This window comes from Paenibacillus sp. FA6, from assembly GCF_051550225.1.
Taxonomy (GTDB): Bacteria; Bacillota; Bacilli; order Paenibacillales; family Paenibacillaceae; genus Paenibacillus_AQ.
This window is the reverse complement of the sequence record NZ_CP188820.1, coordinates 3,229,597-3,287,267: the sequence shown is the minus strand read 5'-3', so window position 1 is coordinate 3,287,267 and position 57,671 is coordinate 3,229,597. Positions and strand designations below refer to the sequence as shown.

The 57,671-nt window shown below is 40.8% G+C and carries 50 protein-coding genes (2 of these 50 only partly in view); 42 read left to right on the top strand and 8 right to left on the bottom strand.

Annotated features, from left to right (window positions below):
* Positions 1–1,457, bottom strand: partial view of a stage V sporulation protein B gene (gene spoVB, locus ACP8HI_RS15320; protein WP_438347087.1) — the 5' portion only. It extends 121 nt beyond the left edge of the window; only the first 1,457 of its 1,578 coding nucleotides appear in the window; its start codon is at positions 1,455–1,457; its stop codon lies beyond the left edge, outside the window.
* Between the two features lie 221 nt (positions 1,458–1,678).
* On the opposite strand from spoVB, the gene ACP8HI_RS15315 reads away from it, so the two are divergent.
* From ACP8HI_RS15315 to ACP8HI_RS15290, 6 genes are all read left to right on the top strand, one after another.
* Positions 1,679–1,921 carry a post-transcriptional regulator gene (locus ACP8HI_RS15315; RefSeq protein WP_438351851.1) on the top strand — a complete coding sequence of 81 codons (243 nt, stop codon included), beginning with the start codon at positions 1,679–1,681 and terminating at the stop codon, positions 1,919–1,921.
* Between the two features lie 123 nt (positions 1,922–2,044).
* Positions 2,045–3,298 carry a protein translocase subunit SecD gene (gene secD / locus ACP8HI_RS15310; protein ID WP_438347086.1) on the top strand — a complete coding sequence of 418 codons (1,254 nt, stop codon included), beginning with the start codon at positions 2,045–2,047 and terminating at the stop codon, positions 3,296–3,298.
* The gene (gene secF / locus ACP8HI_RS15305) at positions 3,288–4,184 is read left to right on the top strand and encodes a protein translocase subunit SecF (RefSeq protein WP_438347085.1); all 897 of its coding nucleotides are present in this window, start codon (positions 3,288–3,290) and stop codon (positions 4,182–4,184) included. The genes secD and secF overlap by 11 nt, the downstream gene beginning before the upstream one ends.
* A 98-nt stretch (positions 4,185–4,282) precedes the next feature.
* Positions 4,283–5,227, top strand: a complete 945-nt coding sequence (locus ACP8HI_RS15300) for a cation diffusion facilitator family transporter (protein WP_438347084.1) — start codon at positions 4,283–4,285, stop codon at positions 5,225–5,227.
* Between the two features lie 51 nt (positions 5,228–5,278).
* Positions 5,279–7,684 carry a single-stranded-DNA-specific exonuclease RecJ gene (gene recJ, locus ACP8HI_RS15295; RefSeq protein WP_438347083.1) on the top strand — a complete coding sequence of 802 codons (2,406 nt, stop codon included), beginning with the start codon at positions 5,279–5,281 and terminating at the stop codon, positions 7,682–7,684.
* 102 nt (positions 7,685–7,786) lie between these two features.
* Positions 7,787–8,305 carry an adenine phosphoribosyltransferase gene (locus tag ACP8HI_RS15290; RefSeq protein WP_438347082.1) on the top strand — a complete coding sequence of 173 codons (519 nt, stop codon included), beginning with the start codon at positions 7,787–7,789 and terminating at the stop codon, positions 8,303–8,305.
* Positions 8,306–8,436: 131 nt separating this feature from the next.
* On the opposite strand, the gene uraA is transcribed toward ACP8HI_RS15290, so the two are convergent.
* Positions 8,437–9,726 (bottom strand): uracil permease, encoded by a 1,290-nt coding sequence (gene uraA, locus ACP8HI_RS15285; RefSeq protein ID WP_438347081.1) that lies wholly within the window; start codon positions 9,724–9,726, stop codon positions 8,437–8,439.
* A gap of 290 nt (positions 9,727–10,016) precedes the next feature.
* Between uraA and ACP8HI_RS15280 the strand changes: the two genes are divergently transcribed.
* From ACP8HI_RS15280 to ACP8HI_RS15240, 9 genes are all read left to right on the top strand, one after another.
* Positions 10,017–12,197 (top strand): RelA/SpoT family protein, encoded by a 2,181-nt coding sequence (locus tag ACP8HI_RS15280; RefSeq protein WP_438351850.1) that lies wholly within the window; start codon positions 10,017–10,019, stop codon positions 12,195–12,197.
* 36 nt (positions 12,198–12,233) lie between these two features.
* Positions 12,234–12,683 carry a D-aminoacyl-tRNA deacylase gene (dtd, locus tag ACP8HI_RS15275; RefSeq protein ID WP_438347080.1) on the top strand — a complete coding sequence of 150 codons (450 nt, stop codon included), beginning with the start codon at positions 12,234–12,236 and terminating at the stop codon, positions 12,681–12,683.
* A gap of 414 nt (positions 12,684–13,097) precedes the next feature.
* Positions 13,098–13,493: a hypothetical protein gene (locus tag ACP8HI_RS15270; RefSeq protein ID WP_438347079.1), complete on the top strand. Its 396-nt coding sequence runs from the start codon at positions 13,098–13,100 to the stop codon at positions 13,491–13,493.
* Positions 13,494–14,045: 552 nt separating this feature from the next.
* Positions 14,046–15,290 carry a histidine--tRNA ligase gene (hisS, locus tag ACP8HI_RS15265; protein ID WP_438347078.1) on the top strand — a complete coding sequence of 415 codons (1,245 nt, stop codon included), beginning with the start codon at positions 14,046–14,048 and terminating at the stop codon, positions 15,288–15,290.
* 42 nt (positions 15,291–15,332) lie between these two features.
* Complete coding sequence (gene aspS, locus ACP8HI_RS15260) at positions 15,333–17,111, top strand: aspartate--tRNA ligase (RefSeq protein WP_438347077.1); 1,779 nt, start codon at positions 15,333–15,335, stop codon at positions 17,109–17,111.
* A 20-nt stretch (positions 17,112–17,131) separates the two neighbouring features.
* Positions 17,132–17,887, top strand: a complete 756-nt coding sequence (locus ACP8HI_RS15255) for a tRNA threonylcarbamoyladenosine dehydratase (RefSeq protein WP_438347076.1) — start codon at positions 17,132–17,134, stop codon at positions 17,885–17,887.
* Between the two features lie 286 nt (positions 17,888–18,173).
* Entirely contained in the window at positions 18,174–18,296 is a 123-nt protein-coding gene (locus ACP8HI_RS15250) for a hypothetical protein (RefSeq protein ID WP_438347075.1), read from the top strand.
* A 281-nt stretch (positions 18,297–18,577) separates the two neighbouring features.
* Complete coding sequence (locus ACP8HI_RS15245; protein ID WP_438347074.1) at positions 18,578–20,749, top strand: HelD family protein; 2,172 nt, start codon at positions 18,578–18,580, stop codon at positions 20,747–20,749.
* A gap of 287 nt (positions 20,750–21,036) precedes the next feature.
* Complete coding sequence (locus ACP8HI_RS15240; RefSeq protein ID WP_438347073.1) at positions 21,037–21,378, top strand: CD3324 family protein; 342 nt, start codon at positions 21,037–21,039, stop codon at positions 21,376–21,378.
* A 505-nt stretch (positions 21,379–21,883) separates the two neighbouring features.
* Here ACP8HI_RS15240 and ACP8HI_RS15235 read toward each other — a convergent pair.
* Positions 21,884–22,231, bottom strand: coding sequence for a winged helix-turn-helix transcriptional regulator (locus ACP8HI_RS15235; RefSeq protein ID WP_438347072.1), 348 nt, complete (start codon positions 22,229–22,231; stop codon positions 21,884–21,886).
* Between the two features lie 338 nt (positions 22,232–22,569).
* On the opposite strand from ACP8HI_RS15235, the gene ACP8HI_RS15230 reads away from it, so the two are divergent.
* From ACP8HI_RS15230 to ACP8HI_RS15220, 3 genes are all read left to right on the top strand, one after another.
* Positions 22,570–23,562: a nuclear transport factor 2 family protein gene (locus tag ACP8HI_RS15230; protein WP_438347071.1), complete on the top strand. Its 993-nt coding sequence runs from the start codon at positions 22,570–22,572 to the stop codon at positions 23,560–23,562.
* 232 nt (positions 23,563–23,794) lie between these two features.
* A complete protein-coding gene (locus tag ACP8HI_RS15225; protein WP_438347070.1) occupies positions 23,795–24,091 on the top strand; it encodes a TetR-like C-terminal domain-containing protein in 297 nt (98 codons plus the stop codon).
* A gap of 685 nt (positions 24,092–24,776) precedes the next feature.
* The gene (locus ACP8HI_RS15220; protein ID WP_438347069.1) at positions 24,777–26,081 is read left to right on the top strand and encodes a replication-associated recombination protein A; all 1,305 of its coding nucleotides are present in this window, start codon (positions 24,777–24,779) and stop codon (positions 26,079–26,081) included.
* 94 nt (positions 26,082–26,175) lie between these two features.
* Here the strand turns inward: ACP8HI_RS15220 and mnmA are convergent, their stop codons facing one another.
* Positions 26,176–27,312, bottom strand: a complete 1,137-nt coding sequence (gene mnmA / locus ACP8HI_RS15215; protein WP_438347068.1) for a tRNA 2-thiouridine(34) synthase MnmA — start codon at positions 27,310–27,312, stop codon at positions 26,176–26,178.
* A gap of 247 nt (positions 27,313–27,559) precedes the next feature.
* On the opposite strand from mnmA, the gene cymR reads away from it, so the two are divergent.
* The 17 genes from cymR (at position 27,560) to ACP8HI_RS15130 (ending at position 45,030) form a co-directional block, all read left to right on the top strand.
* Positions 27,560–27,979 carry a cysteine metabolism transcriptional regulator CymR gene (cymR, locus tag ACP8HI_RS15210; RefSeq protein WP_438347067.1) on the top strand — a complete coding sequence of 140 codons (420 nt, stop codon included), beginning with the start codon at positions 27,560–27,562 and terminating at the stop codon, positions 27,977–27,979.
* Positions 27,980–27,996: 17 nt separating this feature from the next.
* Entirely contained in the window at positions 27,997–29,148 is a 1,152-nt protein-coding gene (locus ACP8HI_RS15205) for a cysteine desulfurase family protein (protein ID WP_438347066.1), read from the top strand.
* Positions 29,149–29,209: 61 nt separating this feature from the next.
* A complete protein-coding gene (locus ACP8HI_RS15200) occupies positions 29,210–29,731 on the top strand; it encodes a PRC-barrel domain-containing protein (protein ID WP_438351849.1) in 522 nt (173 codons plus the stop codon).
* Between the two features lie 12 nt (positions 29,732–29,743).
* The gene (locus tag ACP8HI_RS15195) at positions 29,744–29,953 is read left to right on the top strand and encodes a hypothetical protein (protein WP_438347065.1); all 210 of its coding nucleotides are present in this window, start codon (positions 29,744–29,746) and stop codon (positions 29,951–29,953) included.
* A gap of 228 nt (positions 29,954–30,181) precedes the next feature.
* Complete coding sequence (locus ACP8HI_RS15190) at positions 30,182–31,240, top strand: AI-2E family transporter (RefSeq protein WP_438351848.1); 1,059 nt, start codon at positions 30,182–30,184, stop codon at positions 31,238–31,240.
* Between the two features lie 387 nt (positions 31,241–31,627).
* The gene (gene alaS / locus ACP8HI_RS15185) at positions 31,628–34,261 is read left to right on the top strand and encodes an alanine--tRNA ligase (protein ID WP_438347064.1); all 2,634 of its coding nucleotides are present in this window, start codon (positions 31,628–31,630) and stop codon (positions 34,259–34,261) included.
* A gap of 168 nt (positions 34,262–34,429) precedes the next feature.
* The gene (locus tag ACP8HI_RS15180) at positions 34,430–34,690 is read left to right on the top strand and encodes an IreB family regulatory phosphoprotein (RefSeq protein WP_438347063.1); all 261 of its coding nucleotides are present in this window, start codon (positions 34,430–34,432) and stop codon (positions 34,688–34,690) included.
* A gap of 9 nt (positions 34,691–34,699) precedes the next feature.
* Entirely contained in the window at positions 34,700–35,116 is a 417-nt protein-coding gene (gene ruvX / locus ACP8HI_RS15175) for a Holliday junction resolvase RuvX (RefSeq protein ID WP_438347062.1), read from the top strand.
* Positions 35,117–35,127: 11 nt separating this feature from the next.
* Positions 35,128–35,433 carry a DUF1292 domain-containing protein gene (locus ACP8HI_RS15170; RefSeq protein WP_438347061.1) on the top strand — a complete coding sequence of 102 codons (306 nt, stop codon included), beginning with the start codon at positions 35,128–35,130 and terminating at the stop codon, positions 35,431–35,433.
* 4 nt (positions 35,434–35,437) lie between these two features.
* On the top strand, positions 35,438–35,749 hold the full coding sequence (locus ACP8HI_RS15165) for a DUF1292 domain-containing protein (RefSeq protein ID WP_438347060.1): 312 nt from the start codon (positions 35,438–35,440) through the stop codon (positions 35,747–35,749).
* A gap of 105 nt (positions 35,750–35,854) precedes the next feature.
* Positions 35,855–36,904: an endolytic transglycosylase MltG gene (gene mltG / locus ACP8HI_RS15160; RefSeq protein WP_438347059.1), complete on the top strand. Its 1,050-nt coding sequence runs from the start codon at positions 35,855–35,857 to the stop codon at positions 36,902–36,904.
* 14 nt (positions 36,905–36,918) lie between these two features.
* Positions 36,919–37,851 carry a peptidase U32 family protein gene (locus tag ACP8HI_RS15155; protein ID WP_438347058.1) on the top strand — a complete coding sequence of 311 codons (933 nt, stop codon included), beginning with the start codon at positions 36,919–36,921 and terminating at the stop codon, positions 37,849–37,851.
* A gap of 29 nt (positions 37,852–37,880) precedes the next feature.
* Positions 37,881–39,209, top strand: coding sequence for a peptidase U32 family protein (locus tag ACP8HI_RS15150; RefSeq protein WP_438347057.1), 1,329 nt, complete (start codon positions 37,881–37,883; stop codon positions 39,207–39,209).
* A 187-nt stretch (positions 39,210–39,396) separates the two neighbouring features.
* Positions 39,397–41,568, top strand: a complete 2,172-nt coding sequence (locus ACP8HI_RS15145; protein ID WP_438347056.1) for a methyl-accepting chemotaxis protein — start codon at positions 39,397–39,399, stop codon at positions 41,566–41,568.
* A 369-nt stretch (positions 41,569–41,937) separates the two neighbouring features.
* Positions 41,938–42,111 carry a hypothetical protein gene (locus ACP8HI_RS15140; RefSeq protein ID WP_438347055.1) on the top strand — a complete coding sequence of 58 codons (174 nt, stop codon included), beginning with the start codon at positions 41,938–41,940 and terminating at the stop codon, positions 42,109–42,111.
* A gap of 66 nt (positions 42,112–42,177) precedes the next feature.
* On the top strand, positions 42,178–42,966 hold the full coding sequence (locus ACP8HI_RS15135) for a helix-turn-helix domain-containing protein (protein ID WP_438347054.1): 789 nt from the start codon (positions 42,178–42,180) through the stop codon (positions 42,964–42,966).
* Between the two features lie 261 nt (positions 42,967–43,227).
* Positions 43,228–45,030 (top strand): peptidoglycan D,D-transpeptidase FtsI family protein, encoded by a 1,803-nt coding sequence (locus ACP8HI_RS15130; protein ID WP_438347053.1) that lies wholly within the window; start codon positions 43,228–43,230, stop codon positions 45,028–45,030.
* Here ACP8HI_RS15130 and ACP8HI_RS15125 read toward each other — a convergent pair.
* On the bottom strand, positions 44,973–46,136 hold the full coding sequence (locus tag ACP8HI_RS15125) for an AI-2E family transporter (RefSeq protein ID WP_438347052.1): 1,164 nt from the start codon (positions 46,134–46,136) through the stop codon (positions 44,973–44,975). The two genes, ACP8HI_RS15130 and ACP8HI_RS15125, sit on opposite strands and share 58 nt — an antisense overlap.
* A 197-nt stretch (positions 46,137–46,333) precedes the next feature.
* Between ACP8HI_RS15125 and ACP8HI_RS15120 the strand changes: the two genes are divergently transcribed.
* Positions 46,334–47,704 carry a polysaccharide deacetylase family protein gene (locus ACP8HI_RS15120; protein WP_438347051.1) on the top strand — a complete coding sequence of 457 codons (1,371 nt, stop codon included), beginning with the start codon at positions 46,334–46,336 and terminating at the stop codon, positions 47,702–47,704.
* 103 nt (positions 47,705–47,807) lie between these two features.
* Here ACP8HI_RS15120 and ilvD read toward each other — a convergent pair whose 3' ends face one another.
* Positions 47,808–49,493: a dihydroxy-acid dehydratase gene (gene ilvD, locus ACP8HI_RS15115; protein ID WP_438347050.1), complete on the bottom strand. Its 1,686-nt coding sequence runs from the start codon at positions 49,491–49,493 to the stop codon at positions 47,808–47,810.
* 202 nt (positions 49,494–49,695) lie between these two features.
* Positions 49,696–50,727 carry an acyltransferase family protein gene (locus ACP8HI_RS15110; RefSeq protein ID WP_438347049.1) on the bottom strand — a complete coding sequence of 344 codons (1,032 nt, stop codon included), beginning with the start codon at positions 50,725–50,727 and terminating at the stop codon, positions 49,696–49,698.
* Positions 50,728–50,967: 240 nt separating this feature from the next.
* Here ACP8HI_RS15110 and ACP8HI_RS15105 point away from each other — a divergent pair, with 240 nt between their 5' ends.
* The 4 genes from ACP8HI_RS15105 (at position 50,968) to mgrA (ending at position 54,480) form a co-directional block, all read left to right on the top strand.
* Positions 50,968–51,933 carry a sugar kinase gene (locus tag ACP8HI_RS15105; RefSeq protein ID WP_438347048.1) on the top strand — a complete coding sequence of 322 codons (966 nt, stop codon included), beginning with the start codon at positions 50,968–50,970 and terminating at the stop codon, positions 51,931–51,933.
* A 41-nt stretch (positions 51,934–51,974) separates the two neighbouring features.
* Positions 51,975–52,643, top strand: a complete 669-nt coding sequence (locus ACP8HI_RS15100) for a bifunctional 2-keto-4-hydroxyglutarate aldolase/2-keto-3-deoxy-6-phosphogluconate aldolase (RefSeq protein WP_438347047.1) — start codon at positions 51,975–51,977, stop codon at positions 52,641–52,643.
* 38 nt (positions 52,644–52,681) lie between these two features.
* The gene (locus ACP8HI_RS15095) at positions 52,682–53,419 is read left to right on the top strand and encodes an NAD-dependent protein deacylase (RefSeq protein WP_438347046.1); all 738 of its coding nucleotides are present in this window, start codon (positions 52,682–52,684) and stop codon (positions 53,417–53,419) included.
* 62 nt (positions 53,420–53,481) lie between these two features.
* Positions 53,482–54,480: an L-glyceraldehyde 3-phosphate reductase gene (gene mgrA, locus ACP8HI_RS15090; protein ID WP_438347045.1), complete on the top strand. Its 999-nt coding sequence runs from the start codon at positions 53,482–53,484 to the stop codon at positions 54,478–54,480.
* Between the two features lie 314 nt (positions 54,481–54,794).
* On the opposite strand, the gene ACP8HI_RS15085 is transcribed toward mgrA, so the two are convergent.
* Entirely contained in the window at positions 54,795–55,661 is an 867-nt protein-coding gene (locus tag ACP8HI_RS15085) for a helix-turn-helix domain-containing protein (protein ID WP_438347044.1), read from the bottom strand.
* Between the two features lie 174 nt (positions 55,662–55,835).
* Between ACP8HI_RS15085 and ACP8HI_RS15080 the strand changes: the two genes are divergently transcribed.
* Positions 55,836–57,014, top strand: a complete 1,179-nt coding sequence (locus tag ACP8HI_RS15080; protein WP_438347043.1) for a galactokinase — start codon at positions 55,836–55,838, stop codon at positions 57,012–57,014.
* Between the two features lies 1 nt (position 57,015).
* Positions 57,016–57,671, top strand: the 5' portion of a protein-coding gene (galE, locus tag ACP8HI_RS15075) for a UDP-glucose 4-epimerase GalE (RefSeq protein ID WP_438347042.1). 331 nt of this gene lie beyond the right edge of the window; the window shows 656 of its 987 coding nt (coding positions 1–656); the start codon lies at positions 57,016–57,018; its stop codon lies off the right edge, out of view.

The following is a 57,671-nucleotide window of genomic DNA, read 5'->3' as shown; positions in this document are numbered from 1 at the left end:
AACTGTAACCAGGTGTGTTGATGGAAGGGTAGTTGAGTATATGCTAAATGTGTTCCTGCGGCCATTAGAATCATCGCTACACACACTTTTAGAATATTGAGAAGCTTGAATCTGAATGAGAGTAATCTAGTTACACTGAATCCATGCATTAAAGTAACAATGATACTATTAACAATAATTGCGATCACGGCACCATATATACCGTATTGAGGTTGGGATGATAAGTACCAAATAAGAAATAGCTTAATAGCCGCTCCGATCAATGTGTTTCGGAGAGCTTTGCCCGGGCGATCTAATACTTGAAGTGCTACTTGTAATGGACCCTGTATGTATACAAATAAGGCAAAGGGTGCCATGAGTTGTAACATACCTGCAATATTCTGATTGTTGTATAGTAATAAGCATAGTGGGACGGATAGGACGAACATAATGACTGAGAAAGGGGCCCCGGTTACAAGGGCTAGGTTTATCGTTTGGTTGAGTCTTCTGTGAATAGTAGCTTGCTCATTACGTGCTGCAGCCTCAGATAAAGAGGGTACGAGAGAAACAGCTAATGAAGTTGTTAATGCTCCCGGTAACAGTAATAGAGGAATAACCATGCCTTGTAACGCACCATACTGCGCCGTTGCAACAGAAGTGGCTAAACCAGCTATTGCAAGGCTCTGTGCTGTAATGATAGATTCAAACAAATAGGAGAAGGATCCTACAAGTTTGCCTGCGGTAACAGGAATCGTAATCTTAAGCAAGCGACGCAGCACACCGACCTTAAGATGGATAGGTAACTCGTCAGTAACGTCGTTGGAATGAGTAACATCTTTATCCTCCGCGTGATAATGAAAGAGCAATATAATAAGACCAATAAATTCACCAGCCATGACTCCAAGCATTGCACCTGCAGCACCAAACTCAATTCCTTTGGGGAGCAGTAAGAAAGAGAAACTTAGAACACAAACCATTCGAACAAGCGTCTCTACTATCGAGGAAACAGCTGAAGGAATCATGTTTTGTTTGCCTTGGAAGTATCCGCGGAACACGGAGGAGACAGCAACGATAACGAGCATGGGGCTCATACTTACAAACGTATGATAAACTCTGGGATCGGTCAGAATATTCTGCGTTACCCAAGGTGCGAACCATATGGAGAGTAGCATAAAGATAATGCCTAGCGCGAAGGTTAAGCCAAGACTAATACGTAGAATACGTCTTGAAGCCTGCGGATTATTTGCAATTTCAGCTTCTGAGACAAGTTTGGATACAGCAAGTGGGATACCACCAGTAATCAGGGTCATGATGACAAGGAAAAAGGGATATCCTAATTGGTAAATACCTACACCTTCCGCTCCAATGATCCGCGGTAAGGCAATTCGAGGGATAAAGCCCAAGATGCGATTGATGACCCCTGCTGCTAGTAGAATTAAGGTTCCTTGTATAAATGTTTGTTTATGACGTTTATTCAATGCTCACTCCCTCTTTCCGAGTCAAGGCTAGCCGGATGTCCAGCATGACGATTACTATATGGATATGCTCAACCTGTCCATTCTCATGCTAGATAAATATGAAGTGAAACTTATACTTTCTTATATTTTGAAAAAAAGGAATTAGAGATTTAAAGTCGAATTACTCGATGAAGTGGTACAGACACCATAGAGAGGATGGGGTACGCGTGGAGTTTGAAGGTATGAGCACTGTCCAGCTCGATGAGAATATTAAAATGATGTGCAAGAGTAAAGCAGAGGAATTTAGACTTATCGGATATGAGCATGTGACTGGGAAAGATATTTGGGATTGTGTCAGTTCGAAATATGAGAAGGATGGAACACCTTCACTTCATAAGTTAGTTAATGATATTTTATCTTTAAAGGTAACTGGGTTCATGAATTTCATGACAATGGCGGCATACAAAGGATCTACTTTTGAATAAGGAGGATCCTTTTTGTCGTTAAATCTTGGAAGAACACGAAGTGTACAAAAATCATAAATTGACTGCATTTTATGGCATAGCTATAATAGGAATATTGAGGACGAAAGGGGAAATAAGAACGGAATGAAAAGAATTGTCAGTTTTTTCGTTACAATAATTGTGTTAGCTGGCGTAATGGCAGTAACAACTCCAGGGTTGCTTAATAAGGTTCGTTTGGGCCTTGACCTTAAGGGTGGATTTGAAATTCTTTATGAGGCTCAGCCTTTAGAAGAAGGGCAAAAGGTCACTACGGAATCGTTGAATCGTACAGCTCAAAGTTTAGAGAAGCGTGCGAATGCTCAAGGGACAAGCGAACCGGAGGTCACTACAGAAGGGGCTAACCGAATTCGTCTTAAAATTGCCGGGGTAACCGACGAGGCCGAGGTTAGAAAGAAAATGAAAGAGCCTGCGAATCTAACGTTTCGTAGTTCGCCTGATGGAGGCAAAGAAGAGGCTGACTTCACTAAAATCGAACTCTTGGGAAATGATTTCAAAGAGAATGGTGCAGAAGTCGAATATGACAATCTAAATCAGCCTTTAATTAGTATCGAAGTAAAAGACAAGGCGAAATTTGCTGAAATTACAAAACGTCTTATTTACAAAGAGTTAGCTATTTTCTTAGATGAAACGATGCTTTCTGCACCGACCGTCCAAGCAGAATTAACGGATGGTAAAGCTCAAATCACTGGTAACTACAGCAACGAGGAAGCGAAGAGCCTTCGGGATACGATTAACTTAGGCGCGTTACCATTGAAGCTGACAGAGAAATACTCCCAAAGTGTAGGGGCAACGCTAGGTAAGCAGTCGCTTGATGAGACGGTTGTAGCAGGTCTAATCGCATCTGTTATGATTCTTATATTTATGATCGGAATGTATCGTACACCTGGATTAATAGCAAGCTTTGGGTTGATTTTGCATACTTGGTTGCTCATACTGGTATTCGTGATGGCCGATTTCACCTTAACACTGCCTGGTATAGCAGCAGTAATATTGGGGATTGGGATGGCTGTAGATGCCAATATTATTACTAATGAGCGGATCAGGGAAGAAATGCGCAACGGCAGAAGTGTGATGTCCTCTGTTAAAGCGGGCAACAAGTCTTCTTTCCGTACGATACTAGATTCTAATCTAACAACGATCATTGTTGCTGCTGTTATGTATGCATACGGAACGGGTGCTGTAAAAGGTTTCGCACTAGTACTGATGGTAGAGATTGTATTAAGTATTGCGACGAACGTATATTTCACTCACTGGCTGCTTACCCTGTTGGTTAAGTCAGGCCTACTTAAAAAACCGAAGCAATTTGGTGTAAAGGAGAGTGAAATTCGTGAACTTTAAGAAGCAAATTGATTTTGTGCATGTTAGTAAGTACTTCTATTCTCTATCCATCATTCTTACGATCGTAGGACTTATTAGCCTCGCTGTTTTTGGATTGAATTACGGTGTTGATTTCAAAGCGGGTTCTAACGTAGATGTATCACTCTCTAAATCTTTAACGAGTGCTCAAATTCAACCTATTCTTGATGAAATTGGGATGGGTGAAGGGACAAGTATTACACCGGGAGAGAAACGGATTAATATCCGATTCAACGAAGTACTGACAGAGGATAACAATAATACACTCAAATTAGAGATTCAAAAGTTAGATAGCAGTGCTTCATTTGAGATCAATACAGTCGATACAGAAATGGCTAAAGAGCTTGGACGAAATGCCATTTATGCTGTGCTTCTGTCTTGTATTGGTATTATTATTTATGTGAGTATTCGCTTTGAATGGCGATTTGGAGTTGCAGCGATAGTAGCGCTCATTCATGATGCATTCTTGGTCATCACCGTGTTCTCCGTATTCCAATTGGAAGTGGATTTGATTTTCATTACAGCGGTATTAACTATTATTGGTTATTCAATTAATGATACCATTGTAATATTTGACCGAATACGTGAGAATTTGCGCTTTGCTAAACTGAAAACCAAAGAAGATATTGTTGTTTTGGTGAATAAGAGTGTCAACCAGATGATTAAGCGTTCATTATATACCGCACTTACGGTATTTATTGCAGCATTATTCTTGTTCCTATTTGGAGGAGAATCGATAAGAATGTTCTCATTCGCGATGGTTATCGGACTAATATTCGGTGCTTATTCCTCCATCTTTATTGCAAGCCCGCTCTGGCTACTACTTAAGAGTAAACAAAAGAATAAACCAGTCGGCAAAGCATCATAAGCATATAATAATTAGAGATAATACTAAGAAAGCCGCGGTCAATGATGACGCGGCTTTCAAAATGTTATGGACATTGAAGTTGCTAGAGGGGGGCTTATGTGGCTATACAACATTCAACACCCAATAAAACCGCAACTTGGACAGGAATTATTGGTGAATTGACACTAGCTATCTTTAAAGGATTTGTTGGTTATTTCTCAGATAGTAAGGCTTTACTTGGTGATGCATTGTATTCTGCAACAGAAGCTTTTTCTTGTCTTGCTGATAAAATTCATTGGAAGAAGGTTACCGTAGGTGGTAATCGTAGATCCGGGAAAACTCAGCTAGTTATAACGATTCTCTTTTCTGTGTTGGTTTTGATGGGAGGAGTACAAATTGCGACTGACGCTATTCAGAATCTTTCAAAGGGGAATCTGAAAGCACCCGAACCGTTCTCAGTTGTTGCTATTTGTGTTTCTTTTGCCGTAAGAGAAGTCATATTTCAATTTCAATATCGGTCATCGAAAAAAAGAAAAAATGGTAAACATACGGTATATGCTTTGAACCACCGACTAGCATTATATACTTCATTCATAGTATTCCTTGGGGTATTTCTTTCTGTCGCAGGAGATATGTATGGTTGGCCTGGATTGCTATACATGGACTCCATTTCTGCCATCATTGTATCGGGTCTAGTTCTTAGGAAAGGATATCTACTTATGGTGGATTCCGTTTATGTTAGGCATCCTTATGAGGAACCGGCAGAAGAAAATATGGCTGAATTTATGGATACGGTTCAGCGTGTTCATGGCATTATCACAGTGGATGAGTTGAAATCCCAAGAGATTGGGCACTATATTACCCTTCATGTGAAAGTGAGTGTTAATCCACGTATTACGGTACTTGAAGGTCATGCTATTTCTGGGCGTGTCAAAAAGTTACTAATGAATCGATTTCTTCATGTTAGTGATGTCAGTATACAAGTTATTCCCTATGATCCAGGTTATCCTTATAAATCTAATCATGGATCATTGGATCAGGATATACCAACGTTACTCCAATAAACTTTAAGAATTTGAATATGAACAAGGTAAGAGAAAGAAAGGTGAATTGACGTGCTTCATTCGAAATATAAGTGGCAGTCACAACTATTTGATGCTGATACTGCAGAGGGATTTGCCAAGGAATTGTCTATATCTCCGTTAATAGCCTCTCTTTTAATAACGAGAGGGGTATGTACTGTTGAAGATGCTAAAATGTTTATACAAGGAAGCATGGATGATTTACATGATCCTTTTTTGTTACATGGAATGACGGAAGCGGTACCGAGAATTCTCCATGCCGTAGAAAGTGAAGAGCATATATTAGTGTATGGAGATTACGATGCAGATGGAGTATCAAGCACATCATTGATGATTTATCTGATGCGTCACATGAACGCATCGTTTGATATTTATATTCCTCATCGTTCCAACGAAGGATATGGTCTTCATAACCATGCTATAGATTGGGCTCATCAACAAGGTGTCACCCTAATGATTACTGTAGACACAGGGATTAGTGCTGTGGATCAGGTATCCTATGCCAATTCTCTGGGGATTGATGTTATTGTTACGGATCACCATGAACCACCGGATATATTGCCAGATGCCTATGCACTTATTAATCCAAAGCTGTCTAATTGCCTATATCCCTATAAAGGGTTAGCGGGCGTTGGAGTTGCGTACAAGCTATGTCAGGCCTTACTAGGTAACCCGCCTATAGAGTGGACTGAATTCGTTGCGATAGGTACAGTAGCCGATTTAATGCCGCTGACAGGTGAGAATCGTATTCTTGTTCGCACAGGAGTCGCATCAATGCGGAAATCTTCTTTTCAAGGAATTCAAGCCTTGCTTGAAGTAAGTGGAATAGACAAAGAGACATTAACCTCGACCAACATTGCGTTTGGGATGGCTCCAAGAATTAATGCGAGTGGTAGATTAGATCATGCTGGAAGAGCAGTATCTTTATTGACAACGGAAGATCCTTCCGTAGCTTCAGGGTTAGCCCATGAATTAGACGGATTAAATAAACAAAGACAAACCGTCGTTGAAGACATCGTTCGAGAAGCTTTGGCTCAGCTTGAAGGTAAAATAGAGTCTGACGGTCTACCGTCTATGATTGTATTAGCAGGAAATGGTTGGAATGTTGGTGTTGTCGGCATTGTAGCCTCCAAAATATTAGAACGTTACTATCGCCCAGTCATCATTCTCGGTATTGATGAAGAAACTGGAGCTTGTAAAGGTTCAGCCCGATCTATTCCAGCTCTTGATATTCACGCGGCTCTAACTTCTTGCAAACATTTAATGGATCATTATGGGGGTCATCCTGCAGCTGCTGGAATGAGCTTGCATGTAGATCAGTTAGCACAAATTGAATATGCTCTTAATGAATATGCAAAGGTGATCTTAACGCCGGAAGATCTAATTCCTGTTACGGTTGCCGATGGTGAATGGAAACTGGCTGATTTACCAATCTCAGTGATTGAAGAAATGGAGTTATTACAACCATTTGGAATGGCCAATCCGGTTCCACGCTTCATTATGAGAGATGTGACGCTTCAGGAAACTCGCAAAATGGGTCGTGATCAAAATCATCTCAGACTAACTATGCAGCAAGGGAATAGTAGGCTGGAAGCAGTTTCCTTCGGACAAGGTGACCTTGCTGATCTTTTGACAATAGGTGCTTCTATGGATGTCATCGGGGAGTTGTCTATTAATGAGTGGAATGGTTCCCGTAAATTGCAACTTATGCTTCATGATTTAATGATATCCGAGTCACAGGTTTTTGACTTGCGTGGATTGAAAGGATCGCAAGAGGTAATAAATACTTATTTACAACTCTTGAATCCGCGTCTAAGGGGTCATTCTACCCAAATAGCAGCCATATTTGCAGAAGAGACAACCAAGGATGTAACAAATCATTTGAATGAACTATCCCTTTGGGTATATGATGAGGTCGATGGAATTGTAGCGACTAATTCAGCTGCTTCTCAAGAGGGGAAAGATAATATAACGACTTTGTTTGTATTGGATGCACCTCGATCTCCACGGCAGCTTCATGAGATAATGGCGGATTTCAAGTCATTACATAATATCTTTGTCCTATATGATGTCAAGAATGATGTCCGAGAGAAGCTCCAAGTTCCAGATCGCGAACTATTTAAAAAGTTGTATATTATGTTGTCTCGTATAGGATCTGAACCCTTACCAGAGAAGGATGTATTAGGGCAAATTAGTCGTCAATCTTCGACGTCTGTAAGGATGCTCTCCTTGATGATGGATGTATTCGAGGAATTATCTTTTGTCGAGCGTAGCCATGGAATGATCAATCTTGTCTCTACCCCTTCAAAGAAGGATCTAGATCAATCGTTACACTTCCGTGAATTGGTCATCCTTGCAGAAATGGAGCATAACCTTTTCGATACGAATACCGCACAATTGACGCAATGGATGCTATCCCTTTTAAAAGAGGGCTTATAATATCAAGAAGTAACGCTCAAAAACTAAGATAATGCTTCCGAAGTGAGTTTTCTCGAAGTATAGCAAGAAGTAACGCTCAAAAACTTTTAGGAGGATACCAAATTGAATTTGAAGGATTATATTCGCGTCATTCCTGACTTTCCAGAACAAGGGATTAGCTTTAAAGATATTACAACATTACTTCAGAATGGAACGATGTACAAGAAGGCGATCGATGAACTGAAGGAGCTTGTTGCTCATCTTCAAATCGATGTTATCGCTGGTCCAGAGGCACGTGGGTTCGTCATTGGAGCACCTCTTGCCTACGCATTGGGTGTTGGTTTTATTCCAATCCGTAAAAGTGGTAAACTTCCGTACGAAACCATCGAGGCTGGATATAATTTGGAGTATGGTAAAGATTCTCTAGCGATGCATACCGATGCTATTCAAAAGGGACAAAAGGTATTGATTGCTGATGACCTATTGGCTACAGGTGGAACTATATCCACTTCTGTAAACTTAGTTCGAGAACTAGGTGGAGATGTCGTGGGTGCTGCTTTCTTAATTGAGTTGGAGCATTTACATGGGCGCGACAAGTTAACGGACGTTGAAGTGCTCTCGCTTCTAACCTATGAATCATAAGAGATAAGTTTCCCGGGAAATAGTGTGAAATGAATACGAGTAAAAGCCCTCTTCCAGTATATAAGGAAGAGGGCTTTTAAACATGCTTATGATGTTATGAATGCTTCATCAGCATCCCACGCGAAAGGTTGTTAAGCACTATCTTCTTTCTCATTCGATAATCCAAGTACTTCGATTAATTTGATGAACAGACTAAGGACAATACCTACAATCGTTGCAAGAGCCATACCTTTGAGTTCTACACCACTGAATCTAAGTGTTGCACCGCTCAAACCTATAACGAGTACTAGAGTAGCTAATATCATATTGGATGCCTTAGAGAAATCAACCTTTCGTTCTACAAATATTCGAAGCCCTGAAGCTGCAATGACACCGAACAAGAGTAGGGATACGCCGCCCATAACTGCTGGTGGGATATTAGAAATAACAGAAGTGAAGCTTCCAGAAAAGGATAGCACAATGGCGATAATAGCAGCTCCACCAATAACAAAGACGGAGTATACTTTCGTAAGAGCCATGACGCCTATATTCTCTCCATAAGTGGTATTTGGAGTTGAACCTACAAATCCAGAGAAGATCGTTGAAATCCCATTGCCCAATAGTGAGCGGTGTAGACCGGGATCTTTATTTAGATCTTTACCAACAATACTGCTAGTTACAAGTAAATGACCAATGTGTTCAACAATGACAACAAGGGATACTGGAATGATCGTCAGAATGACGGATAAGTTCCAGCTTGGTGTTGTGATGTGTGGGGAGGAGAAAAAGCTAGCTCCAGCGATCGCCTCTGTGTTAACTTCACCCATGAAGTATGCCAGTGTATAACCCGTTACAATTCCGACTAGAATATGTATGATCTTAGGAAATCCACGGAACATGAGAGCACCGATAACCGTCACTCCTAATGTTGTCATGGATATAATGATGGTAGCGGGATCTGGACTCCACGTAGCAGCTGCATCTCCAGTACCTATAAGACCAGCCATTCCTGCTGCAACAGGAACAAGTTCAAGTCCGATGGTTGCAACGATCGCTCCCATCACTGCTGGAGGGAATACGACATCAATCCAGCCGGTACCTGCAAGTTTTACGATCAGGGCTACGAGACAGAATATAACTCCTGTAACAATGAATGCACCTAGTGCCATTGAATATCCATTATCTGGATGATTGGTTATCACATAACTGACAGGTCCTATAAATGCAAAGCTGGAGCCAAGATAAGCTGGGATTTTACCCTTACAAATCAGAATGTAGAATAGCGTACCTATCCCATTCATAAGTAGAATCATACCAGGATCAACATGAAATAGGTTGGGCACTAATACGGTACTACCGAACATAGCGAATAAGTGTTGTAGGCTAAGTAGAAAGCCTGGGCCGAAAGGTAATTTCTCATTTACTTGAATTTCTCTTTGCAAGTAATCTCACTCCTAATTTATTTATTAATGTGACGGTTTACAAATGGATCTTATTAAGAGTAAATAGATTTGTGGAATTTTACAATAACATTTTCGCAATAAATGCTGAATGGTCTACTTTTATGTCGAGAACACCCTTTCATTGTCAGGACTTACCATTGATAGGATGAAGTGTTGACGTATTGCGTCGTAAGCGTCATAATTAATAAAAAATCACACGGAGGGAACCTGCCAAGTTTATAAGACGTGCGGGTTCCATTTTATATAGAAGGGAAACGGAATTGACTAGAATGGGCATAGATAGATTACTTGAAAAGGCTGAGGCCTATATAAAAGAAAATGATCTGAATCGCATTCGTGAAGCATACGATTTCGCGGACCAGGCTCACTACGGTCAGATACGTAAATCGGGCGAACCTTATATTCTGCACCCGTTAGCGGTTGCAGAAATTGTTGTGGGCATGCAGATGGATACACTATCCATTATTGCAGCACTATTACACGATGTCGTTGAAGATACAACGGTATCCTTAGTAGAAATTCGTGACCATTTCGGCGATACCTGTGCGATGCTTGTAGACGGTCTTACTAAGCTTGAACGTATTAAGTTCGGTTCTAAGGAAGAACAGCAGAATGAGAATTATCGCAAAATGTTCATTGCTATGGCACAGGATATACGTGTCATAGTCATTAAATTAGCGGACCGTCTTCATAATATGAGAACATTGAAGTTTCAATCGGAAGAGAGTCAGCGTCGAATTGCCTACGAAACATTGGAGATCTTTTGTCCTATTGCCGATCGGCTTGGTATTTCTGCCATTAAAGGAGAGATGGAGGATCTTTCTCTAAGATACTTAAATCCGCAGCAGTATTATCGGATTGCGAATCTGATTCACAAGAAGCGTGCTGAACGAGAAGAATTTATTGAAAATGTTATCCTGAAAATTAAAGAAAAGCTAGAAGAAATGAGCATTGAGGGTGACCTTTCAGGTCGACCTAAGCATATTTATAGTGTTTATAACAAAATGACTACAAAAAATAAACAATTTAATGAGATCTATGATTTATTAGCAATTCGTATTATTGTAGACAATATTAAAGATTGCTATGCTACATTAGGCATCATTCACACCTTATGGAAGCCAATGCCTGGGCGTTTTAAAGATTATATCGCCATGCCTAAAGCAAATATGTATCAATCGTTGCATACAACCGTAGTCGGTCCTAATGGCGAGCCTACGGAAGTGCAAATTCGGACTTTAGAAATGCATCGGACTGCTGAATTTGGTATTGCGGCTCACTGGGCATATAAGGAAGGTGTAGCGTCAGTAGGTAATTTCGACAATAAGATGACATTCTTTCGCGAAATTCTTGAGCTACAGCATGAGGCTAAAGACGCCTCCGAGTTTGTTGAATCACTTAAGATGGACTTTTTCTCGGATCTAGTGTTTGTATTTACACCTAAGGGAGAAGTTGTAGAGCTACCATCTGGCTCAGTTCCTTTAGATTACGCGTATCGAATTCATACGGAAGTTGGGAATCGGACCATTGGTTCTAAGGTGAACGGTCGAATTGTGCCTCTGGATCATAAGCTGAAGACCGGAGACATCGTCGAGATTATGACTTCTAAACACTCTTACGGTCCTAGTCAGGATTGGCTTAAGATTGCTCAATCTTCTCATGCTAGGAGTAAGATCAAACAGTGGTTTAAGAAGGAAAGACGGGAAGAGAATGTTGTGAAGGGTCGCGAATCTGTTGAGCGTGAATTAAAGCGTCTTGCTTTGGAGCCTTCAGAATGGATGACTGATGATAAATTAATGGAAGTAGCTAAGAAGTTTGCCTTCAATGACTTGGAGGATATGCTCTCAGCTATAGGATATAGTGGTATTACCGCATCTCAAATATGTTCACGGTTGACGGAGAAGTTACGCAAGGAACAAGAAGAAGCAAACCTGATCGAATTGACCTCGGAAATCAAGGAGATTAAAGCCCCCACGGTAGAAAAAAGAAATCGTCCTACGAATGGTGTTCGTGTAAAAGGGATTGATAACTTATTGGTGCGGTTCGCACGATGCTGTAACCCTGTACCAGGTGATGATATTACCGGTTATGTAACACGTGGAAGAGGTGTGTCTATCCATCGCATAGATTGCCCGAATATTCCTACCGACATTGATGGAGAGGAAGCAGCAAGGGTTATCGAAGTGGAGTGGGAAGAACAAGTCGAAGCTAATTATAGCGTCGATATCGAGATTACTGGTCATGATCGCAACGGTCTATTGAATGAGGTGCTACAAGCAGTATCTGAGACAAAGACCAATATTTCAGCTGTTACGGGTCGTTCTGATAAGAATAAAATGGCTCAGATGCATATGACTATTCTTATACGTAACACGGATCATCTTCATTCGGTAGTTGAGCGAATTAAACGGGTGAAGGATGTATATACAGTTAACCGAATTATCCAATAATCGTTAGATGGTTGATAAGGGAGCGAGTAAGAACTTATGAAAGTAGTTATCCAGCGCTGCAAAGAAGCATCTGTTGCAGTTGATGGCAATATCGTAGGACAGATTAATCAAGGGCTAATGGTTCTCGTAGGTGTAACTCATGGAGACACAGAGAAGGACGCTAAATATTTGGCAGAAAAGGTATCCGGTTTACGTATATTTGAAGATGAGCATGGGAAAATGAATTTTAGTGTTATAGATACGGGTGGTGCGATATTATCAGTATCTCAGTTCACACTTTACGGGGATAGTCGTAATGGGAAGCGACCGAGCTTCATGGCTGCGGCAAAGCCAGATGTAGCTGAAGAAATTTATGATTCTTTTAACCGGGTGTTATTAACAAAGGGACTTCAAGTTGAAAGTGGTAGGTTTGGCGAAATGATGGATGTTGCTTTAACGAATTGGGGACCTGTAACCTTAATTATTGATAGCAGGTCAGACGCATAGAATAGGACTTCTGAGGGGAAGATAAGAGTGGAAGTTGAGAGTCACTCATATCTAGAAAAAGGAGTATTATACAGCATGCGTCACTCACCGAAACAATCTTCTTGCCAGGCATTATCTCTACTCCCCATGGGTCATATTACTGAAATAATTCACAATGATCGTTCTGCGAATACGACGTCATTTCCATTATGGGCCGTATACCCTAAAGGGCAGTGGAGGAATCAGATTCCTAGACATTAGATAATGCTGATGTGGACAACTTTGATGAGTTGTCTTTTTTTACATGTTTGTGAAGAGCGAGAAGTTATTGATTGTTTCTTGCTGATGTTATGAAAGTGTGACTTTTGGGTAATAACAAACTAGACACTAGAAAGTAATGTAAGATTGTGATCTGTAAAAAAAGGAGGACTTCCCATGTCGAAACAAATTCAAGCCTATTTTCAAACGGAAGATCAAGCGGAAGGTGCAAAAACATCTCTTCTAGCCTTTAAAACAGAGAACCTGGAAGTTAGCAAGCTTGAGAATGCCATTACCCGAGATACTAACCTTCTAACGCCTTTAGTAGCTATCAGTCCGTCAGATAATATGAACACAATAGGAACTCTTGGAATGTCTGGAGCAGGAGGCGTTGTGGGAAATAATATTGTGCCGATTGTAATGGATAATGATCCCCAATCAGATATGACAACGGATAACTTTGAAGGTTTAAATTATGTTCTTGTCGTAAAGGTAGAAGACGAAAATTATGATGAAATCGTTCAAAGTCTCCGTCGAAATAACGCGCATATTGAAGCGCTTTCAAAAATGTAATGCAATTGTAATGTAGTATTCATGTTACCTTAACATAGCTTGACTATAATAGACCTATGACCCCCTTTTTTAATATAATTTTGGACCTACGATATCGATTGTAGGTCTTTTTTCTGTCGTAAAATGACGTCCCCTATTGACTTTAGCGCGCTAGTTCATTACAATCTACAAATAGTTGAAAATTGATTCAATGACAGGATTAAGTAATCTGAGCCTCACAAGATCAGAGAAGAGTCCCTTGGCTGTAAGGATTCTCTTGTTGACCAGATGAATGACTTCCTCGAGAACAGTTGGCGAAACAAGCGAAATACTCGATATGGAGGATTCGCAAGTTTGTAGTAGCCACGCTGCGCTGAACGGGCGTTAATCGTATAAGCGGATAGCGATGGATTGATCATATAGATCATGAAATGGCGATGTTGTCCGAAAATGTGGGTGGTACCACGGGTGATTATGTTAATGATAATCTCTCGTCCCTAGTTCTTTTTGAACAGGGCGGGAGATTTTTTTGATTCAAAAAAATGGTCAATTATGTAAAAGGAGGTAATTGTAATGGCCTTTCAAAAACCAACAGGAACACAAGATTTATTACCAGGAGCGGTAGAGAAGTGGCAATATGTCGAACAGAAGGCGAGAGATTTATGCCGACGGTTTAATTACCGTGAGATTCGCACACCGCTTTTTGAACAGACTGATTTATTTGTACGTGGTGTTGGAGATACAACAGATATTGTTGAGAAGGAAATGTATACGTTCAATGATAAGGGCGATCGTAGCATGACATTGCGTCCAGAAGGGACAGCAGGTGTAGTTAGAGCCTATGTGGAGAATAAGTTATATGGTGAACCTGATGTATGCAAGTTGTATTATATCGGACCTATGTTCCGCTATGAACGTCCTCAAGCAGGGCGGTATCGTCAGTTCCATCAATTTGGTGTAGAAGCTTTTGGGGCTACTGATCCGGCAATTGATGCAGAAGTAATCTCGCTAGGGTATCAATTTTGCAAGGAATTAGGGCTTCAGGGTGTGAAGGTGGAAATCAACTCTGTGGGAACAGCGGAGACGCGTACTGCTTACCGAGAGATATTGCTTGCCTATCTCAATCCGATGAAGGACAGTTTATGCAAAGACTGCCAATCACGGATAGATCGTAATCCGATGCGTGTATTGGATTGTAAGGTCGATCAAGATAAGTTTCATGCTGCACCCTCGATACTAGAAAGTCTAGATGAAGAATGCAGTACACATTTTGAGAAAGTAAAGCAACATTTGGATGTTATGGACGTGGACTATATTATTAATCCTCGACTCGTTCGTGGGCTGGATTATTATACGCATACTGCCTTTGAATTCAAAGCAGAAGGTATTGGCGCTATCGATACGATTGGTGGCGGGGGGCGCTATAACGGACTTGTCAGTGGAATAGGCGGCCCAGATCAACCGGGTATTGGTATTGGGATAGGTCTAGAGCGCATCATACTGATTCTTGAGAAGCAACAGGTCGAGCTTCAGGCTCAGAAACCATTGGATGTATACTTCGTTGCTTTGGGCGAGGAAGCTGACAAGGAGATTACAAAACAAGTATTCAAACTGCGTCAACATGGCTTCTCAGCAGAACGTGACTATTTAGGACGCAAAATGAAAGCGCAAATGAAATCTTCTGATCGGTTCAAGGCTCGTTATACGGCTATACTTGGGGATGATGAGCTAGGTCGCGGTGAAATAGCACTGAAGTCCATGGAGACAGGTGAACAGCAGACTGTGAAATTGGACGAGCTCTATCTGAAATTAGTTTAAATCGCCAAAAAGGCTAATTATATAAAAGGGGAATGATAAATCATGAGTAGAACACATCAGTGTGGAAAAATAACGACAGAACATATCGGAGAAACGGTTACCCTAAATGGTTGGGTACAGACTCGTCGTGATCTTGGCGGTGTTATGTTTATTGATTTCCGTGATCGTAGTGGGATTGTACAGATTGTATTTAGTCCAGCTTACTCCGGTGATGCGCTAGCGATTGCTGATAAGGTACGTAGTGAATATGTCCTATCCGTTACAGGTAAGGTTGTACTACGAGATGCTGAGACAGTGAATGCTAATCTTCCTACAGGACAAATTGAAGTTCAAATTACAGAAATTGATGTATTAAATGCTTCGAAGACACCTCCATTCTTCATTGAAGATGGTGTTGAAGTGGATGAATCCCTTCGTTTGAAGTATCGTTATTTGGATCTGCGTAGACCAGAGATGCAAAAAACACTTAAGTTGCGTTCGAAGGCAGCCAAAGTATTCCGTGACTTCTTGGATGAAGAAGAATTCATTGATGTAGAGACTCCAATCTTGACCAAGAGCTCACCAGAAGGTGCACGTGACTACTTGGTACCGAGTCGTGTACATGCCGGTGAATTTTTTGCACTTCCTCAATCTCCACAAATCTACAAACAATTATTGATGGTAGGTGGAATAGAACGTTATTATCAAATCGCTCGCTGTTTCCGCGATGAAGATCTTCGTTCAGACCGTCAACCGGAATTCACTCAAGTCGACATTGAGACATCTTTCCTAGATCGGGATACGCTTTTGGAAATGATGGAACGACTTATGGTTCGTCTCTTCAAAGAAACCGTTGACGTACAATTACCAACACCATTCCAACGCATTAGTCATGCTGAAGCGATGAATAAATACGGTTCCGATAAACCGGATTTGCGTTTTGGTTTGGAACTCGTTGAGTTGAACGACATTGTCGCAACCAGTGGGGTGAAGGTATTCGCTTCTGTCATCGAAAAAGGTGGAGAAGTGAAATGTCTTAACGCTAAGGGATGCGGTACTTGGAGTCGTAAAGATATCGATGAACTAGGATTATTCGCTGGTCGTTATGGAGCGAAGGGCTTAGCTTGGGTTCAATTTAAAGAAGGCGAATTCAAGGGACCTATCGTGAAATTCTTTACGGAACAAGAAATTGAAGCGATTAAAGAGCGTACCGGAGCTGAAGAGGGAGATCTATTGTTATTCTCAGCGGATAATAGCAAGATCGTTGCAGATGTTCTAGGTGCATTACGTCTAAGAATTGGTCGTCAACTGGGATTAATTAATGACAAAGAGTTTAAATTTGTCTGGGTATTGGACTTCCCGTTACTTAGCTATGATGATGACCAAAAACGCTATATAGCAGAACATCATCCGTTCACTCGTCCGAAGGATGAAGATTTGGAACTATTCGATACAGATCCTCTGAAGATGCGTGCGGAAGCCTACGATATTGTATTGAATGGCTATGAAGTTGGTGGCGGGTCGATGCGGATATTCAAACGTGAAATTCAGGAGAAAATGTTCAACGCACTCGGTCTGTCACCTGAAGAAGCTTATGATAAATTTGGTTATCTTCTTGATGCTTTTGAGTATGGAACACCACCGCATGGTGGGATTGCCTTTGGTTTGGACAGACTTATCATGCTATTGGCTGGACGTACTAACCTTCGTGAGACGATTGCATTTCCAAAAACAGCTAGTGCAACAGATCTGTTAATGGATGCTCCTTCAGCGGTAGAGAATGTACAGCTTGAACAGCTTCATATCAAATTGTCGAAAAAACCTGGTGAAGACAAGAAATAGTAAAGGGGGATTTCTACATCATGCTGCATCAATTCTCACGTACGGAACTTGCGATTGGTACTGAAGGTCTTGAAGTTATGAAGAATAGTACAGTAGCCGTTCTTGGCATTGGTGGGGTAGGGGCGATAGCAGTGGAAGCCCTTGCCCGTACGGGTGTTGGAAGAATCATACTGATTGATAAAGATGTCGTGGACATTACGAATGTAAACCGCCAAATCCATGCGCTAATAACGACCGTTGGTCAGAAAAAAACGGAATTGATGGTTGAGCGTGTTAAGTTGATTAATCCAGATTGTGAGGCCATCGCACTTAATATGTTTTATACGGATGAGACATATGAGGAATTGTTCAAGTACGAATTGGATTATGTATTGGATGCATCAGACACTGTCTCATATAAAATTCATATTATTAAAGAATGTCTGAAGAGAAAGATTCCGATGATTTCTAGTATGGGCGCAGCGAATAAGATGGATCCAACACGGTTTCAAGTAGCTGATATTTCAAAAACAACGATGGATCCACTTGCACGAGTGATCAGGACTAAACTTCGTAAGGATGGTATAAAAAAAGGTGTGAAAGTCGTATTCTCAACAGAGAAGCCGATCAAGCCTCGAGAAGATATTACGCAGAAAATTGTATCGGATAATGCTCCAGATATTCGGAAGGCTAAACAGCCACCGGCAAGTAATGCCTTTGTACCTCCAGTCGTTGGATTAATTATGTCTAGTGTCGCGGTTCGTGAACTTCTTGCGAATAAAGGGATTATGACATAGGCAGGAATAACTAATTTCATAACAGATGAGGCGTAGACACCGGGTTTCGATGTCTACGCCTTTTTTAACATAGTACAAAGTATAAACTTTTTGGAGGACTGTCCGCTCTAACCTTTGTGATATTTAAAAGTCTATTTATTTTGGCAGAGAGTGGCGATGTTAGAGTGACGAACAAAGCTTCGTGATGAAGGTAGTGAAGGTGAGACTGAAATAGATGCATAAAGTGCATTTAATTAGCAGAAAAAGTCGGGAAGGGAGGAATTAGTTGTAAAATCTACACTTAAAGATGGCGAAAACGGTGAAAAGTGAAGATTCCTGTAATCTAGATGTACTCCATGCAACTAAAGTTAGCTTCAGAGGGAATGTGTTGAATTTAGATGTACTTAATGTACCTAATAGTGAATGGTGAAGGCGTTGATCGGCATTTTTCTTAGAACGATAAGAAATGGGATCGAGGGAGTCGACTGTAGTTTCCGAACTATCAGTATGCTATACTTAGCTTCCTTTGTTTCGAAGAGACTCAGGAAGTATTGCTCCACAAAACTAAGCATATGCTTCCGAAGCGAGTTTTGTTTCGAAGAGACTCAGGAAGTGTTGCTCCACAAAACTAAGCATATGCTTCCGAAGCGAGTTTTGTTTCGAAGAGACTCGGGAAGTATTGCTTCACAAAACTTTTAGGAGGTAACTGAAATGGAAGAAGATTTTCAAAGTGCCTATCAAGAGGAAGAGAAAAGGCTAAATGATTCGATCTCGGAGATTGATCTCCAACTGAAGCGGCTACAAGGTATTGATGTCTACACAGGGCATGACTTCACTGAACAAGTTCTTGAGGCCGCGAGGGAAGAGAAGCGTATTGCATTAGCCAAGAGCGTGAATGAACCCTATTTTGGACGGTTGGATTTCCAAGCTATGCAGGATCATGAAAGAAAACCACTGTATATTGGTAAGATAGGTGTGGACCAAGAGGTCATAACTGAACAGCCACTCGTGATCGATTGGCGAGCGCCTGTTGCTAGTCTTTTCTACTCATTCACGGGTGGTGAAGAGTCTACATCATATGAAGCACCTGAGGGATGGATTGAGGGGCTTGTGTTCCTGAAACGAAACGTTGTAATCCGTAAGCAGATATTAGAGAGAGTTGCGGATACTTATAATCGGGAGAATGAGCAACCTGCTGTCTCGGACGAATTTCTAGTCTATCGTCTTGGGGAGAACAAAGATAATCGTCTGCGTGATATCGTATCAACCATCCAGGCGGAGCAGGATCAAATCATTCGGGCAGCTAAGAATACAGCGCTCATCATTCAAGGAGTAGCGGGTAGCGGTAAGACGACTGTTGCTCTACACAGGCTGGCATTTTTGCTGTATCAGTATAAGGAGCAGGTGACGGCAGAAAAAATGATTATTTTTGCCCCCAACCATATGTTCTTGGATTATATATCTGATGTGCTACCTGAATTAGGTGTGGGAGATATCCAACAGAGTACATTTGCCGATTGGGCCATGGATATCCTTGAATTGAAAGTGCCTCTTGCAGATGCTGCGGAGACGCTCCATTATTGGTTCGAATATTCGGGTGGAACTCGTGAATTAAATGATGAGGTGCCTGGTCGATTTAAAGGCTCATTGACACTCATGAAGATGATCTCAAACTTAATAGCATCATTGGAGACTACGTCCGTCCCTGAAGGAGATTACTCCCCTTGGGAAGGTGCTGTGTGTTCACGCGACAAGATTCTGTATTGGTATAATGAAGAATATAAGCCCTATCCTCTTGCTAAGCGAAAAGAACGCGTCATGGCGAGAATTCATCGTTGGATGGAAATGGAACTCAAGAAATCACCATCTGAAAAGGTGCTTAAAGAACGTAAGAAAAAAGCATCACTGCGTGAGAAAAGTTATTCAACTAAGTGGCCTAAATATGAGCCTTTGATATTATATAAACAACTATTTCGTGCTTTGAAGACATCTTCCAAGTTGTCGGAGGAATCTTTACAAGGAATACCAGCGAGTGTGCTGAAATCGACACAACAAGATCTTAAGAAAGATATTATTCGTGAAGAGGATCTATCACCACTTCTGTACATTCACTATTTACTTCATAATATTACCAGTGAGCAACGATTTGATCATATTGTTATTGACGAAGCGCAGGATTTCTCTCCATTTCAAGTAGCCGTATTAGATTTATTTGTGCGGGGTCATTCCTTTACGATTCTAGGTGATCTATCACAAGGCATTCATGCTTATCGGGGAGTCCACGAATGGGAAGAGATGAGTTCATTATTCCAACCAGATCATACAGCCTATTTCGCCCTAACTCGAAGCTATCGCTCAACGATGGAGATTATCCAATTTGCGAATGGGATTCTTGAGAAGGGTGTTCAGAGTGATCTAATGGCTGTTCCAGTATTCCGTAGCGGCGATCCTGTTCGGTTAATTCCTTATGGAAAAAGCGATGAAGCAAGGTTGAGTAGCCTGCAAGAGGGATTACAACGGCTATCATCCAAGGAATACCGGACTGTAGCAATTTTGACGAGAACCCTTCGTGAAGCTAGAGAATTACATGAACAGTTGGTTGGAAATGGGTCGGATATTCATTTGATCGATGGAAGTAAACAAGCTTATCAAGGTGGGCTTTCAGTGCTTCCAGTATACCTCTCAAAGGGTTTGGAATTTGATGCTGTTATTGTTGCAGATGCGGATTTAGATCATTACGGCCCACAAGCATGGGATGCTAAGCTAATGTATGTAGGATGTACGCGTGCACTGCATGAGCTATGGATTCTGCATGGTGAAGCTACTCCTGATTACTTAGGGAGTTCGGAAGAGGACATTGCGGTTCAAGGTTGGCCTGAATAAAGAATAGTTATACTTATTCTTTCACTTGTTGGGAGACCAGATTATATGAGTTAATAAGGGTGTCGGACCGACCATTACGCCGTGAAAGGAGGCTGATTGAAATGATCAAAGCATACGAGGTGGTTTCCGCGTAAGCGGAAAACCAGTAGTAGGGGGAGGCCGCTGCAAGCGGTCTCCCTTATTACTTTTAATGCCATAATAATGTTCAATGGAGTATAATGAAATGAGTTAGAAATACATAAGCGAAAAGGAGGCGAAATCAATGATTTTTTGTAAAACAGACTTAAATGGAGCAGGACAAGAGCAATCGTTTAAGGAGGAAATTGATTATCGCGAATTACAAAAATGGCAGGGATGTACTTCCACCTGAATTGTTGAAAGAGCTTCAAAAGTATATTCAGGGGGAAATAATATATGTCCCGAAGAAGAACAACCAACGTGTCGGTTGGGGAGAACTTAGCGGAACACGGAAGTTGATTACTCGTCGGAATGAAGAAATTTATCAATTATATTCAGAAGGTCGTTCTGTGGAGGATCTTCAGAAAGCTTATTATTTATCCGAAGATAGTATACGTAAAGTGATTGTCAAAATGAGGGTTGAGCTTAGTAAATCTTCTGTAAAGAGTTAGTTCAATCCATCTCGAATTTACGTATAATGGAACTATATAACTCATTCTTACTACCACTATAAACTGTGTTGGCTTCGTTATTATTCGCAGTTTTTCTTTAAATTTTGGTGTTCTTTCTGAAAGATGGAATGTACGAATCATATTAATAATTTCAGCAGTGTTGTTAGCTATAGCAGCAATTTATACTGCAATTCATCATCGTTGTTTTTCATTAAGGAAACGGTTTAATGTCTTAACCCGCTGTTTACAAGGCCTACACGGTGCGCAAAGCAATATACGTGTATTGTTTGAAAGATAATCAGCATGAAAAGATAAACCACCCTAGCCTTGCAGGCTCAGAGGTGGTTTATCTTTTCTATTATTCATTTTTTCACCAAGGACGTTGTTATGAACTTGACAGTTGGGTGGAAGTTTGAAATATATGAGTTAAAGTGAAGAAGAAAAGGCTAAGACCTACTACAATATAGGAATTAGCTTTTTCAGTATGTGTTGACGCATTTCCTTTTTATATACTCTTCTTATGATTTTCACCCCACTCGCTCATACTTTCCAGTATAGGTATAAAACTTTTCCCTGTAGATGTTAATGAGTACTCTACTTTAGGAGGGACTTCTTTATATACTTCTCTATGAACCATTTGATCTTCTTCCAATTCTCTCAAATGACGTGTTAGTATTCCCTTTGAAACCCCAGGTAATGACCTTTGAAGATCACTAAATCTTCTTGTCTGTTTACTTAACTGCCATAGAATGGGGAGTTTCCATTTCCCCGAAATTATGAGTTGAGTATGTGTAACTGGACAAATTTTCATTTTTTCTATGGGAGATTCACCTTGAAACTTACTTTGTGTCATACAAACCCCTCTCTTCCTTAATGGTACTATTTTTGTGACTACGTATTTAAAAAGTTACTACTTACAATTATGAACATAGTACTATACTATAGGATTATGATTAATAGTCAAGCCTTATTTAATCATCAAAATTAATTAGAAGGAGCTAACATATTATGAAACATCACTTCTGACATTGGAATATGGGATTTTACTGGAATTGAACCTGTGAACCATTTACTATTCGGAAATATTGGATACCTGGATGAAGAAGCATATAAAGGTATATTAAAGCAAGTTGAAGATACAATTAATAAACATTTCGGAAAATAAAATACAAAGCATGGGGTGTATTAGAAATGAAAAAAGGATTAGTAATATTAGGCGTAACAGTAGCTATTATGGCAGGTTGTTCAAGTACAAATGGAGGGGCAGCAACTGAGACAAACACAAATACAAAAGCTGCAGAAACTAATAAAGAAAAAGTAGAAATGGTGATTCCAGATATTGCAGATAAAACGCATGCTTCTAATGAAGTAGTCGCTACATTAAATTCATTCTTTAATATTAAGTCCACACAAGATGTTGAAGGTACTATGTCATTCTTCGATAAAAGTGTGGAATACTACGATGTGACATTGGGTTGGCCATTCACATATGACGTATTAAAATCAACGTTTGAAGAGTATATGCCAAACTGGGGCGAAGGAAAATCTTACGCAACAAAAATTATAGGTGACGAAAATAGCGCCATGGTGTTATTTACAGATACACCTGAATTATTCGGCGAAGAAATTCGTTTGATAGGATCCGTTACATTCAACGATGAAGGTAAAATTACACGTTGGGTTGACTATTGGGATGGTAACACTTGGTCACAAGATTACTTGAGACAGACTCAAACATCTGCAGAACAATACCAAGCTGATTTAGGTGAAGATATCAAACAAAATGCATCTGAAAAAATCCGAAATGTCTCAAAACAATTAAATGACGCATTATCAGCAAATGACTATGAAGCAGCAGCTGCATTATTCGCATATGATGGCGTATTTGAAGATATGACGTTACGCACAGAAATCGAAGGACCAGCAGCGATTGCACGTTTCTTTGAAAAAGCAACACAGGATTTACCATATGGTGCTGATACAACCATTCGCTATGTAGTAGGAGGCGACCAAGGTGGCGGTTATGAATGGGCAAATGCTAATTCATCAGTACCTCGTGGTACCACAGCTTTAGAATTAAATGATGAAGGTAAAATTACAGGCATGACTGTTGTTTGGGATGGTTCATTAATGGACGATGCTGAACTTACTGAGCTTGTTACGAAGACAATCGATAATTATTAAGCATTTGATAGTAATCTTTAGAAATAAATTATTCGAGCCTCTAGTTTATCTATTCCTTGTAAAGATTATGGGGATAGATGAACGGGCCGGATGTATAATAAACAAGAAATGAATAACAATTGGAAAATATTACATTTTATTATTTGCTTACTACTTACTAAAGCAGTATTTTTTTAATAAAACGATACGATACGTATCGTTTTATTAAAAGCGCATGAGGATGTGATTTATTGTGACAGAAAAAAAGAATGGACCAAGAAGTAAAAGTAACATTCTAGACACATTTTTAATGGCCACCGATCTAAAATTTGAATTTGAAATGAATAAGCCATTAAACGAGATGTTTACTAAAAACATTCAAAATTTAGCAGAGGTTCTTAATAGTAAGGTCGGTTTATCGGTTTTAGCGATTATTACAGAGAATGAAGAAATTGCAGATGCTTTTTATTCGCAATATCTACAACCAAGAAGAACTGATTCTAAGGTCTTATTGCAGGCTGGAATCAATAGGGGCGAAAGTTTTATTTAAATTGAAGGGACTGAAGGGTACGGTTGCGGTAAAAAGATTAATTAGCAAAAAAGGCAATATATTCGATGCTAACATGGGGTATGAAAAAAAACGATGATAACGAATTCTTCAGCTGGAAAATGGAGTTCAATATAGATTTAAATTAAAGTTGATTAATTACAAACAACGAGTTTCGGTTCAAGGGAGCGTCAAGAATTTTGTGTAAATAGATATTATATGCTCTCAAAGTCATATTTGTGTCGGTTGGACTTCATTAATGATCACTTTTTGTCCACTATTTATACTAGCACCAAACTGGATTTAGTTGTATTGTATACACTTGCTGTGGAGGAGAAATGTATCCCGAGTATTATGAATGAGTACATAGATACACCTATCGGATCGAAGAAGGGTTAGCAACAAATCTGGAAGTAGTAATGCTCTCGAAAGTGGAACAAAAGAAGGGGATGGATATGGAGCGAAAAATTTACGGTCCGCCTTTAAAGTCATGTTCCATCCTTTGAGAATAATTCAAGGAACATGACTTTAATAGCGGATGCAGCCCATAGCCAGTCCCTTCCCACCCACTACATAAACTCCTTAACCAAGGATGCCGATTGGCACTTTTCTTATGTTTATACAGATTGTGATATGATAGAAGAATAATCTACTAATCTATGAATGTGAACAAGGACGTGGAAATATAATGGATTTATTCTCGTTTCAGCAGGAATCGGATATGGATTCACGGCTGCTAGCCGATCGGATGCGACCGGTGAATCTGGATGAATATATTGGACAAGAACATATTGTTGGACCCGGGAAGCTACTGCGGCGCGCGATTGAAGCAGATCAAGTCTCATCGATTCTTTTGTATGGTCCTCCTGGATCAGGAAAAACAACATTAGCTCATATTATCTCTCATCATACCAAAGCTACATTTGTACGTCTGAATGCGGTAGAAGCCACGGTTAAAGATGTACGCGAGGTTATAGAACAGGCCCATACTAGCAAGACTTTATACGGAACCAAAACCATTCTCTTCTTAGACGAAGTGCATCGGTTTAATAGCTCTCGTCAAGATGCCTTGTTACCTGCGGTGGAGAAGGGTACCATTGTATTTATTGGGGCTACAACGGAGAATCCATTTCATTACGTCAACGGAGCTCTGATGAGTCGATCGACTCTTTTTCAATTGAATTCGTTGACCAAGGAACACTCTCTAATCGCAATGAAAAGAGCACTAGTTGATTCAGATAAAGGGATTGGCTTCATGAAGCTTAATGTAGATGAAGAAGCACTAGAACATATTGCAACAATGGCCAATGGAGATATCCGCCGAGCGATTAATGCACTGGAACTCGCAGTCTTGACTACAACTCCAGAGGATGATGGTACGATACATGTTACGATTGAAGTAGCGGAAGAATCGATCCGACGTCCAATCGTGAAGGCGGACGAATCTACGCAATATGATATTATATCTGCCTTCCATAAGAGTATTCGAGGTTCCAGTGATGCGGCGATATTCTGGTTTCTATATGGTGTTGAGAAGCTCGGGATGGATCCGATGGTATTCATCCGAAGACTGATTGCGGCATGCAGTGAAGATGTAGGACTTGCCAATCCACAAGCTATGGTACAGGCAGTAAGTGCGCTAGATGCCTACCGAAATAATGGCTGGGCGGAGGGGAAGTTGAACATCTCACAAGCGATATTATTCGCGGTTGAAAGTCCTAAATCGAATGCGGTAACCATAGCTATTTCGCGGGCAATGAGTGCTATGGACGATATAAGATCAGCAGAAGTACCATTACATTTGAGAGACACTCATTATAAAGGTGCTGTGAAGTTAGGACATGCGGGATATAAATACCCACATGATTTCCCAGGGCATTATGTTAAGCAGGATTATTTACCTAAGGAGATCTCGCGTCGAGTATTCTATCAAGCGACCGAACAGGGGAATGAATCTAAAATTAAGCTGAATCAAGAGCGGCGGCGTGAATAACACTTGTTAGTCATTGTGGAAATAGTTATTTATAAATCGAAATACCCCCTCGTTCTATAACGAGAGGGCATTTTGACTTATTCTACTGCTTGGTTTATTTCACTTTCAGTGGAGGAATAATGTAAGGGACTTTATCCACTTGGTCGATGGTGCCACCGCCGAGGCATTCTTCACCTTGGAAGAACACGACTGCTTGTCCTGGAGTAATGGCTTTTTGTTGCTTATCAAAAACAACATGAACCGTTCCATCTGGCAGCCAGTTCAGCGTTACCGCTTGGTCCGGCTGACGGTAACGGAATTTGGCTACACACGTAAAAGATCCGGTGGGCAATGAGTCTTGTCCGGCAATCCAATTGACTCCCGTTGCAATAAGACCAGTGGAATACAGGCTAGGGTGATTATCTCCTTGCACTACGTAGAGGATGTTATGATCCAGATCCTTATCAGCTACAAACCAGGGTTCTCCTGTACCTGATCCACCAATGCCAAGACCTTGGCGCTGACCTAAGGTATAGTACATAAGTCCGTCGTGTTGTCCTTTAACTTCGCCAGTAGCAATATCAACCATCTTTCCAGATTGAGCAGGTAGGTATTGGCTGAGAAATTCCTTGAAATTACGTTCACCGATGAAGCAAACGCCTGTACTATCTTTCTTCTTAGCAGTGGACAAACCTGCTTCTTCAGCAATGCGTCGTACTTCAGGTTTAGGTAGATGTCCTATCGGAAACATCGCCTTGGAGAATTGAGCCTGATTCAAGGCGTTAAGGAAGTATGTCTGATCCTTATTGCTATCTATACCGCGTAATAATTTATATGATCCATTTTCCTCCACCACTCTGGCATAATGTCCTGTGGCTACATAATCAGCTCCAAGATTGAGGGCCTTATTCAGGAATTCTCCAAATTTAATCTCACGATTACACATGACATCAGGATTTGGTGTTCTTCCGGACTTATATTCATCTAGGAAATAGGAGAATACTTTCTCAAAGTACTCCTTCTCAAAATTGACTGTATAGTAGGGAATGTCGATCTGTTCACAAACACGGCGTACGTCTTCCGCATCATCTTCTGCCGTACAATTGCCTAGTTCATCTGTGTCATCCCAGTTCTTCATGAAAATACCGATCACATCATACCCTTGTTGTTTGAGAAGTAGGGCTGTAACGGATGAATCGACACCGCCAGACATGCCGACAACGACGCGGGTGTTACTATTTTCTTTTGACATCTATATCACCATCTTTTTACTGAAATTGTGTACTTATTGTAGTTTAACATATTCATGAAGATGCCACACACACGAATATGTCCACGCAGCACGGGCAATTCAATCATTTGTAATAGTTTGTTTTCCATATACGAACTGAATATGTTAATATAAGCATAGGGTAATGATCGGAATAGATAGGAATGTATCGAAATAAACAATAAATAATCATACAATAAATTTAAAATAATAGAAAGAGGTGCCATACATGAAAATTTCAACAAAAGGACGTTATGGTTTAACGATTATGATGGAGCTTGCTTTAAAGTTTGGAGAAGGACCTACTTCGTTGAAGAGTATTGCTGAGAAGAATCAATTGTCGGAGCATTATTTGGAACAGTTGATTGCACCGCTTCGTAATGCTGGATTAGTTAAAAGTGTTCGAGGTGCGTATGGAGGATACATTTTATTTGGAGAACCGTCATCAGTAACTGCAGGTGATGTTATTCGTGTACTTGAAGGTCCAATCTCACCAGTTGATTTCACGGAAGAGGATGATCCAGCGAAGAGAGATTTGTGGCTTCGAATTCGAGATGGTATTGCTCAAGCGTTAGATTCTACAACGTTGGCAGACCTTATTTCCTTTGAAGAGAAAAGTACTTCTGATAATTATATGTTTTATATTTAATAGGCGGTGGCGACACTATGAATTCGATTTATTTAGATCATGCTGCATCTACACCTATACATCCAGATGTAGCACAGGTCATGATGAATATGATGACCGAACATTATGGTAATGCATCAAGCGTTCATTTATTCGGCAGAGATGCGAAGCGGACATTGAATGGAGCAAGAGATCAGGCGAGTCGTCTGTTGGGATGCTACCCAGATGAACTCATATTTACAAGTGGTGGTACAGAAAGTGATAATTTAGCCTTGTTTGGGGCATCTTCATTAGTAAGCCATAAAGGCAGACATATCATTACATCTTCGATCGAGCACCATGCGATTTTGCATTCATGCACTGAATTGGAGCGTCAGGGATTCAAGATTACATATCTACCAGTGGATTCAACTGGTCGAATCCAGATTCAAGATGTTGTGGAAGCGATAACTGATGAAACGATACTCATCAGTATTATGTATGGGAACAATGAAGTAGGCACAATCCAGCCTATCGAAGAGATAGGCTTGCTCGCACAAAGTCGAGGTATCCTGTTCCATGTGGATGCTGTGCAGGCGCTGGGAGTACTTCCAATCTCATGTGCAGATTTACCTGTGGATCTAATGAGTTTTTCTGCTCACAAGATCAATGGACCACAGGGGGTGGGTGCTCTTTATATTCGTCGCAGTATCCAGCTGAATGCTCAGTTGCATGGAGGTCTCCAAGAGAAGAAGCGTCGTGCAGGAACAGAGAATATTGCAGGTATTGTAGGATTCACGAAAGCTATCGAGCTTGTTTCAGACCGCTGTGAAGAAAGAAAAGACTACTATTTACTACTCAGAAGTACATTGCTCTTGGCATTAGAGCGGGTAATAGGGAGTGATTCATTCATTGTGAATGGTCATCCTACGGAATTTCTGCCTCATATACTCAATATTAGCTTTCCTGAACTGGATTCAGAAACGCTACTTATGGGTATGGATATGGGGGGGATTGCAGTAGCCAGTGGCTCGGCATGTACTTCAGGTTCATTGGAATTATCGCATGTTCTTGGAGCTATGAAACTTTCTGAGTCTATTATGCGTTCAGCGATTCGTTTTAGCTTTGGTTTGGGTAATACTACTGAAGAGATGGAACAAACCGCCCAAATGATTGGAACCATTCTACATCGTGTACGTAACAGAACATAGGCGACTTTCTGACGACGGACATGGAGGTATGATGGACGGTGACGGTAAGGGGGTTCTTGCCTTGAAGCTTCAAGAAATGATAGGACTTCCTGTGTTTGATATAGAGGAAGGTAAGAAGATGGGGAAAATTCATGACTTCATGATCGGTCATAATTGGACCATTCTTGGACTTGAACTTGAACGTAAAGCATTGTTCTCCAACATGTTAAAGACGATCGCTTGGGACGACATCATCGCATATGGTGAGGATGCCGTTATGATTCGTAATCAACAGGCGATTCGTAAGATGAAAGTCGACAATATACAGTTCACCTATTCTCTGGGAAAGAAAAAACTATGCGATTTACCTGTCCTAACGGAAGATGGTCTCATGCTTGGACGTATCTCGGATGTTTACTTTGATCAGAAAATGGGCAATACAATAATAGGTCTGGAAATAAGTGATGGTTTCGTCACGGATATCATTGAAGGCCGAAAGTGGCTACCTTGTACTTCCGATATGGTCATTGGGGAAAACTCTGTGGTAGTTCCTCCAATGAGTGAGGAGTGTTTGGATAACGCTATTCATTCTGTAAACGGATAGGTGATTAAATAAATGAAATGTCCAAATTGCAATTCGAAAGATATTGGAAAGATTGGATCCCACCAGTTTTATTGCTGGGGCTGTTTCATCGAATTGACGGTTAACGGAGAGAAGATGTCCGTTTATCAAGTAGAGGAAGATGGAACATTGAGTTCGTTGGACGATTTATTCTTCGGTGAGGAAATCGCTCAGGACTTCCCGCATGTTCATGTGTCTTCTTAAGATTCGATGAAGCAAGTACTATCAACACCTCTAATTCATTGCCTGTACATGGGCATTGGGTTGGGGGTGTTTTTTGAAGTATAAGAAAGTATATGTTTCAGATTGTTTAGAATGACTCATCTGAATTTAGAGAAGTTGTTCTTACGAAGTAGGTTATTCTTCTAGTTCTATACATATACTATTATCAAAGCTAGTCCAGCCCGAAAGGAGGAGAATTACTTGGAATCGATGTCTCACAATAAGTGGTTTCGATTGATGATTTGGGTGTTACTCGGTTTGATTATCGTGTATTTCATATGGCTACTTCGTCCGCTATTTATCCACGCATATCAATTCCTCAAAGTAATTCTTGCTCCATTTGTGGTAGCCATGATCATCTCATATGTTCTTAATCCGGTCGTATGTATGCTTCAGGATCGTAAAGTACCACGATTAATCGCGGTGTTATTAATTTATGCAGTGTTCATATCCTGCCTAGTGGTCATTCTGATGAATATGATTCCTATGTTTATGGAGCAATTGGATGAATTGAATGAACATTTGCCAGAGATGACTATGCATGCCCAAAGTTTTGTGACCAATTTAGATTCTAATCTTCTCCCCTCTGGCGTTAGAGCTGGTGTTATGGATTGGTTCTTTCAGTGGGAAGATCGATTGGCACATGGGATTTCCGACTTTATGAACAATATTGGAAGTACGATTAATGTGGTACTCAACATATTTATTATACCTTTTCTGATATTTTACATTTTAAAGGATTTCGATGTGTTTGAAAGGATGGTTGTATCCTATTTACCGCGATCAGGTAGAAAGACAATTGTCGTTGTGTTAAAAGAAATCGATAGCGCGCTAGGTAGTTATGTCCGCGGTCAATTCATGGTCTGTCTTATTATTGGCGTGATGGCTTACATCGGTTACATGATTATCGGTATGCCCTATGCCTTATTGCTTGCAAGTGTAGTCGCGGTATTCAATGTGGTTCCTTATCTTGGACCCTTTCTAGGAGCAGCACCGGCGGTTGTAATGGCATCTACAGTATCCATCAAAATGGTACTGCTGGTGATTGTGGTCAATACGTTGTGCCAAATGATGGAGAGCAATGTGATCTCCCCGCAAATTGTGGGAAGAAAGCTACATTTACATCCTGTACTTATTATATTTGCACTATTGGTAGGAGGAGAAATGGCTGGAATTGTCGGACTTATTATTGCGGTTCCTTTTTTAGCTGTTCTTAAAGTGATCATCCAGCATCTCTTCACGTATTATATTAAGCGAAAGACGGTGTGACGCTGAATTGACAGAAGCTTAGGACCTCTATATACTTGACTGATAATATGCAATTAAATGGACAAATCGGTGATGAAATGAAGTACGATGGTGTACCTTGCCCAGAGAACAGACTCCTTTATGATGGATAGTCATGAAGGCTGAGAGAGTCTGAAAGTGTACCTGTCGGAAAGCTAATTTCGGAGTGTGAGACAAATTCACCGGGTGGACCCCGTTAGCAGCCGTAACAAAGGAGATCGCAAGTCATGGACAAGCAGTTATGAAACTGAGTTGTACGAAGGCGATAACCAGGGTGGTACCGCGAGCTAATCGTCCCTGAATATTCAGGGGCGTTTTTTGTGTTTAAAAGCATGGATATCATAGACATATATAATGGAGGCGTTTGATATGAAAGCAAGTGAGATTCGTTCTAAATGGCTAGACTTTTTTGCAGAAAAAGGACATAAGATTGAGCCCAGTGCGCCACTCGTTCCTCATAATGATCCATCCCTTTTGTGGATCAATGCAGGAATGGCACCTCTGAAATCATACTTCGATGGACGTGAGAAACCGGATAATCCACGAATTGCTAATTCTCAAAAATGTATTCGGACGAATGACATCGAGAATGTCGGTAAGACACGTAGACACCATACCTTTTTTGAAATGCTAGGTAACTTTTCGATTGGTGACTACTTTAAAGAAGAAGTTATTACGTGGGCATGGGAATTTCTAACAGATAAGAAATGGATCGGATTTGATCCAGAACGCTTGTCAGTAACTGTGTATCCCGAGGATGAAGAAGCTTATAAGTTATGGCATGAGAAAATTGGTCTTTCTGAGAATCAGATTGTGAAGTTAGAGGATAACTTCTGGGATATTGGCGAAGGTCCATGTGGTCCTTGTACTGAAATCTTCTACGATCGAGGAGAAGCTTACGGAAATGGTATGTCAGATCCTGAGATGTACCCTGGTGGAGAGAATGAACGCTATTTGGAAGTTTGGAATCTGGTCTTCTCACAATTTAATCATAATAAAGATGGTAGCTATACGCCACTTCCGAACAAGAATATTGATACTGGTGCAGGTCTAGAGCGTTTTGCATCCATTCTTCAAGATGTAGATTCTAACTTTGATACGGATTTATTTCAGCCTATCATTCAACAGACTGCAGCTTTAGCGAAAGTGAAATACAATGACAGTGTGGAGCAGGATATAGCTCTTAAAGTTATCGCTGACCATGTTCGTACCGTTTCATTTGCTGTTGCTGATGGTGTTTTACCTTCGAATGAAGGTCGAGGTTATGTGATTCGTCGTCTGCTTCGTCGTGCAGTTCGTTATGGAAAAGTGTTAGGTCTGGATACGCCATTTCTATATACATTAACGGAAACTATTGGGGATGTCATGGGTGGTTATTACCCTGAAGTCGTTGAGAAGCAGGAATTTATCGCCAAGGTTATTTTTACAGAAGAAGAGCGTTTCCATGAGACTTTATCTGATGGCTTATCTATTCTAGAGGGACTTAGTAATCAAGCGCTGAAAGAAGGACGGACTGTTATTAGTGGTGCGGATGCATTCAAACTTTATGATACTTATGGATTTCCGTTCGATCTGACGGAAGATTATGCTATAGAGCATGGATTAAGTGTGGATCGAGAGGGATTTGATGCTTCGATGCAAGAGCAACGTACACGTGCACGTGCCGCAAGACATGATAGTGGCAGTATGCAAATTCAAGGTGGTATTCTTGGAGATCTAACGATTAAAAGTGAATTTGTTGGATATAATGACTCCCAAACGGAGTCTGAAATAATGGCAATCATCGTTAACGGTGCCTTAGTAGATCGTGTATCAGCTGGGGAAGCATGTCAGGTTATACTTGATATTACACCATTCTATGCGGAAAGTGGCGGTCAGATCAGCGATCAGGGACTGTTACGTGGAGCAAAGAGCACTGCCAAAGTAGAAGGAATGTTTAAAGCGCCATTAGGTCAACATGTTCATCGTGTGCTAGTTGAAGATGGAGAACTAAGAGTGGGTGAAACACTCAAGGCAGAGGTTAATCGTGAGCAACGTTCGGACATTGTGAAGAACCATACGGCAACTCATTTACTGCATAAAGCGCTAAAAGAAGTGCTAGGGTCTCATGTAAACCAAGCGGGTTCCTTAGTGGACACACAACGATTACGTTTTGACTTCTCCCATTTCGGTAGCATATCGCAAGAAGAGCTTATTGATATTGAGCGTCGCGTCAATGAACAAATTTGGAATGCCCTTGATGTGCATATTGAGTTCAAATCAATTGATGAGGCGAAGGCTTCAGGTGCTATGGCTCTTTTCGGTGAGAAATATGGTGATATTGTAAGAGTTGTACAAGTTGGAGAGTACAGTCTTGAACTTTGCGGAGGCTGTCATGTGAATAATACGTCACAGATCGGTATTTTCAAATTAGTAAGTGAAAGTGGGATTGGATCAGGGGTAAGACGGATTGAAGCTGTTACAGGACGATTGGCTTATCAGTATATGGATGGACAACTTGATATTCTGAAACAATCAGCAGAGTTGCTCAAATCTAATCTACATGATGTTCCTAAACGTATTGATGCTATGCATGTTCAGCTTAAAGAGTTAGGTCGGGAGAATGAATCTCTGCAAAGTAAGCTAAGTATCATTGAAGCAGGCGAACTCAGTGACCAAGTGATATCTGTGAATGGGGTAGATCTTCTAGCTGTTCGTGTCAATGCAGGAAGTATGGATACACTTAGATCGCTTGCTGACGAGTTAAAGGGAAAACTTCCGAATGCCGTGTTAGTGCTTGGCGCAACGATGGATGATAAAGTAAACTTTGTCGTATCAGTACCTCAAGCTTTAGTGAAGTTAGGTCTTCATGCAGGTAAGTTGGTAAAAGAGGTTGCTGCTGTTTGTGGTGGTGGCGGTGGCGGTCGTCCTGATATGGCTCAAGCAGGGGGTAAGGATGCGGGAAAACTGGATGAAGCTTTAAGATTGGCTAATGAGCTAGTGGGTCAAAGTGTTAAAAACTAAATTAGGGTGAAACCAATACTTTGATATCATTTTAAAAAGTCACCTTTTTTTCATCTATGGATTTCCTTACACTGTAATGAATATGTTATGATAGAGAAAGATACAAATATTCAAAAGGTTGTTCGCTAAAATATGCCTAGACATGTTTTTAAGAAGCGAGGTGTGTGAATGGATTCGATGGATATGACAGTCAAATTCAATGTGAATGGCGATGAGTTGGAGGCTTCTTCGAAGGAGATTCTTCTAACGGTATACGATGCGTTGGTAGAAAAGGAATATCATCCAATCAACCAGATTGTAGGATATCTTTTATCCGGAGACCCTGCGTATATACCGCGTCATAACAATGCAAGGAGCCTGGTTAGAAAGAAAGAACGTGATGAATTGATTGAAGAGTTGGTTCGGTTTTATTTAGCCAATCACCGTTAGGAGAACTTGATGAGAATCATGGGATTGGATTATGGGGATCGCAGAATTGGAGTGGCAGTTAGCGATATGTTTGGTTGGACTGGTCAGGGGCTTGAAGTTATAGAACGTCGTCGTGAAGGTGCTGAATTTGAGCGAATTGTTGTTCTGGTCCGTGAGTATGAGATTGCTGAGATTGTCGTTGGTTTACCCAAGAATATGGATGGGACAATAGGTTTCCGAGCTGATATCTGTATAGCTTTCGCAGATCAATTAAAGGAAATTACCAAATTGCCCGTTCATTTATGGGATGAGAGGTTAACTACAGTTTCTGCAGAACGGACGTTAATTGAAGCCAATGTTAGTCGGAAGAAGCGTAAACAGGTCGTTGATAAGATGGCAGCCAGTTTGATTTTGCAAAACTATTTGGATTCTAAGAGTATAAGGTGAGGGTGATATAAATGGCTAATGACAATATTAATATCGTAGATGAACCGGAAATTATCTATATTCCTGATGATGAGGGAAATGAAGAAGAGTTTGAGGTCATCATGAAATTCGAAGTGGATGGTTCTGATGCGAAGTATATGATGGTTGTACCCATGGATTCCGAGGATGAAGATACGGATGAAGTTTATGCGTTTCGCTATGAAGAAGACGAAGATGGGGACGATATCAAGTTATATATGATCGATAATGACGAGGAATGGGCAATCGTTGAAGAAACATTTAATACGCTTGTTGCTGAACTCGACGGAGGAGAATAATACGATGAGTGAAATCTCTAATCATCAGGCTAATTGGAGTAATCGATTGAAGGAAACTTTCGGCCCAACGATTGAGTTGGAAGATGAAGACGGTACAACTTCCGTATTTGATCTAACAGCTGAATTTGTTGTTGGTGATCAAAGCTATGCTGTTCTGCTAAACGTTGATGAGGATCGCGATGAATACGACATTCTTAGAGTGGTCACTTCTGCAGAAGGGGAATTAGAGCTTGTTACCATTGATGACGATGAAGAATGGGAGAACATCGCAGAGCTGTATGATGAGATGACTTTCCCACATGATATCGATGTTTAGAACTTCTTAGTACTATTAGAATGTTAGTGATAACTTAATTCAATATGAAGTGCCGAGAGGGCGGATTAGTCCGCTCTTTTTGGCTGTGAAGGGACTGAGATTTCTTTGAAAGCTAGAACTAAAGTCATTGGAATTATTTTTATGCTACTAGTTTTAGCCGTAGGTGGAGCGGCGATATTTATTTGGAATGGCATGCAACCTGTTAAGAAATCTGATGAACTTGTGGAATTTACCATTGAGCGTGGAATGGGTACAATCAAAATTGCTGGATTATTACAAGAGAAAGCGTTGATTAAGAACGATTTGATATTTATTGCATATTTGAAATGGAAAGAGCAGGGAAGTCGGTTTCAAGCTGGGAATTACGTTATCACCCCGGGAACTTCAAATGATGATTTGATAGCGATGTTCAACAATGGTGATGTGGTGAAGGAAGAGATGGTTCGATTCACAATACCTGAAGGTTATACCGTTGAACAGTTGGCGGACAAGCTTGATAAAGAGGGAATTATAGATGGGGAAGCATTATTAAAGCTTGCTAACCAGTCTTCAAGTGCTGATGCAGCATTTATAGATACTATCTCGACAAACCCAGAAATGAAGCATGCATTAGAAGGATATCTTTTTCCGGAGACCTATGAGTTAAAAAAAGGGATCACGGAAGCAGATATTATTAAGACAATGACAACTCAACTGCTGAAAAAGCTGAATACTATAAATAACTTGGAACAAGATCTTAAGGAAAGAGGCTTGACGTTGCATGAACTGTTAACGATTGCTTCTCTTGTGGAACGTGAAGTTGTTGCGGATCATGAACGCTCACTCGTTGCGGGTGTTATCTACAATCGCTTGGATAAAGGACAGAAGTTGGAGATCGATGCGACTGTTCAATATGCCCTAGATCAACCGAAAGAACGTCTTTATTATAAAGATTTAGAGGTTAAAAGCCCCTATAATACGTATTTAATTGAAGGACTTCCACCAGGACCTATTTGCAATCCAAGTCTTGCTTCAATTGAAGCAGCACTTCATCCGGAATCTTCCGAGTATTTCTTCTATGTGACCAAGAAAGATGGATCACAAGAACACTTATTTGCTACAACATATAAAGAACATTTAAGTAATATTGAAAAAAGTAAGAGTATGTCACAATAAAAGAGGTGCAAAATATGGTTAACAAACCAGAACTTCTGGTAACTGCAGGATCTTTGGAAGAAATAACCCCTTTAATAAATGCAGGAGCCGATGCTCTATTGATAGGAAACGATACTTTCGGGATGAGACTCGCAGGTAGTTTCTCGATAGAAGAAATTCAAGAGGCTGTAAAGCAGGCACACGCTCGTCAAGTCAGTGTATATGTAAGTCTGCATAATCTGATAACAAATGATATCATAGACTCTTTAACTGAGTATGTTAAGGCATTGGGTGAGGCGGGTGTGGATGCCGTCGAATTTAATGATCCGGCTGTATTGTTCGCTATTCAAGAGAACGCACCCCAGTTAAAGCTTCATTGGAATGCAGAGATGACAACAACCAATTATGCAACAGCGAACTACTGGGGACGTAGAGGCGCGACTCGAGCAGTATTTGCTAGAGAGCTCAATATGGATGAAATGACAGGAATGAAAGGTCATTTGGACATGGAGTCACAGGTTCAGGTGCACGGAATGACAAATATTTATCATTCTAAGCGGAGCTTAGTTGGTAGCTATATGTTGCATCAAGGCAGGCCAACTGACGGTGGTAGCCTAGGTAAAGAACGTGGGCTGTTTCTTTTAGAAGCAGAGCGTCCTGGTGAGAAGTATCCTATTTATGAAGATGTGAACGGAACACATATTATGAGTTCGGATGACATCTGTATACTGGAGGATTTACATTTGCTTATCGAAGCGGGTGTGAATAGTTTTAAAATTGAAGGGTTGCTAAAGCCTTTGGCTTATAACGAGACGGTTGTGAGAACATTCAGACAAGTGATTGATGAGTATGTAGCCGATCCAGAAAGTTATAAATTCCAAGAGCAATCTATGGACAATATTCGTAAGAGTCAAGATCCAGATCGGGAGTTGACGTTCGGATTCTTTTATAAAGAACAAGTATATTGATTAAAGTCACATGTGAGGTGGTACAGACAATGGAAGTCAAGACTCAACCTATGTATAAAGGCAAGCGAAGCCGTCTAGATAAACCAGAGCTTTTGGCACCAGCAGGTAATTTAGAGAAGTTGAAGTTTGCAATTCATTACGGAGCGGATGCTGTCTATATTGGTGGACAAAAATATGGTTTACGGTCGAATGCGGACAACTTCAGTTTTGAAGAAATGCGTGAAGGTGTGGAATTTGCTCGGAAATATGGCGCTAAGGTGTTTGTTGCCACTAATATTTATGCACATAATGAGGATTTAGAGGGCATTGAACACTATTTGCATAAGCTTCATGAAGCTGGTATTGCAGCCATTATTACAGCTGATCCAGCTATTATTGAAATTGCACAGAGGATTGTACCAGAAATAGAAGTACATTTAAGTACGCAGCAGTCAACACTGAATTGGCAAGCAGTGAAGTTTTGGAAGGAAGAGGGGCTACCACGGGTTGTATTAGGTCGCGAAGTTAGCCTGAAGGAGATAGCTGAAATTAAAGAGCATGTGGATATTGAAATTGAAGCGTTTATCCATGGTGCTATGTGTTCATCTTATTCTGGACGTTGCGTCCTCTCGAATCACTTCACTGACCGAGATTCCAATCGTGGGGGTTGCTGTCAGTCATGTCGTTGGAGTTATGATTTATTCGAAGATGCGCCCGCGAATGAAAGTTGGGTATCAGAAGAGAATATCGAGGATCAAGCAAGCTTAGGATCAATGAAACCTAATGTAACTCAGCTTCCGTTGTTCCAACCGGAAGATAATGCCTTCACCATGGGATCTAAAGATCTATGTATGCTTGAGAGCATACCTGAACTCATCGAGGTTGGGATTGACAGTTTCAAAATTGAAGGACGAATGAAATCATTGCATTATGTAGCTACTGTAGTGAGTGCTTATCGTCAAGCTATCGATTCTTACATGGCAGACCCGGAACATTATGTGCTGAAGCCTGAATGGGTGGAGGAGATTAACAAAGCGGCAAATCGTCCGTTGAATACTGGTTTTTTCTATGATACTCCTGATCACGAAGATCATATCTATGAACCAGAAGAGAAGGCTACACCGTATGACTTTGCAGGCTTAGTGCTAGAATATAATGCGGAGAATGGCATGGCTGTTATTCAACAACGAAATCATTTCAAGCCTGGACAAGAGATAGAGTTCTTTGGACCCGGCGGAAGATTCTTCAAACAATTAGTGGATAAGATTTGGGATGAGGATGGTAACGAGTTAGATGCAGCACGTCATCCATTACAGCGTATTACTTTGAAGGTTGATCAGCCTATTAGTTATTATGATATGATGCGAATTAAGAGATAATAACATATTAAATGAACTGACGATGAAACATTCGTCAGTTTTTTTTCGACAAAAACCGCTCTTTTTAATTCTTTTTTTATTGGAAGAGGATAATTGAATATATTGTCGAATTACTACTATATTAGCAAACATAGCGCTTTCATTATATGTGATACGTTATGCATAATTTACTGGTAGGTGAAGATATATGAGTAAGGATAATAGGAAGAGGAAAAATGTAATTCGGAAATTCATAGGGGAAAGAACACAGACTGGAGAGGAGACTAATGAGAATCTGAAAAAGGATAATAATTCAAGTGAATCGAAAGATTATAATAAAGTATGGAAACAAATAAGGAAATTTAATCCGTCTAGATCAGTCGGGGTCAAGTTATTCCTGATATTTTTCACAGCAATTGTTGCATTTGTTTTACTTGTAGGAATTATGTCATACATAAAGGCCAAGAATACCATTGAGAATACTGCGGCTAATGCTAATAAACAGACGATTATTCAAACATCCGAGAAACTTGATATTATTTTAAAACAATTTGAAGATGTCTCAATGCAATTATTTTTTGATACTGAAATGCAACAACTTATCGGAGGCTTAACAGAATCAGACATTTCAGATTATGATTTATTTGTGGCTACTGATAAGATTAACGGGAAATTGACGAGTCAAGTTAATACAAATAGTGCGATCAATGGAATTTTTATTGTTCCGCCCGATGCTGAAATGAGACCGATTACAAGCGGAAATATTTCCACGGATATGGAAACGGTACGTTCACAGCCTTGGTTCGGATTAATAAAAGATAAGAACGGGACCATGTGGGTTCCAACAGAAGCAGGTGTGCAAGGAGAACCTACCTTTAAATTTGTACGTTCGCTTAAAAGTTTGACAGGTATGTCCAAAACATTTGTACTTGTGATGGAATTTAAACAGGATGTACTAGAAGAACAATTGAGAGGCGTTAATTTGGGTACTGGTAGCAAGTTAGAGATAGATACTAGTGATGGTCAAGTTGTTGCTTCAAGTGTGGTTGGGGAGGCTGGCAACCAGACGGAGTTTACGTTTATGGCCGATCAAGAAGAGCTATCCAATGATCTGAATGCTACAGATGAGGGTGGTACCGAGGTTCTAGCTGTGTATAATACACTTAAAACAACGGATTGGAAGGTTATAGGAGCTATTCCTACTTCAGAGCTAGTAAAGGATGCTAGGGGGATCCTTACCTTTACAATCATTTCGGCAATATCCGTTGCTGTTCTTGCTGTTCTGATCGGATTGTTGTTGGTCCGCATGATTGCTCGTCCGCTTGTTAACCTGAGGAACCTATTAATTGAAGGGTCGAAGGGGGATCTTCGAGTTCGCTCAAAACATGTATCGAATGATGAAATTGGAGAACTCTCCGGAAGCTTTAACGTGATGATGGAGCAGATTACCAACTTAGTGAATCAGACGAATAATACGGCGCAGGATGTTCTGGATACAGCAAGTGAATTATCAGACGCATCCAATAAAACGGCTCTTTCCGCTCGTGAGATTGCTGTTGCAACGGAGGAGATTGCTAATGGAGCTAGTAGTCTTGCAACAGAAGCAGAGCGGGGTAATGAGCTAACAGAGCATATTTCTCAGCAAATGCAAACGGTAATTAGTGCAAACAATGAAATGGGCAAAGCTGCTCGTGATGTTGAAAATTCCAGTGAGTTAGGTACGAGTCAACTGAACGACCTATTGGATCAGACGCATCAGACTGAGAATATGGTTGGTTCCTTAATGAAGAAAGTGGATGGTCTTAAGGAAACAACCATGTCTGTTAATAAGGTGCTTGAAGTATTGCAAAACGTTACGAAGCAGACGAATATCCTATCATTGAACGCAACAATTGAAGCGGCACGTGCTGGTGCTGCGGGAAAAGGCTTTATGGTAGTTGCTGATGAAATTCGGCAATTGGCAGATCAATCGAGGAAGTCTATTGATATGGTAGGTCAAATTACGGATCGAATCATGGGTGAAATGAATGAAACAGTAGATGCGCTTTCAGAAGCATATCCGTTATTTCAACATCAGATGACAGCTGTAAAGGAAACAAATGATATCTTCGTATCCGTACAAGGGCAAATGGGTGATTTCATTCAGCGATTAGATTCGGTAACACAGTCGATTGAAGGATTGAGCCAGACCCAATCCATCTTGTCAGATGCGATGTCAAATGTAAGTGCTGTTGCTGAGGAGTCATCTGCAACTTCAGAAGAAGTTGCATCACTCAGTAATGAACAACAAAGTATCGGTAATCAATTGGTACAGTTATCCGGTAAATTGGAGAATGTCTCGACCGAACTGAAAGAGACTTTGTCACGATTTACGGTTTAACTTTAGGTTACTCAGAAAATATAGAAGGTCCCTCCATTTGGAGGGACCTTTATTTTTGTGGGGTATCTGGATAATCGTGTGGATTGAGGATGATGAAGAATGAATGTAAAAAAAATTAATGATTTACAATGAATTTCTCCTGTGAGTTCAATATATAGGTTGGATGGGTAATTTTCATACAAAATACACTGTATAACATCATTGCAACCGTAAGTTGACAAAGTGCATCTCCCATATGGTAGAACCGAGGGCAATGTTTCCCTAAAATATAGATAGTAATAAGAAAGGGGATTCATAAAAGTGACATTTGATGAATGTTGATATATTACAATATACTTCGTTTAAACGAAATCTAGGAGGAATGAAATAATGAAAAAAGTAACATTTGCCGGAATTATTTTTGCCATAGGATTATTAGTTCTTTTAAAAGTGTTCCAGAATTCAATACCGAGAATTAGCGATCCACTGACGAATATACTCGTTATTATAGGCTTCGTCCTTTTTGCAATTATATACGGTGCATCTCAACTAAGAAAAAAATAAATAGAAAATAGTGTGGAATCGTTGATATTATCATACTATAGTTAGCAAATAAAGGAGTTCGTACAAATGACATTTGGTGAAAAGTTATTTCAATTAAGAAAAGAAAAGGGACTTTCTCAAGAGGGTTTAGCCGAAAAAATAAACACGACAAGACAGGCAATTAGTAAATGGGAAAATGGTCAAGGATATCCCGAAACAGAAAAACTTCTTATGATTGGAAATATTTTTGGGGTTTCGATGGATTATCTGTTAAAGGATTCTGCTGAACCGAGCAATGATAAGGAGGCGGGATATTACGTTAGTAAAGAATTGGCTGAAGGATATTTATTGTCTATACATAAGGTATCTAAGTATATGGCATTAGGATTTTTCCTGATTGCTTTATCCTTTATGCCCTATTTCATATTTAAACAAGATCCAGTGATTTATATTATCCCAACCATCATTCTTGCTACATTCGGAATTGGGATGTTTGTATCAACATCATATTTAGAAGAAGATCAATATAAAATACTCAAGACTGAGTCTCTGCTGTTTGATGAAAAATACCTTAAAGAGTTGACAGTAAGATACGATGTGATGAAAAAAAGATATGTTGTGATTCATTTAGTAGGCCTCGGTTTATTTGTTGCGGGACTCTTAGCCTTTGGAATAGAAAGAAAGTTTATTACTTCCGAATTTTTAGTGCCTTATTACCCAGTCTGTATTGGATTGGTTGCCATTGGTATCTACATTTTAATGCGAACTTCAACCCTGCTTGACGCATATAAACTAATGACAAAAAATGAGGTGTATACTAATAGCTTTGGCTTTAAGCTTCGAAGGAAGGTAAGAAAAAAAGTTGATGATTTTTAAATAACAGAACTTGAAAAATAAATTTCAACCGCTATAAGCGGAATGAAATCAAGAAATCAGAGGGCAACAGCGATCGTAAGGATAATCCGTTACCGTAGCGGCATTCTACATCAATGTGTGTAGATTCTTTTCAGTTGGCTCCACTTCGGAGGTCTTCAGCTCGTTAAGAAAACTTCACGAACATAAAGGGAGACAGAAGAGAAGGATGAAATAGTTGTAGAAAGGGAAACAATATAAGTAAAAAGTAAAAGAGGAATAATTGTGAACCTTCAGCAAAAGAAACGTATCTTTTATAGTCTAGTGATACTGACAGGAATGATGGTTATACTATTGTTCCGATTGGTATATATTCAAATATTCATGAAAACTATGCTATTACCCAATAGTAAATATACGCTCCAAGAGATGTCCGTACTCCAAAGAGAACGAGCAGTCGTGCTTGATTCTGGTCGTGGGACATTTACTGATCGACATGGGGAGTCATTAACGGATGAAACTATTCCAGCAGCCATATTATTCCCCGTCGATAGAAGCTCAGTTAAGAGCGGATTAGTGGAAACAAAGCTAGAGCAGATTGCAGAAAGTTTAGGTACAAGCGCGCTCTCATTTCATCAGGCATGGCAGAATCTGCGAGAGCCTTCAGCATGGCGAAGTAACGTAGGAGATGGTCCTATGTCTCTAAGTGTATCTCAGGCTAATCTCATTACACAAATGGACGTAAGTGGTATTAAAGTGTTACCTTATCGAAAAAGATATAGCGACAACCTTTCAGGAATGCAATGGTTGGGATACTTGTCACAATCGGCTGAGAAGTCGGCCCTTACGAATATGGGGGGGAACCTGAAGCACGGGGGAGCAGGGCTCGAGAAAACATTGGAGCCGCTTCTAAGGGGGATTGGGCCAACCATTGCTTATTATACGGTCGATGGAAGGAATAATCCCCTATCCGGTGCTGGCATTCGTGTGAAGGCTCCAAATAATCCTTACTATCCTTTACGTTTTACAACGACGATCGACAAGCGTCTTCAGCAACAAATTGAGAATCTTACGAACCAATCGGGAATGAAACAGGGAGCGGTAGTTGTTCTAGACGCGCATAACGCAGATATTATGGCAATGGTGTCTGTTCCTTTCTACAATCCATTGGCGATTCATCCGGGAATAGGCGAATGGAATAACAAAGCGATACAAGCTACGACACCAGGCTCTATTTTTAAAACAGTCATTGCAGCTGCTGCATTGGAGGCGGGAGTAACATCGCCGAATGAGAAATTTCATTGTAACGGTCATTATAAGAAGTATGGATTATCCTGTTGGAAAGAAGGAGGACATGGTACCTTAACACTTGAGCAAGCTTATGCGGAGTCCTGTAATGTTGTGTTTGCGACATTAGCAGAGAGGCTTGAATCAGCACAGATAGAAGGCACTGCTCAGGCACTTGGCATGGGAAGAAGGATAGGGTGGGAAGATAATGACATCCTTGGATATTCAGTGTTAAAGCCTTTGGATCATGAGGAAACCGGAACGATCTTTGACTCTTCATCTTTACATGATGGAGGGGTGAGAGCTCAGACTGGAATTGGACAACGGGATGTGACGATGACGCCATTACAAGCGGCCAATTTAGTAGTGACACTTCTTAACAGAGGTCAGCTTCAAGCACCACGGATTCTAGAACGAATCTCTTATCATAATGGACAGGTTATGAAAAAATTGACTACTCATACTTATCCTGAGACTCGGAGTAGCATATCACCGGAAACAGCAAGGCTCCTCAGTTCATGGATGAGAAAGGTGGTTACAGAAGGAACTGGGAAATCCTTAGCCCATGCCGAATGGCCACTAGCTGGTAAATCTGGAACAGCACAAGTTATATTAAAGGGTAACCCTAAGAACAATCAATGGTTCATAGGGTATGGTCCTGTAAATCAGCCGGAATATGCCGTTGCGGTGTTATTCCAGAATGTAGCTCCTGATACGAATAACAAAGCAACGGCACTTTTTGGTCAAATTATGGGGCTGTTATCGTCAGCTACAGATTCCTTATCTGCTTCTGGTCGTTGACTCATATCGAATGGAGATACTTCAAATTCTTCTTGCGGCAGTCTGATCCACTTTTGAAGGTATCCTTGTTGCAATAGTTCTTTGATCAGAATAAGTAGTATTGGAGAAAGAATTAATCCAGAGATTCCGAATAAAGATAGTGAAATAATCATAAAAGAGAGCATTAAGAAGGCAGAGGTTACACCAATGGAATTACCTGCAATTTTGGGTTCCAACAATTGACGCGTAATCAAGACAACAATGAGTAGTACGCATAAGCCAATAGCAAGGCTGGTATTTCCCACAACGAATAAATAGATAATCCATGGAATGAAAATGACCGGAATCCCAACAAGTGGGAGAATATCGAGCATGGCACAAATTAGGGCTAGTGTTAATGAATTTCCTGTGTTTAATATTAAAAATCCGATATATAAAAGTACGAAGGAAATAAAGACCATGATCATCTGGGCTTTAAGATAAGAGCCAATGGACTTGAACACATTCTCTTTTAGAAAAACGAAAGCATTCTTGATCGTCTTAGGAAATTTATCGTTTGCAATACGGCGCCAGCTTTCAATCTCAACGCTTAGGAAGAATGCTAAAATAATAGCGATCCCAAAGTTGGCAAGGAAAGATGAAAATGAACTGAAAATAGAAATGAAATACTTGAAAGAATTAACCAATAAACCGGAAGCGAAATCAGTTAATAGCGTGAAGTATTCATTTGCCTTTTCTAAAATGCTCGGTGGCAGAAGGTCTATTTTGGTATGTAGAAAATCCATAGAGTAAGTGAACTGCTTTTGAATTATCACCGTATAATGGGGTAAATTATCCTGTAGATTTGAAATCTGAGATATGACGATGAGTCCAGCGCCTAACATAATTCCAAGAATGACGAGCACAAACAATAGAACGGAAATGGCAGATGACAATGCTTTGTTTAATCCCTTTTTGTGAAGAAGCTTAGCGAGTGGTTCGATCATTAAAAAGATTAGAAAAGACAAGAACACAGGTGTGGCTAGTTGGTATAGCTTACTGAAAATATACATGGTCAAAAAAACGGTCATAGCAATGAGTGCGATATCAAAAAATGTACGCCAATACTTCTTATAAAGAGGAAGCATAGTTAAATCTCATCTCCTTTAGCAAAATGATAATAGATCGCTCGTTTCATTGTACATGATTTTTTAAAAAACACCTATTTGATTGGAAATTATGATAAAATAATAAATAGTGATTTTTGCCCGAACATAAAAGAATATAAGCTTATTAATATAGGACAGCACAACAAAGTCAATCAGAGAAAAGAAGGTGAATGGGTGTGCAGACGTTGATGCTATGGTTGTTTTATATTTCATCCTTCTATGCATTCATCCCGGGTATGATCACCCGAATATTTGGATTTAGAGTGTTTCGTAAGGGGAAGAGTGAAAGAGAATTTGCACTTACTTTTGATGATGGTCCTGATCCTCGTTATACGCCACAATTGTTGGATTTACTCAAGCGATATGATGCTAAGGCGACTTTTTTTGTAGTTGGAAGAAATGCCGAACAACATCCTGAGTTATTAAAAAGGATGCATGAAGAAGGTCATCTTATTGGGATTCATAACTACATACACAAGTCTAATTGGTTTATGCGTCCTGGAACTGTACGTAAACAGATTAAGATGACAGCTGAAATCATATTCTCCATAACGGGGGAATGGGCCACCTACTATCGCCCACCTTGGGGGATTGTGAATATGTTTGATGTCTATAAACGTGGTCAATATAAAATAGTGTTATGGTCATCAATGTTCGGTGATTGGCGCGAGAAGACGGGAGCAGACAAATTAGCGAAGCGAATGTTGAACAAGCTTAAACCTGGAGAAGTAATGCTTCTTCATGATTGTGGATCAACCATCGGTGCTAATCCTGATGCACCCAAGCAAATGTTAATAGCGTTGGAGCAAGTTCTACAAGAGGCAGAACGCCGGCAATTGCAAAGTATTCGTATTGACGAAATGATTAAAGTTACGGAGAACGCTCCTGAAAGTAAACTATCCATTGGGAAGCAATTCGTTGTGAAGCTCTGGCTAATGTGGGAAGTTGTATTCCATTTCATCTTTCATCTTAAGACAGTAACTCCGGCAGATCCATTTCTGCATTATCGGCTTCGTCGCTATAAGGGGGAAACGGTAATTCTAGATAATGGCTCAACATTGGAAAAGGGTGCTCCGATTGTTGAGTTACATTTTGATAATCAGAAGTTATTTCGGATAGGCGTCAACTCGCGTTCGACAGTGCATTTGGCCATTCAAATGATTCGTACAATGGAGAAAGAATTACCGACATTAGCCTACCAGTTAATGGACAATGCTGGATTAAGGGATGCTAAGGCACTTTATGGTGTAAGTATGATTAATCGTGGACCTGAAAAGTTTGGTTTCAGCATTCGAGATCTACCGAATGGTTGGTTTGCGAAATCAACGACCGTATATCTGAAAGTGTTGATGAGTGTTATTCATCCAGCGGGTCAGGATCGATTGAAGAAATCACCTGCTAAACTAGTTCCCAAAATGATCATTATGCCTGTGGATCTACTGTTCGAACGTTACTCGGTTAATGGATCGCATCGTAAGGTAAATTCAGAAGTAATGAATACGATTATAGCTACTGATAGTCCGGAATTATTAAATGTATCGCAATGATCTCCATCGTCTGCGATGTAAATAGAACTTATAGTAAAAAGGGGAGTGCTCCATCAGTAGGGAAATCTACTAATGGGACACTCCCCTTATATGTTTTTGAATATTAGACCTTAAGCACACCACCGGAACTGGCGTTCGTTACCAATTTAGAGTAACGAGCAAGATATCCTGTTTTCACCTTCGGTTCGAAACCTTTCCAATTCGCACGACGGCGTTCGAATTCTTCATCATCAATTTCGAGTTGAATGGTACGATTGTTAAGATCTAATTCGATGATATCCCCGTCTTCAACGAAAGCGATAGGTCCGCCTTCAGCAGCTTCAGGAGAAATATGTCCAATACTTATTCCGCGAGATGCACCAGAGAAGCGACCATCAGTGATAAGTCCTACTTTGGCACCAAGTCCCATGCCGACAATTTGAGAAGTTGGAGCAAGCATTTCTGGCATTCCTGGACCACCTTTAGGACCTTCATAACGAATGACAACGACATGTCCTTCTTTTACTTTACCATTGGTAATGCCGTGTAATGCTTCATCCTGGGAATCGAAGCAGATGGCTGGCCCTTTGTGGTAGCCACCTACTGAAGCATCAACGGCACCCACTTTAATGATAGAGCCTCCAGGAGCTAGATTACCGAATAGGACAGCAAGTCCACCGCGCTCGGAGTGTGGGTTGTCTAGAGGGTGGATGACATTCTGATCTATGATTTCACAGCCTTCAACATTTTCACGTAGTGTTTTGGCAGATACCGTAATACAGTCTCCGTTAATGGCACCTGGTTTCTTCAGAAGTTCATTAATTATAGCACTTACGCCACCAGCATTATGAAGGTCCTCGATGTGCCAGTCTGAAGCAGGAGCAAGCTTAGCTAAATGAGGCACGCGATTGGCTACTTCATTAATACGTTCAATCGGATAATCAAGTTCAGCTTCGTGTGCTAGCGCTAGTGTGTGCAATACGGTATTAGTAGAACCACCCATTGCCATATCCAATGCGAATGCATTATCAAGGGCATCCATGGTAACGATATCTCTAGGTTTGATATCTAGCTTGATCAGTTCCATTAATTGTGTAGCGGATTGTCTAACGAAATCTTTCCGTTCTTCAGCTACTGCAAGGATGGTACCATTCCCTGGTAGTGCAAGTCCAAGTCCTTCAGCAAGGCAGTTCATAGAGTTGGCTGTGAACATACCAGAGCAAGATCCACAGGTAGGACAACCGAATTGTTCTAGTTCGAGCAAACCTTCGTCAGATAAGGCACCTACGGAGTGAGCTCCAACACCTTCAAAGACAGAGGTAAGGGAAATGGAGCGACCATTACTGTCTTTACCAGCCTTCATAGGTCCACCACTAACGAATATGGTTGGGATATTCACGCGAAGCGCACCCATCATCATGCCTGGTGTGATTTTGTCACAGTTCGGGATACAGACCATACCATCGAACCAGTGAGCGGCAACAACGGTTTCTACTGAATCTGCAATGATCTCACGACTGGGTAAAGAGTAACGCATACCGATATGTCCCATGGCGATACCATCATCTACACCAATAGTGTTGAATTCAAAGGGAACACCTCCGGCTTCGCGGATAGCATCTTTAACAATCTTACCGAATTCTTGAAGGTGGATATGTCCTGGAACGATGTCGATATAAGAGTTACATACCGCTATAAATGGTTTGCCGAAATCTTCTTCCTTCACGCCTGCTGCCCGCAATAAACTGCGGTGTGGAGCACGGTCGAAGCCTTTCGTAATCATGTCTGAACGCATTTTTTTTGGTCGCATAATGTCTAGTTCCCCCAAATGAAATTATAGTGTTTCCCGCATGATCGCGGTTACGCAACAGAGTAAACACCTAGTTGGTTTTAAAAGAGTCTATCATAAATGATATGCTTTTTCTAGCAATTGTAGAGGAAAAGGAAGACACCACCTCCAATGATATAATAGAGGCAGTGTCTAATAATCCGAGTGAAACGGATAGAGGGTGCTAAGAACGCCGGAATGCTCGATTCTCCAAATGAATGATCCAATGAACAGACGGTTCCACTAGAGGATGTGCAAGACGAGTAACAAATGGTTGCGCTAATAGTATGGTTAAGGCTATAGCGGTAACAATGAGAAGTACAGCTGCTTCAGGAGTGTTAATATGTTGATATACACCGGATATATTAGCCAATCTAATGATGAATCCATGTAATAGGAATACATAGAGCGTACGACGTCCCATATGGGTTATTCGACTTTCGATCATAGGAATCCAAGCCATAAAAGCAGCCGCAGAGATGAATTGAAGAATATAAAGAGCGATGCGGAATATTCCTGCATACCATTCATGTTGACCAAGTTGTATAAAAGTCATGCTTCCAAATAACCAACCCGTAGGGACATTCAACCCCCATAAACCAAGAATAACAAAGAGACCAACGGACACAAAGGCGAATCCCCTTTTTCTCCAAGTAGTGATTAACTCCATGAATACAGAGAAATTAAAATGGGTTCCTATAATGAAAAAAGGTAGAAAGACAAAAGTTCGACTGATGCTGAGCCACACACCATCAAAGGGTAAATACCCTACCAGCACGCCTAGAATCAAAGACAATATTATTTGTTGAGTAGGCGAAAGTTTTCTCGTTGAGATCGATATCAAACGCCAACAAATATGACTTGCAAGAAACCATAACAATAAATAGGGGGCAAAAAAAGAATGATGTGTGTTAGCAACATGAAAAAAGGTATAATCTAGAAATGAATAAATGCTTTGGAAAATAATATACTGTAAGCCGATTTGTGTTAATGTTCTTCGGCCAACTTTACCTGTTAAACTTGATTTGGCGAAGTAACCCGTGACTAGAACGAATAACGGCATATGAAAGGTCAGTATCCATAGAAATAATTGATGGAGGCCGCTCATTTGTAGGATTAGCGGTTCAATAGCATTAGCTATAAATACTGTAACAATAAGCAGAAATCGCAAGTTGAGAAAATAAGTCTCGCCTTGTTTAAGTATACTCGTATCCATAAAGTCGTCCCCCATCGTCCTATCCAAAGGTATTTGTATCTCTAATGGTTCTTATTTATCTATAATTTAAAATTACTACTTTCTTGTTATAACAATTGTGATTTATATCACAATGGTAAACGCTCTCATCTTATGAATTTGTGTCAAAGCGATGAACTAAATTTATCAACTCAAGCATTGACAACTTGGTGGGTTCGTTCGACAATAAGAAGAGAAAGAATACATAGAGGAGGATATCTCATGCAAGCGGTTGCAAAGTTTCATCCGGAAATCGTTACGTTCGGTGAAAGTATGGGCCTTTTTACGGCACAGGATTCCCGAGGCTTAGAATATGCGTCAACATTATCTAAATCGTTTGGCGGAGCAGAGAGTAATGTTGCTATTGGCGTTTCACGTTTAGGGCACCGTGCGGGTTGGTTTGGAAGGCTTGGGAACGACCCAATGGGGAATATGATCTATAAGTCAGTTCGTGGTGAGGGAGTAGATGTATCTCAGGTCTTGTTTAGCGAAGAGGAGCCTACTGGCTTAATGATTCGTGAGAACGCCTCCGGCAAATCCTCAGTACATTATTATCGGAAGGGATCAGCAGCAAGTCGGATGATGCCTTATCATTTGGATCCTATGTATATTGAATCTGCGAGCATACTACACGTAACGGGTATTACCGCTGCGATAAGTGCATCTGGTCTTGAAACTGTTGAAGCAGCAATCGATATCGCGAAAAAGTCTGGTGTTAAGGTTAGCTTCGATCCCAACCTACGCTTAAAGTTATGGTCATTGGAAGAGGCACGCCCCGTTCTTCTTCGTCTTGCAGAGAAAGCGGATTATTTCCTTCCAGGACTTGATGAGCTTCAACTATTATATGATACAGATGATACTTCCTATATATTCGAGAAGCTCTCACAGTTACCAGGAATCTCGATTATAAAGGGAGGACCAGATTTGACATATGTATTGGAAGCAGGGGTCCTTAACGAAGTCCCCTATTTCAAAGCAGAGCAGGTATTAGATACAGTGGGTGCAGGCGATGGATTCTGCGCGGGTTTTCTTGCAGGTCTGCTTAAAGGGTACTCAGCGATTGAGGCTACACGACTTGGTAATTTAATGGGATCTATGGTCATCCAAGCAGTGGGAGATTGGGAAGCGTTACCTACTTGGGAACAAGTGGATGCTCGTTTGAATAATAAGGCTCACATTGAAAGATAATGTACGAAATACTAATATAATTAGGACTAGGAGCTGTTATTGTGAAAAAAATTCAACTTATTCAAAAGATGATTGATAGTGGTGTAGTTGCAGTACTACGAGGAAATTCTGTAGATCAGGTTGTGGAAATGGCTGAGCAAGCTATTGCTGGTGGAATTAAAGTTATCGAAGTGACACTGACAGTACCTGGAGCATTACATGCGATTGAAAAGCTGAGCCGGGTATATCATTGGAATGCGACTGACCCATCCAAATTTGCTATTATTGGGGCAGGTACTGTGTTAGAACCACAAACAGCACGTTCCGCGATACTATCAGGTGCTGAATTTGTCGTTGCACCATCGCTGAATCCAGAAACAATCAAAATCTGTAATTTGTATCGTATACCTGTCTTGCCTGGGCTAATGACGTTAGCTGATGTACAACAAGCTTTGGAGCTTGGTGTTGACATCGTGAAATTATTCCCTGGCAATCTATTTGACCCATCGATCATCAAAACAATGAAAGGACCTATGCCTCAAGCGAACTTCATGCCATCAGGAGGTGTGTCGCTCTCGAATCTAGGAGAATGGATCAAAGCAGGTGCTGTGGCGGTAAGTATAGGATCAGACCTTACAGCAGAGGCGGTTAAGACGGGTGATATGAATCAAGTACGCCTAAGAGCAGAGCAATATATGGACGCTTATCATCTAGCAAAAGGAACGAATTAATCTTTCAAAGATATGGGAGCGAAGGAGGTACAACTAGTATGCAAAAAATCGAAACGTTGGCCTCTTGGATTCAAGAGAACAGTAGAATTGTATTTTTTGGAGGAGCGGGAACATCGACGGAGAGTGGAATCCCTGATTTCCGTTCTGCTGCAGGGCTGTATCAAAGCGAGCAACATTCGCCCTATCCGCCTGAAGTGATGCTCAGTCATCATTTCTTTGTTGAACATCCCGAAGTGTTCTATGATTTCTATCGCAGCAAGATGATCCATGAGCACGCTCTCCCCAATGCTTGCCACAATTTACTGGCTGCTCTCGAGAAACAAGGGAAGTTACAGACGGTTATTACGCAAAATATTGACGGGCTACATCAAAAAGCAGGAAGCTCAAACGTGTTAGAATTGCATGGATCTATTCATCGTAATTATTGTATGGGTTGTTCACAGTATTATGATTTGGGAGTCATTATCGCAAGTGAAGCAAAGGTTCCGCGTTGCTCAACCTGTGATGCTGTCATTAAGCCAGATGTCGTACTGTATGAAGAACCGTTAGACCGGCAAATATTGTACCAGTCTATGGAGGCGATCTCAACGGCCGATTTACTTATCATTGGTGGCACTTCGTTGACTGTACATCCTGCAGCGAACTTGATATCTTATTTCCGAGGAAATCGAACGATCCTTCTTAATGTAGATCCAACGCCGCACGATGATCAGGCTGATTTACTTATTTCTGATCCCATTGCAGAAGTAATGGATAAGGTAAGTAAGTTATTATAAGTATGACTTTTTGAACACGGACTGATAGCTACTATTTTGGCAAATAGAAGGGTGGATATGTAATGGTGTATATCGCAAATGAAGAACGTTACGCAAAGATGAAGTATAACCGCAGTGGTCGTTCTGGGCTTAAGCTTCCAGCGGTAACTCTAGGTCTATGGCATAATTTCGGTGGCATCGACACATATGAGAATGCACGAAGTATGATCAGAAGATCATTCGATTTGGGTATTACTCACTTCGATTTAGCAAATAACTATGGCCCTCCTGCTGGTTCAGCAGAAGAGACATTCGGTAGAGTATTGGCACAGGATTTGAAGCCCTATCGTGATGAGTTGCTGATATCTTCCAAAGCAGGATACTATATGTGGCCTGGACCTTACGGGGAATGGGGTTCACGCAAGAACCTAGTGTCCAGTCTAGATCAGTCACTGAAGCGAATGAATCTAGAGTATGTAGATATTTTCTATTCTCATCGATTTGATCCGGAGACACCGCTTGAAGAGACTATGATGGCATTGGATCACATCGTTCGTTCTGGAAAAGCCCTGTATATAGGTATTTCAAATTACACAGCTGAACAAACGGCAGAAGCGATAGCTATTCTGAAGCAGTTAGGTACACCACTTCTTATTCACCAACCAAGTTACTCGATGCTAAACCGTTGGATTGAAAAAGGACTACAGGATGTATTGGAAGAGAATGGAGTTGGAAGTATTGCTTTCTCCCCTCTTGCTCAAGGTTTACTTACGAATAAATATTTGAATGGTATTCCTGAGGATTCACGGGCAGCGAGTTCATCCGTCTTTCTAAATGAGAATAACATTACACCTGAAGCACTGCGAAAAGTGCATGCGCTCAATCAATTAGCAGCTACAAGGGGCCAAAGTCTAGCTCAACTTGCATTGTCATGGGTACTTCGTGGTGGCAAAGTAACATCTGTATTAATTGGAGCAAGTCGTGTCAGTCAGATTGAAGATAATGTGGCTGCTCTGGACAATCTAGAATTCACTCAAGAAGAGTTGGATCGGATTGAGAATATCCTTAAGACAGAGAACTGAGTGGGATCATATTATTATACGAATAAAGAAAGCCTGCTTATTCTTCGTAGAAGGATTGCAGGCTTTCTTTTGTAGATGATAATTTCTCTCTTATAGTGCGTGATCAAAAGATGACTATTTGAACTTCCGCTTATAGTGAGTGTTCAAAAAGTCGACTTTTCAGCGCCGAGAAGATTGGATGAAGCAAGGGAGTGAGGAGCGGAGCGTAGGCAGCACCTACGTGAGCACCGGAAGGGCCGGGTGAATTCAATATTCGATGTCGAGTAAGCTTCTTGATATACTTCGTGATCAAAAGGTGACTTTTTGAACTTCCTCTATAGTCGCTGCTGTCGTCCTGTTTCGTTACGATACATACTGGGTGACATGCCGCAGAATCGTTTGAATTGACGAGAGAAGTAGAGAGCGTCTGTTAGTCCGACGGATGATGCGATCTGCTCAATTGAGAGTTCAGGACGTTCACGTAATAGTTGACGTGATTTATCAATCCGTAGCTTCAATAAATAAGTTACTGGGGAGAAACCTGTTTCTTTCTTGAAAATTCGGGAAAGATAAGCGCGATTGTATCCAAGACTATCACACATCTGTTCAATGGATACAGGGTGTGCGAATTGCGTAGACATATAAAGAATCATCTGCTTAACGGTCCGTTGCACTTGGGACTCTGTGCCAGTAAGCCGTGACTGGCTGGATAATTCATCCTGTGCTTCAGCAAGAATGAGGTATAGATAACCAAGGGATGTCATATGGGCACATTCTTTTTTAGTATAGAAGGCTTCTTGCATTTGAGCTATGGAGGAGGGGATTGTAGGGTTCTCTTTCGTAGAGGTGAATACGGACTGATACACTACGAAACCAGCATCTTCCACCCGTCGCTGTGCTTCCTGCCCTAGAAAGGCTGTCCACCGATATCGCCAAGGTTGCTCTATATCCGAGACGTAGCTGACCAATTGCCCGGGGTGGATGAGGAAACAAGATCCTTCATGTAGTTCATAGGTATGTTGCTCAGTCCGAAAGATTCCCTTTCCTCGTTCCACATAGTGAAGTAAATAATGATCATAGATCTTTGGACCCAATGCATGTAAAGAATTTGTTTGGCTCTCCCCAGCAAAAAGTACATGAAGTGAATTGTCATCATGGGAGACAGGGTTAGCGGCTACAGAATAGGTTGAATGAAGTGACATAGGAGTATTATCCCTCTCTTCGTTCCTGATATGAATGTGAATGATATGTTATCATTATATATATATAGGTCACATTTATCCATATTAAGCACACATGATTGCATTATCAAAGTGGATGGTATCTTTTATACTAAGTGTAGGTCATAACGATATTGAAAGGATTGGTGAGTGCTAGTGAGTATACAACAACTGAAGGAAACGTTTATAAGTAAATTTGGAGAAAGTCATCATCCAGAGCGGGTGTTTAATGCACCAGGTCGAGTGAATCTGATTGGTGAGCATATTGATTATAATGGTGGTTATGTTCTACCAGCTGCACTTGAATTTGGTACGACTCTTATTATTAGAGAAAGAGACGATGATAAGATTCATTTTGTTTCTGGCAATATTTCATTTGAAGCGACATTGGATTTGGACGATATAGGTAAAGAGAAAACGGGCGAATGGGTTGATTATCCTATTGGCGTTCTTGTTGAACTGAGCAAGATTGGGTGCAAGTTGACGAAAGGATATGACTTGTACTTCTATGGAGAAATTCCAAATGGTGCAGGGCTCTCATCCTCAGCCTCCCTTGAAGTAGTAACAGCATATGCGATCTTGACGTTGGAAGGAAAAGAAACGGACACCGTAGAAATCGCACGTTTATCCCAAAGAGCAGAGAATCAGTATGTAGGTGTGAATTCCGGTATAATGGATCAATTCGCGGTTGCTAACGGCAAACAAGATCATGCTATTCTACTCATGTGCGATACATTGGAGTATAAACATGTTCCTTTCCGCACGGGTTCTTATAAGCTAGTGATCGGGAATACGAACAAACGTAGAGGACTCGTAGATTCTGCCTATAATGAACGTCGTCATCAATGTGAAGTCGCATTGGATATTCTAAAGCAAGAAATTCCATCATTGGAATACTTGGCACATTTAAAGCCAGAACAATTCGAAACTTTGCAGACTCATATCCAAGATGAGACGGTAAGACGTCGGGCTCAGCATGTTATTGAAGAGAATCAACGTGTGCTTGATTCGGTGGAAGCGCTAAGTAAGAATGATCTTGAAACATTTGGTCAATTCATGAATCAATCTCATGATTCTTTACGAGATTTGTATGAAGTGAGCTGTACAGAGTTAGATGTGATGGTGGAAGAGGCGCAGAAGATTCCTGGTACACTTGGCGCGCGGATGACAGGTGCTGGGTTTGGTGGCTGTACAGTGTCATTGGTGCATGAAGATTCCGTGGAGCAATTCGTGCAGCAAGTAGGCGATCACTATAAAGCTAGAACTGGAATCGAAGGCGAATTCTATGTGTGCGGTGTAGGCGATGGCGTGAAAGAATTAAAGGAGGAGATCTAAGATGGCTATTTTGGTAACAGGCGGAGCGGGATATATCGGTTCACATACCGTGGCTGCATTACTGGATATTGGTGAAGAGGTCGTTGTGATTGATAGTCTACAAACAGGTCATCGCGAGGCTCTACTTGGAGGTAAGCTTTACGAGGGAGATTTACGAGATAAGGAGTTGCTCGCGAAGCTATTCAGTGAGAACGAGATTGATGCGGTGATTCATTTCGCAGCGAATTCCCTTGTCGGTGAAAGTATGCAGAATCCGGTAAAATATTATGATAATAACGTATTCGGTACATTATGTCTGCTTGAAGCGATGGATGCTGCGAATGTTCGTAAAATTGTATTCTCTTCGACTGCTGCAACCTATGGCGAGCCAGAGAAGGTACCTATTGTAGAAGGTGATCGTACAGAGCCAACGAATGTCTACGGTGAGACCAAGCTAATGATGGAGCGTATGATGTCATGGTTCGATAAAGTGCTAGGGATTAAATATGTGGCACTGCGCTATTTCAATGCAGCTGGTGCACATGAGAGTGGACGTATTGGTGAAGATCATCGACCAGAGAGCCATCTGATCCCACTGGTATTGCAAGCTGCTCTGAAACAGCGTGAGAACATTGCCGTGTTCGGTGAGGACTACCCGACACCAGATGGTACTTGTGT

Coding starts and splice junctions, on each gene's coding strand:
- ACP8HI_RS15190 (WP_438351848.1), top strand. CDS start 30,182: ATGTCTCACAATAAGTGGTTTCGATTGATGATTTGGGTGTTACTCGGT.
- alaS (WP_438347064.1), top strand. CDS start 31,628: ATGAAAGCAAGTGAGATTCGTTCTAAATGGCTAGACTTTTTTGCAGAA.
- ACP8HI_RS15315 (WP_438351851.1), top strand. CDS start 1,679: ATGAGCACTGTCCAGCTCGATGAGAATATTAAAATGATGTGCAAGAGT.
- ACP8HI_RS15250 (WP_438347075.1), top strand. CDS start 18,174: ATGGCGAAAACGGTGAAAAGTGAAGATTCCTGTAATCTAGATGTACTC.
- cymR (WP_438347067.1), top strand. CDS start 27,560: ATGAAAATTTCAACAAAAGGACGTTATGGTTTAACGATTATGATGGAG.
- ACP8HI_RS15270 (WP_438347079.1), top strand. CDS start 13,098: ATGTCGAAACAAATTCAAGCCTATTTTCAAACGGAAGATCAAGCGGAA.
- ACP8HI_RS15240 (WP_438347073.1), top strand. CDS start 21,037: ATGGAGCAGGACAAGAGCAATCGTTTAAGGAGGAAATTGATTATCGCG.
- ACP8HI_RS15195 (WP_438347065.1), top strand. CDS start 29,744: ATGAAATGTCCAAATTGCAATTCGAAAGATATTGGAAAGATTGGATCC.
- dtd (WP_438347080.1), top strand. CDS start 12,234: ATGAAAGTAGTTATCCAGCGCTGCAAAGAAGCATCTGTTGCAGTTGAT.
- ACP8HI_RS15245 (WP_438347074.1), top strand. CDS start 18,578: ATGGAAGAAGATTTTCAAAGTGCCTATCAAGAGGAAGAGAAAAGGCTA.
- ACP8HI_RS15145 (WP_438347056.1), top strand. CDS start 39,397: ATGAGTAAGGATAATAGGAAGAGGAAAAATGTAATTCGGAAATTCATA.
- ACP8HI_RS15125 (WP_438347052.1), bottom strand. CDS start 46,136: ATGCTTCCTCTTTATAAGAAGTATTGGCGTACATTTTTTGATATCGCA.
- ACP8HI_RS15220 (WP_438347069.1), top strand. CDS start 24,777: ATGGATTTATTCTCGTTTCAGCAGGAATCGGATATGGATTCACGGCTG.
- ACP8HI_RS15140 (WP_438347055.1), top strand. CDS start 41,938: ATGAAAAAAGTAACATTTGCCGGAATTATTTTTGCCATAGGATTATTA.
- hisS (WP_438347078.1), top strand. CDS start 14,046: ATGGCCTTTCAAAAACCAACAGGAACACAAGATTTATTACCAGGAGCG.
- aspS (WP_438347077.1), top strand. CDS start 15,333: ATGAGTAGAACACATCAGTGTGGAAAAATAACGACAGAACATATCGGA.
- ACP8HI_RS15235 (WP_438347072.1), bottom strand. CDS start 22,231: ATGACACAAAGTAAGTTTCAAGGTGAATCTCCCATAGAAAAAATGAAA.
- mnmA (WP_438347068.1), bottom strand. CDS start 27,312: ATGTCAAAAGAAAATAGTAACACCCGCGTCGTTGTCGGCATGTCTGGC.
- ACP8HI_RS15110 (WP_438347049.1), bottom strand. CDS start 50,727: ATGGATACGAGTATACTTAAACAAGGCGAGACTTATTTTCTCAACTTG.
- ACP8HI_RS15205 (WP_438347066.1), top strand. CDS start 27,997: ATGAATTCGATTTATTTAGATCATGCTGCATCTACACCTATACATCCA.
- ACP8HI_RS15255 (WP_438347076.1), top strand. CDS start 17,132: ATGCTGCATCAATTCTCACGTACGGAACTTGCGATTGGTACTGAAGGT.
- ACP8HI_RS15095 (WP_438347046.1), top strand. CDS start 52,682: ATGCAAAAAATCGAAACGTTGGCCTCTTGGATTCAAGAGAACAGTAGA.
- ACP8HI_RS15155 (WP_438347058.1), top strand. CDS start 36,919: ATGGTTAACAAACCAGAACTTCTGGTAACTGCAGGATCTTTGGAAGAA.
- ACP8HI_RS15105 (WP_438347048.1), top strand. CDS start 50,968: ATGCAAGCGGTTGCAAAGTTTCATCCGGAAATCGTTACGTTCGGTGAA.
- ACP8HI_RS15135 (WP_438347054.1), top strand. CDS start 42,178: ATGACATTTGGTGAAAAGTTATTTCAATTAAGAAAAGAAAAGGGACTT.
- ACP8HI_RS15280 (WP_438351850.1), top strand. CDS start 10,017: ATGGGCATAGATAGATTACTTGAAAAGGCTGAGGCCTATATAAAAGAA.
- ACP8HI_RS15180 (WP_438347063.1), top strand. CDS start 34,430: ATGGATTCGATGGATATGACAGTCAAATTCAATGTGAATGGCGATGAG.
- ruvX (WP_438347062.1), top strand. CDS start 34,700: ATGAGAATCATGGGATTGGATTATGGGGATCGCAGAATTGGAGTGGCA.
- ACP8HI_RS15230 (WP_438347071.1), top strand. CDS start 22,570: ATGAAAAAAGGATTAGTAATATTAGGCGTAACAGTAGCTATTATGGCA.
- ACP8HI_RS15150 (WP_438347057.1), top strand. CDS start 37,881: ATGGAAGTCAAGACTCAACCTATGTATAAAGGCAAGCGAAGCCGTCTA.
- ACP8HI_RS15165 (WP_438347060.1), top strand. CDS start 35,438: ATGAGTGAAATCTCTAATCATCAGGCTAATTGGAGTAATCGATTGAAG.
- secD (WP_438347086.1), top strand. CDS start 2,045: ATGAAAAGAATTGTCAGTTTTTTCGTTACAATAATTGTGTTAGCTGGC.
- ACP8HI_RS15170 (WP_438347061.1), top strand. CDS start 35,128: ATGGCTAATGACAATATTAATATCGTAGATGAACCGGAAATTATCTAT.
- mgrA (WP_438347045.1), top strand. CDS start 53,482: ATGGTGTATATCGCAAATGAAGAACGTTACGCAAAGATGAAGTATAAC.
- ilvD (WP_438347050.1), bottom strand. CDS start 49,493: ATGCGACCAAAAAAAATGCGTTCAGACATGATTACGAAAGGCTTCGAC.
- ACP8HI_RS15085 (WP_438347044.1), bottom strand. CDS start 55,661: ATGTCACTTCATTCAACCTATTCTGTAGCCGCTAACCCTGTCTCCCAT.